Source organism: Gaiella sp., assembly GCF_035710885.1.
GTDB lineage: Bacteria > Actinomycetota > Thermoleophilia > Gaiellales > Gaiellaceae > Gaiella.
This window is the reverse complement of the sequence record NZ_DASTCS010000046.1, coordinates 54761-111819: the sequence shown is the minus strand read 5'-3', so window position 1 is coordinate 111819 and position 57059 is coordinate 54761. Positions and strand designations below refer to the sequence as shown.

The 57059-nt window shown below is 71.4% G+C and carries 58 protein-coding genes (2 of these 58 running past the window's edge); 41 read left to right on the top strand and 17 right to left on the bottom strand.

Annotated elements, in window-relative coordinates; genetic code table 11:
* The 8 genes in view from VFO26_RS10830 to ald are tightly spaced (at most 55 nt apart) and all read left to right on the top strand, a layout consistent with a single transcriptional unit that may run on beyond the window.
* On the top strand, nt 1-1564 hold the 3' portion of the coding sequence (locus tag VFO26_RS10830; protein WP_325114991.1) for a DNA repair protein RecN. Its footprint begins 77 nt before the window's first position; the window shows 1564 of its 1641 coding nt (coding positions 78-1641); the start codon falls outside the window, past its left edge; it ends in the stop codon at nt 1562-1564.
* Entirely contained in the window at nt 1561-2688 is a 1128-nt protein-coding gene (steA, locus tag VFO26_RS10825; RefSeq protein WP_325114990.1) for a putative cytokinetic ring protein SteA, read from the top strand. The genes VFO26_RS10830 and steA overlap by 4 nt, the downstream gene beginning before the upstream one ends.
* A 55-nt stretch (nt 2689-2743) precedes the next feature.
* Entirely contained in the window at nt 2744-3634 is an 891-nt protein-coding gene (locus VFO26_RS10820) for a copper transporter (protein WP_325114989.1), read from the top strand.
* Entirely contained in the window at nt 3631-4854 is a 1224-nt protein-coding gene (locus VFO26_RS10815; RefSeq protein ID WP_325114988.1) for a glycosyltransferase, read from the top strand. The genes VFO26_RS10820 and VFO26_RS10815 overlap by 4 nt, the downstream gene beginning before the upstream one ends.
* Nucleotides 4851-6506 (top strand): CTP synthase, encoded by a 1656-nt coding sequence (locus tag VFO26_RS10810; RefSeq protein ID WP_325114987.1) that lies wholly within the window; start codon nt 4851-4853, stop codon nt 6504-6506. Before VFO26_RS10815 ends, VFO26_RS10810 begins: the two co-directional genes overlap by 4 nt.
* A complete protein-coding gene (locus VFO26_RS10805; protein WP_325114986.1) occupies nt 6503-7621 on the top strand; it encodes a M20/M25/M40 family metallo-hydrolase in 1119 nt (372 codons plus the stop codon). Before VFO26_RS10810 ends, VFO26_RS10805 begins: the two co-directional genes overlap by 4 nt.
* Nucleotides 7621-8595: a DUF3866 family protein gene (locus VFO26_RS10800; protein ID WP_325114985.1), complete on the top strand. Its 975-nt coding sequence runs from the start codon at nt 7621-7623 to the stop codon at nt 8593-8595. Before VFO26_RS10805 ends, VFO26_RS10800 begins: the two co-directional genes overlap by 1 nt.
* A 40-nt stretch (nt 8596-8635) precedes the next feature.
* Nucleotides 8636-9757, top strand: coding sequence for an alanine dehydrogenase (gene ald, locus VFO26_RS10795; protein WP_325114984.1), 1122 nt, complete (start codon nt 8636-8638; stop codon nt 9755-9757).
* A 37-nt stretch (nt 9758-9794) separates the two neighbouring features.
* Here ald and VFO26_RS10790 read toward each other — a convergent pair whose 3' ends face one another.
* Nucleotides 9795-9941 carry a hypothetical protein gene (locus tag VFO26_RS10790; RefSeq protein ID WP_325114983.1) on the bottom strand — a complete coding sequence of 49 codons (147 nt, stop codon included), beginning with the start codon at nt 9939-9941 and terminating at the stop codon, nt 9795-9797.
* A gap of 22 nt (nt 9942-9963) precedes the next feature.
* Here VFO26_RS10790 and VFO26_RS10785 point away from each other — a divergent pair, with 22 nt between their 5' ends.
* The 3 genes from VFO26_RS10785 to VFO26_RS10775 all read left to right on the top strand — a co-directional run bounded on the left by VFO26_RS10785 (nt 9964) and on the right by VFO26_RS10775 (nt 13330).
* A complete protein-coding gene (locus VFO26_RS10785) occupies nt 9964-11133 on the top strand; it encodes a phosphopentomutase (protein WP_325114982.1) in 1170 nt (389 codons plus the stop codon).
* Nucleotides 11130-12449 (top strand): thymidine phosphorylase, encoded by a 1320-nt coding sequence (locus VFO26_RS10780; RefSeq protein ID WP_325114981.1) that lies wholly within the window; start codon nt 11130-11132, stop codon nt 12447-12449. The genes VFO26_RS10785 and VFO26_RS10780 overlap by 4 nt, the downstream gene beginning before the upstream one ends.
* 65 nt (nt 12450-12514) lie before the next feature.
* Nucleotides 12515-13330: an alpha/beta hydrolase gene (locus VFO26_RS10775; RefSeq protein ID WP_325114980.1), complete on the top strand. Its 816-nt coding sequence runs from the start codon at nt 12515-12517 to the stop codon at nt 13328-13330.
* Here the strand turns inward: VFO26_RS10775 and VFO26_RS10770 are convergent.
* The gene (locus VFO26_RS10770) at nt 13327-13686 is read right to left on the bottom strand and encodes a DUF4260 domain-containing protein (protein ID WP_325114979.1); all 360 of its coding nucleotides are present in this window, start codon (nt 13684-13686) and stop codon (nt 13327-13329) included. The genes VFO26_RS10775 and VFO26_RS10770 overlap by 4 nt on opposite strands.
* 108 nt (nt 13687-13794) lie before the next feature.
* Between VFO26_RS10770 and VFO26_RS10765 the strand changes: the two genes are divergently transcribed.
* From VFO26_RS10765 to recO, 3 genes are read left to right on the top strand one after another with little or no spacing between them, the layout of a single operon-like run.
* Nucleotides 13795-13998, top strand: a complete 204-nt coding sequence (locus tag VFO26_RS10765) for a hypothetical protein (RefSeq protein ID WP_325114978.1) — start codon at nt 13795-13797, stop codon at nt 13996-13998.
* 31 nt (nt 13999-14029) lie between these two features.
* The gene (mutM, locus tag VFO26_RS10760; protein WP_325114977.1) at nt 14030-14857 is read left to right on the top strand and encodes a bifunctional DNA-formamidopyrimidine glycosylase/DNA-(apurinic or apyrimidinic site) lyase; all 828 of its coding nucleotides are present in this window, start codon (nt 14030-14032) and stop codon (nt 14855-14857) included.
* Between the two features lie 32 nt (nt 14858-14889).
* On the top strand, nt 14890-15630 hold the full coding sequence (gene recO, locus VFO26_RS10755) for a DNA repair protein RecO (protein ID WP_325114976.1): 741 nt from the start codon (nt 14890-14892) through the stop codon (nt 15628-15630).
* Nucleotides 15631-15638: 8 nt separating this feature from the next.
* Here the strand turns inward: recO and VFO26_RS10750 are convergent, their stop codons facing one another.
* Both VFO26_RS10750 and VFO26_RS10745 read right to left on the bottom strand, forming a co-directional pair.
* Nucleotides 15639-16208: a cysteine dioxygenase family protein gene (locus VFO26_RS10750; protein WP_325114975.1), complete on the bottom strand. Its 570-nt coding sequence runs from the start codon at nt 16206-16208 to the stop codon at nt 15639-15641.
* A gap of 66 nt (nt 16209-16274) precedes the next feature.
* On the bottom strand, nt 16275-17651 hold the full coding sequence (locus tag VFO26_RS10745) for a glycine--tRNA ligase (protein WP_325114974.1): 1377 nt from the start codon (nt 17649-17651) through the stop codon (nt 16275-16277).
* A gap of 31 nt (nt 17652-17682) precedes the next feature.
* Between VFO26_RS10745 and ybaK the strand changes: the two genes are divergently transcribed.
* The 4 genes from ybaK to ppdK all read left to right on the top strand — a co-directional run bounded on the left by ybaK (nt 17683) and on the right by ppdK (nt 22194).
* Entirely contained in the window at nt 17683-18150 is a 468-nt protein-coding gene (gene ybaK, locus VFO26_RS10740) for a Cys-tRNA(Pro) deacylase (protein ID WP_349259073.1), read from the top strand.
* Nucleotides 18147-18980, top strand: coding sequence for a pyruvate, water dikinase regulatory protein (locus VFO26_RS10735; RefSeq protein ID WP_325114972.1), 834 nt, complete (start codon nt 18147-18149; stop codon nt 18978-18980). The genes ybaK and VFO26_RS10735 overlap by 4 nt, the downstream gene beginning before the upstream one ends.
* Nucleotides 18977-19192, top strand: coding sequence for a hypothetical protein (locus VFO26_RS10730; protein WP_325114971.1), 216 nt, complete (start codon nt 18977-18979; stop codon nt 19190-19192). The genes VFO26_RS10735 and VFO26_RS10730 overlap by 4 nt, the downstream gene beginning before the upstream one ends.
* Before the next feature lie 398 nt (nt 19193-19590).
* Entirely contained in the window at nt 19591-22194 is a 2604-nt protein-coding gene (gene ppdK, locus VFO26_RS10725) for a pyruvate, phosphate dikinase (RefSeq protein WP_414653085.1), read from the top strand.
* Nucleotides 22195-22202: 8 nt separating this feature from the next.
* On the opposite strand, the gene VFO26_RS10720 is transcribed toward ppdK, so the two are convergent.
* The gene (locus VFO26_RS10720) at nt 22203-23063 is read right to left on the bottom strand and encodes a rhomboid family intramembrane serine protease (protein ID WP_325114969.1); all 861 of its coding nucleotides are present in this window, start codon (nt 23061-23063) and stop codon (nt 22203-22205) included.
* 20 nt (nt 23064-23083) lie between these two features.
* On the opposite strand from VFO26_RS10720, the gene VFO26_RS10715 reads away from it, so the two are divergent.
* Nucleotides 23084-23776: a 2-phosphosulfolactate phosphatase gene (locus tag VFO26_RS10715; RefSeq protein WP_325114968.1), complete on the top strand. Its 693-nt coding sequence runs from the start codon at nt 23084-23086 to the stop codon at nt 23774-23776.
* Between the two features lie 2 nt (nt 23777-23778).
* Here VFO26_RS10715 and VFO26_RS10710 read toward each other — a convergent pair whose 3' ends face one another.
* The gene (locus tag VFO26_RS10710) at nt 23779-24651 is read right to left on the bottom strand and encodes an alpha/beta hydrolase family protein (protein WP_325114967.1); all 873 of its coding nucleotides are present in this window, start codon (nt 24649-24651) and stop codon (nt 23779-23781) included.
* 24 nt (nt 24652-24675) lie between these two features.
* Between VFO26_RS10710 and VFO26_RS10705 the strand changes: the two genes are divergently transcribed.
* The 3 genes from VFO26_RS10705 to VFO26_RS10695 all read left to right on the top strand — a co-directional run bounded on the left by VFO26_RS10705 (nt 24676) and on the right by VFO26_RS10695 (nt 26998).
* Nucleotides 24676-25416 carry a class I SAM-dependent methyltransferase gene (locus VFO26_RS10705; protein ID WP_325114966.1) on the top strand — a complete coding sequence of 247 codons (741 nt, stop codon included), beginning with the start codon at nt 24676-24678 and terminating at the stop codon, nt 25414-25416.
* 75 nt (nt 25417-25491) lie between these two features.
* Entirely contained in the window at nt 25492-26673 is a 1182-nt protein-coding gene (locus VFO26_RS10700) for a hypothetical protein (protein ID WP_325114965.1), read from the top strand.
* A 34-nt stretch (nt 26674-26707) separates the two neighbouring features.
* Nucleotides 26708-26998, top strand: a complete 291-nt coding sequence (locus VFO26_RS10695; protein WP_325114964.1) for a hypothetical protein — start codon at nt 26708-26710, stop codon at nt 26996-26998.
* Here the strand turns inward: VFO26_RS10695 and VFO26_RS10690 are convergent.
* Nucleotides 26982-27362: a hypothetical protein gene (locus VFO26_RS10690; protein WP_325114963.1), complete on the bottom strand. Its 381-nt coding sequence runs from the start codon at nt 27360-27362 to the stop codon at nt 26982-26984. The two genes, VFO26_RS10695 and VFO26_RS10690, sit on opposite strands and share 17 nt — an antisense overlap.
* A gap of 6 nt (nt 27363-27368) precedes the next feature.
* The gene (locus VFO26_RS10685; protein ID WP_325114962.1) at nt 27369-28205 is read right to left on the bottom strand and encodes a cupin domain-containing protein; all 837 of its coding nucleotides are present in this window, start codon (nt 28203-28205) and stop codon (nt 27369-27371) included.
* Nucleotides 28206-28420: 215 nt separating this feature from the next.
* Here VFO26_RS10685 and VFO26_RS10680 point away from each other — a divergent pair, with 215 nt between their 5' ends.
* Entirely contained in the window at nt 28421-31690 is a 3270-nt protein-coding gene (locus VFO26_RS10680; RefSeq protein WP_325114961.1) for an error-prone DNA polymerase, read from the top strand.
* On the opposite strand, the gene VFO26_RS10675 is transcribed toward VFO26_RS10680, so the two are convergent.
* From VFO26_RS10675 to VFO26_RS10665, 3 genes are read right to left on the bottom strand one after another with little or no spacing between them, the layout of a single operon-like run.
* Nucleotides 31681-32115, bottom strand: coding sequence for an NUDIX hydrolase (locus tag VFO26_RS10675; RefSeq protein WP_325114960.1), 435 nt, complete (start codon nt 32113-32115; stop codon nt 31681-31683). The two genes, VFO26_RS10680 and VFO26_RS10675, sit on opposite strands and share 10 nt — an antisense overlap.
* Before the next feature lie 15 nt (nt 32116-32130).
* Nucleotides 32131-32922 carry a GNAT family N-acetyltransferase gene (locus VFO26_RS10670; RefSeq protein WP_325114959.1) on the bottom strand — a complete coding sequence of 264 codons (792 nt, stop codon included), beginning with the start codon at nt 32920-32922 and terminating at the stop codon, nt 32131-32133.
* A 25-nt stretch (nt 32923-32947) separates the two neighbouring features.
* Nucleotides 32948-34783: a glycoside hydrolase family 15 protein gene (locus VFO26_RS10665; protein ID WP_325114958.1), complete on the bottom strand. Its 1836-nt coding sequence runs from the start codon at nt 34781-34783 to the stop codon at nt 32948-32950.
* 39 nt (nt 34784-34822) lie between these two features.
* Here VFO26_RS10665 and dtd point away from each other — a divergent pair, with 39 nt between their 5' ends.
* From dtd to infB, 6 genes are all read left to right on the top strand, one after another.
* Entirely contained in the window at nt 34823-35266 is a 444-nt protein-coding gene (dtd, locus tag VFO26_RS10660; protein ID WP_325114957.1) for a D-aminoacyl-tRNA deacylase, read from the top strand.
* Between the two features lie 1730 nt (nt 35267-36996).
* Nucleotides 36997-37203, top strand: coding sequence for a D-aminoacyl-tRNA deacylase (locus VFO26_RS17920; RefSeq protein WP_349259072.1), 207 nt, complete (start codon nt 36997-36999; stop codon nt 37201-37203).
* Between the two features lie 159 nt (nt 37204-37362).
* Complete coding sequence (gene rimP, locus VFO26_RS10655) at nt 37363-37797, top strand: hypothetical protein (protein ID WP_325114956.1); 435 nt, start codon at nt 37363-37365, stop codon at nt 37795-37797.
* A 2-nt stretch (nt 37798-37799) separates the two neighbouring features.
* A complete protein-coding gene (gene nusA / locus VFO26_RS10650; protein WP_325114955.1) occupies nt 37800-39296 on the top strand; it encodes a transcription termination factor NusA in 1497 nt (498 codons plus the stop codon).
* Between the two features lie 22 nt (nt 39297-39318).
* A complete protein-coding gene (locus VFO26_RS17915) occupies nt 39319-39546 on the top strand; it encodes a YlxR family protein (RefSeq protein WP_349259071.1) in 228 nt (75 codons plus the stop codon).
* 70 nt (nt 39547-39616) lie between these two features.
* Nucleotides 39617-41515, top strand: coding sequence for a translation initiation factor IF-2 (gene infB, locus VFO26_RS10645; RefSeq protein WP_325114954.1), 1899 nt, complete (start codon nt 39617-39619; stop codon nt 41513-41515).
* Nucleotides 41516-41549: 34 nt separating this feature from the next.
* Here the strand turns inward: infB and VFO26_RS10640 are convergent, their stop codons facing one another.
* Nucleotides 41550-42131 carry a GDSL-type esterase/lipase family protein gene (locus VFO26_RS10640; RefSeq protein WP_325114952.1) on the bottom strand — a complete coding sequence of 194 codons (582 nt, stop codon included), beginning with the start codon at nt 42129-42131 and terminating at the stop codon, nt 41550-41552.
* On the opposite strand from VFO26_RS10640, the gene VFO26_RS10635 reads away from it, so the two are divergent.
* Genes VFO26_RS10635 through ribF form a run of 5 tightly spaced genes read left to right on the top strand, consistent with a single transcriptional unit; the run spans nt 42132 to nt 45384 of the window.
* Nucleotides 42132-42503, top strand: a complete 372-nt coding sequence (locus tag VFO26_RS10635) for a DUF503 domain-containing protein (protein WP_325114951.1) — start codon at nt 42132-42134, stop codon at nt 42501-42503.
* The gene (rbfA, locus tag VFO26_RS10630; RefSeq protein WP_325114950.1) at nt 42500-42868 is read left to right on the top strand and encodes a 30S ribosome-binding factor RbfA; all 369 of its coding nucleotides are present in this window, start codon (nt 42500-42502) and stop codon (nt 42866-42868) included. Before VFO26_RS10635 ends, rbfA begins: the two co-directional genes overlap by 4 nt.
* A 1-nt stretch (nt 42869) precedes the next feature.
* A complete protein-coding gene (locus VFO26_RS10625; protein ID WP_325114949.1) occupies nt 42870-43850 on the top strand; it encodes a bifunctional oligoribonuclease/PAP phosphatase NrnA in 981 nt (326 codons plus the stop codon).
* Between the two features lie 2 nt (nt 43851-43852).
* Nucleotides 43853-44521, top strand: a complete 669-nt coding sequence (gene truB / locus VFO26_RS10620) for a tRNA pseudouridine(55) synthase TruB (RefSeq protein WP_325114948.1) — start codon at nt 43853-43855, stop codon at nt 44519-44521.
* A complete protein-coding gene (gene ribF, locus VFO26_RS10615; RefSeq protein WP_325114947.1) occupies nt 44518-45384 on the top strand; it encodes a riboflavin biosynthesis protein RibF in 867 nt (288 codons plus the stop codon). The genes truB and ribF overlap by 4 nt, the downstream gene beginning before the upstream one ends.
* Nucleotides 45385-45398: 14 nt before the next feature.
* Here ribF and VFO26_RS10610 read toward each other — a convergent pair whose 3' ends face one another.
* Together VFO26_RS10610 and VFO26_RS10605 are read right to left on the bottom strand one after the other, a co-directional pair.
* On the bottom strand, nt 45399-46133 hold the full coding sequence (locus tag VFO26_RS10610) for a class I SAM-dependent methyltransferase (RefSeq protein WP_325114946.1): 735 nt from the start codon (nt 46131-46133) through the stop codon (nt 45399-45401).
* The gene (locus VFO26_RS10605) at nt 46091-46618 is read right to left on the bottom strand and encodes a hypothetical protein (RefSeq protein ID WP_325114945.1); all 528 of its coding nucleotides are present in this window, start codon (nt 46616-46618) and stop codon (nt 46091-46093) included. Before VFO26_RS10605 ends, VFO26_RS10610 begins: the two co-directional genes overlap by 43 nt.
* Nucleotides 46619-46755: 137 nt before the next feature.
* Here VFO26_RS10605 and rpsO point away from each other — a divergent pair, with 137 nt between their 5' ends.
* Nucleotides 46756-47025: a 30S ribosomal protein S15 gene (gene rpsO / locus VFO26_RS10600; RefSeq protein WP_325114944.1), complete on the top strand. Its 270-nt coding sequence runs from the start codon at nt 46756-46758 to the stop codon at nt 47023-47025.
* A gap of 118 nt (nt 47026-47143) precedes the next feature.
* Nucleotides 47144-49603 carry a polyribonucleotide nucleotidyltransferase gene (locus tag VFO26_RS10595; protein ID WP_325114943.1) on the top strand — a complete coding sequence of 820 codons (2460 nt, stop codon included), beginning with the start codon at nt 47144-47146 and terminating at the stop codon, nt 49601-49603.
* A 268-nt stretch (nt 49604-49871) separates the two neighbouring features.
* Here VFO26_RS10595 and VFO26_RS10590 read toward each other — a convergent pair whose 3' ends face one another.
* On the bottom strand, nt 49872-50528 hold the full coding sequence (locus VFO26_RS10590) for a response regulator transcription factor (protein WP_325114942.1): 657 nt from the start codon (nt 50526-50528) through the stop codon (nt 49872-49874).
* A gap of 315 nt (nt 50529-50843) precedes the next feature.
* On the opposite strand from VFO26_RS10590, the gene VFO26_RS10585 reads away from it, so the two are divergent.
* Nucleotides 50844-52439, top strand: a complete 1596-nt coding sequence (locus VFO26_RS10585; RefSeq protein ID WP_325114941.1) for a hypothetical protein — start codon at nt 50844-50846, stop codon at nt 52437-52439.
* Between the two features lie 125 nt (nt 52440-52564).
* Here VFO26_RS10585 and VFO26_RS10580 read toward each other — a convergent pair whose 3' ends face one another.
* On the bottom strand, nt 52565-52816 hold the full coding sequence (locus VFO26_RS10580; protein WP_325114940.1) for a hypothetical protein: 252 nt from the start codon (nt 52814-52816) through the stop codon (nt 52565-52567).
* A gap of 369 nt (nt 52817-53185) precedes the next feature.
* Between VFO26_RS10580 and VFO26_RS10575 the strand changes: the two genes are divergently transcribed.
* Together VFO26_RS10575 and VFO26_RS10570 are read left to right on the top strand one after the other, a co-directional pair.
* The gene (locus VFO26_RS10575) at nt 53186-54466 is read left to right on the top strand and encodes a pitrilysin family protein (RefSeq protein WP_325114939.1); all 1281 of its coding nucleotides are present in this window, start codon (nt 53186-53188) and stop codon (nt 54464-54466) included.
* Nucleotides 54463-55089, top strand: coding sequence for a 4-hydroxy-tetrahydrodipicolinate reductase (locus VFO26_RS10570; RefSeq protein ID WP_325114938.1), 627 nt, complete (start codon nt 54463-54465; stop codon nt 55087-55089). The genes VFO26_RS10575 and VFO26_RS10570 overlap by 4 nt, the downstream gene beginning before the upstream one ends.
* Nucleotides 55090-55131: 42 nt before the next feature.
* Here VFO26_RS10570 and mscL read toward each other — a convergent pair whose 3' ends face one another.
* A complete protein-coding gene (mscL, locus tag VFO26_RS10565; RefSeq protein ID WP_325115079.1) occupies nt 55132-55503 on the bottom strand; it encodes a large conductance mechanosensitive channel protein MscL in 372 nt (123 codons plus the stop codon).
* 75 nt (nt 55504-55578) lie between these two features.
* Between mscL and dapA the strand changes: the two genes are divergently transcribed.
* Nucleotides 55579-56460 (top strand): 4-hydroxy-tetrahydrodipicolinate synthase, encoded by an 882-nt coding sequence (gene dapA / locus VFO26_RS10560; protein ID WP_325114937.1) that lies wholly within the window; start codon nt 55579-55581, stop codon nt 56458-56460.
* Nucleotides 56461-56503: 43 nt separating this feature from the next.
* Nucleotides 56504-57059 carry the start of a ribonuclease J gene (locus tag VFO26_RS10555; RefSeq protein ID WP_325114936.1) on the top strand. 1097 nt of this gene lie beyond the right edge of the window, so 556 of the gene's 1653 nt are visible here — the first part of the coding sequence; the start codon lies at nt 56504-56506; its stop codon lies beyond the right edge, outside the window.

Below are 57059 nucleotides of genomic sequence, written 5' to 3'. Positions count from 1 at the left end.
GCTCACGGGCGAGACCGGGGCCGGGAAGACGATCGTCACGCAGGCGATCGGGCTCCTGCTCGGCGCGAAGGGCGACGCGGCGGCGGTCGGGGCCGCCGGCACCGAGGCCTACGTGGAGGCCGAGCTCGAGGTCCCGGAGGGCTTCTTCGACGAGGACGGGCTCGAGCCGCTGCGCGACCTCCGGCCCGAGGACGAGCCGGGGCTGGTCGTCGCCCGCCGGGTGACCGCCGACGGGCGCTCCCGCGCGTATGCCTGGGGCCGGAGCGTTGCCCGCGACGACCTCGTGGCCGCCACCGAGCGCCTCCTGGCGCTCTCGGGCCAGTTCGCACAGCGGCGGCTGGCCCGTCCCTCTCACCAGCTCGACCTGCTGGACACGTTCGTCGGGCCGGAGCAGCGCCTGCGGCGCGCGGAGGCCCGAGAGGCGTGGCGCGCGCTGGCCGCCGCGATCCGGAGGGTGGACGAGCTGGAGCAGGGCGCCGACACGGAACGCGCCCGGCTGGGCGAGCTGACGGCGCTGGTGGAGGACACCGAGGGCCTCGAGCCGGGCGAGGAGGATGCGCTGCGCGCCGAGCGCGAGCGGATCCGTCACGTCGCCGAGCTCGGCGAGGGAGCTGCTGCCGCCGCGGCCGCGATCGAGCCGGACGACGGGGAAGGCGCCCGCGCCCTGGCGGCGGCCGCGGAGCGCGCGCTGGCCCCTCTCGAGCGGCTGGCGCCGGAGCTCCAGGCCGCCGCGGCCGAGCTGCGCGAGCTGGTGATCCGCCTCGGCGACGTCGGGAGCGACGTGCGACGCTTTGCAGAGACGCTCGACGCCGATCCTGCGCGTGCGGCAGCCGTGGAGGAGCGCCTCGACCTGATCGCGGACGCGCGCAGGCGTCACCGGGCCGCGAGCGTCGAGGAGCTGCTCGACCGGCGCGCCGCCGCAGTCGAGGAGCTCGAGCGTGCGGATGCGGGCGGCGACCCGCTCGAACGGGCGCTCGCCGACCGTGACGCGGCCAGGGAGCGCTTCGACGCGGCGACCGAGGCCCTCGCGGACGCCCGGCGCGCGGCGACCGGGCCGTTCGCGGCCGCGGTTGCCTCCGAGCTGGCGGACCTCGGGATGGGGGAGGGGGAGTTCCACGTCGAGCTTCGCGAGCGTGAGGCGGGCCCGGCGGGGGCCGACGAGGCTGTGTTCCTCGTGCGGCCCAACGCCGGACTGCCGCTCGCACCCGTCTCCGAGACCGCCTCCGGCGGGGAGCTGTCGCGCATCGCGCTCGCCGTCGCGGCGGTCGCGGGCGGCGAGACACTCGTCCTGGACGAGATCGACGCGGGCGTGGGCGGCGAGACAGCCCATCGTGTCGCGGGGGTGCTGCAGCGGCTGGCCGGGCGCGCGCAGGTCCTGACGATCACCCACCTGCCGCAGATCGCGAGCGTCGCCGACCAGCACCTCCGCGTCGAGAAGGTTCCCGGCGACCCGACCCACACCCGCATCGCACAGCTCGACGACGCGCAGCGACGAGACGAGCTCGAGCGCATGCTCGGCGGCGAGGAGTTCGTGAGCGCCGTCACCGCGGAGGGCCGCCGGTGAACGGGGAGATCACGGGACATGCGCGGCTCGGGCGCCGCACCAAGGACCTCGTCAAGCGCCTCGGCCCGGAGGACGTCGCGATCGTCGATCACGCCGACATCGACCGTGTCTCCGCCCAGGAGCTCGTCGAGTCGGGCGTGCGCGCGGTCGTCAACGTCTCGCGCTCGACGACCGGGCGCTTTCCCAACCCCGGCCCCCTCGAGCTGGTACGGGCAGGAGTCCGCCTCGTGGACGCGCCCGGCGCTCCGCTCTTCGACCTCCTCTCGGACGGGGAGCTCGTGCGGGTCGAGGGGGGCAGCGTCTGGCGCAACGGGACTCTCGTCGCAGAGGGGACGCTGCTCGACGCGGCGACGCTCGCGGAGTCGCTGACGGCGCAGCAGGGTCGCGTCACGCACGCGCTCGAGGCGTTCGCCGAGAACACGCTGCGGCACCTCCAGGAGGAGGCAGGGACGCTCGCGGCCGGGATCGACCTACCCCCGCTGCGCACCCGGTTCCGCGACCACCACGTGCTCGTCGTCGCCCGTGGTCCCGGCTACAAGTCCGACCTGCGGATGGTGAGGCCGTACATCCGCGACTTCCGACCGGTGCTCGTCGCGGTCGACGGCGGTGCCGACGCCCTCCGCGAGGTGGGTCTCGCGGCAGACCTGATCGTCGGGGACTTCGACTCGGTCACGGACGGCGCGCTGCAGTCGGGAGCGGAGCTCGTGGTCCACGGCTATCCGGGGGGCGGGGCCCCCGGAGCGGAGCGGCTGCGCCGGCTCGGGCTCGAGTTCCACACCGTCTTCGCCCCCGGCATCAGCGAGGATCTCGCGCTCCAGCTGGCATACGAGAAGGGCGCGACGCTGATCGTCGCGGTGGGGACGCACTTCAACCTCGTCGAGTTCCTCGAGCGGGATCGCGCCGGGATGGCATCGACGTTCGTCACGCGGCTCAAGGTGGGGGAGTCCCTCGTCGACGCGAAGGGCGTCTCCCGCCTCGTCAGCCGGCGGGTGGGCATCTGGCCGCTCGCGGTGTTCGCCGCGACCGGGGTGGCCGCGATCGTGGGCGCCGTTCTCGCCTCGCCGGCGCTGCGGAACGTGCTGGAGTCGATGGGGCGCGCGATCGGGAACGGGCTGGGCCTGTAGCGCCCACGGGCGACGGGCCGATTTGGCCTCGGTCACGCTCTGCGAGACTGAGGCCGTGTTCGACCTCCGCTACCACGTCGCCTCGCTCGCCGCTGTCTTCGTGGCGCTGATCCTCGGCATCTTCGTGGGCGTCGGGCTGTCGGGAAAGGGCTTCGTCAGCGACGCCGAGAGGGAGAACCTCCAGGCCTCGATCGACGCGCTGCGGGCCGAGCGCGACGCCGCGGTCGCCCGAGTGCAGAACGCCGACCGGCGGGGAGAGGCGCTGGACGACTTTGCCGACTCCACCTACCCGGACCTCGTCGCGGGGCTGCTCGAGGGCAAGACGGTCGGCGTCGTCTTCGTCGGCTCCGTCGACCAGGGAGTCGCGGGCGCGATCCGCCGCACGGTCGCGGACTCCGGCGGAAGGGTCGCCTTGACCCGCGCGCTGCGCGTCCCGCTGGACTCGGAGGCGGTCGACTCGGCTCTGCGCGCGGAGCCCGACACACGCGAGCTGGTCGGCGTCGACAACCGCGAGCGGCTCGGTCGCGAGCTGGCGCGCGAGCTCGTCACCGGCGGGCCGAACACCGTCTTCGACGAGGTCGATCGCGTGCTGGTCGAGGAGCAGTCCGGCTCGTCGACCGTCCCGCTCGACGCGGTCGTGGTCGCCCGTCCGGCGTCCCCGCAGCAGGGGGAGACCCAGTCGCTCCTCACGGGGCTCTACAGCGGGCTCGCCGCGGCCCCGGTGCCGACGGTCGGCGTCGAGAAGAGCGAGGCGGCCGGGAGCGCGATCGCGGCGTTCCACCGCAGGGGCCTTGCGACGGTGGACGGGATCGACCAGGCCCCCGGTCAGGTCGCTCTCGCATTCCTCCTCGCCGGCGCGCGCCCCGGCAGCTACGGGATCGACGACGGCGCGACCGACGGCGTGCTCCCGGACCGGCCGCTCGTGACGACTGCGCGCGAGGAGTGACGACGGCGATCACTGTCCTCGTCGCTGCACGCGACGAGGAGGAACGGATCGGGCAGACGGTCGCCGCGCTGAGGGAGTCGTTTCCCGACGCGGAGATCGTGGTCGCGGACGACGGCTCGCGTGACCGCACGGCGGCTCACGCGGCGGAGGCAGGCGCGAGGGTCGTCCGGCTCCCGCGGCGCGGGAAGGGGCAGGCGCTGACGCTCGCCGAGCGGCAATGCGCCGCGGGCGCGCTCGTCCTCTGCGACGCCGACCTCGAAGGTGACCTCCGTCCCCTCGTTGCCACCGACGCAGACGTCACGATCGCCGCCTTCGCCAGGCGGGTCGGCGGCGGGCTCGGCGCGGCGAAGGAGGCTTCGCGCCTGCTGATCCGGCTCCGGGGCGGCCGCCGCATGCGGGAGCCCCTCTCGGGTCAGAGGTCGCTGTCCCCGGCAGCCCGCGAGGCGTTGTTCCCCGTCGTGGCGGGGTTCGGCGTCGAGACGCGGATGACGATCGACGCGCTGCATGCCGGCCTCGCGGTCGGTGAGATCGAGCTCGACCTCGGGCACCGCGCCACCGACCGGGACGCGGGCGGCTTCCTCCACCGGGGACGCCAGCTCCGCGACGTGCTCCTCTCGACCTGCGTCCCGCAGGGGCGGAGCTTCCGCGGGTTACGGCTCCCGCTCGTGGGCGGCGTCGTCGGCGTGGTCGTGCCGTCGGTCGCCCCCGTCGCGGCGATCGGGCTCGCCGACGACCTCTGGAGCGGCCCCGAGCGCGGGTTTCGCGCGCACCTCCGCGCGGGCGCGACCACCGGCACGCTCAAGCTCGTCGGCATCCCGCTCTGGGCGCTCTGGCGCACGCGCTCGCTGTCCGGCGCGGTGCTCGTCGCCCTCTCCGCGAACGTCCTCAACCAGCTCGACACGCGTCCCGGGAGAGCGCTCAAGGCCTTCGTCGTCGGCTCCGCGGTCATGCGTGGACGGCCGCGGAGGGCGCTCGCGGTAGCCGTCCTGCTCGCTCCCTACGATCTCCGCGAGATGACGATGCTCGGAGACGCCGGTTCGAACGCCCTCGGGGCCGTGCTAGGTTTGGAGTCCGTGAGGCGTCTGACGGGCCTGCGGAGGACGAGCGCGATCGGTGCGCTCGCGGCCCTCACGCTTCTCGGCGAGCGCCGCTCGCTCGGCGCCCTGATCGAGGCCACACCCGGTCTCCGCGCGCTGGACTCGCTCGGGCGGCACCCGTGAGTGACGGGCCGGCGACCCGCTACGTCTTCGTCACCGGCGGCGTCGTCTCGGCCCTCGGGAAGGGGATCGTCGCCGCCTCGCTCGGGCGCCTCCTCAAGGCGCGCGGCCTCCGCGTGCAGGCCCAGAAGTTCGACCCCTACCTGAACGTCGACCCGGGCACGATGAGCCCGTTCCAGCACGGCGAGGTGTTCGTCACCGAGGACGGCGCCGAGACCGACCTCGACCTCGGGCACTACGAGCGGTTCATCGACGAGAACCTCTCGCGCAACGCGAGCCACAGCGCGGGCTCCGTCTGGGACACGGTGCTCCGCAAGGAGCGCAAGGGCGAGTTCCTCGGCGCGACCGTCCAGGTGATCCCCCACATCACGAACGAGATCAAGAGCCGCATCCGCCGCGCGGCGAAAGCCGACCCCGCCGACGTGGTCATCTCGGAGATCGGCGGCACGGTGGGCGACATCGAGTCGCTGCCGTTTCTCGAGGCGATTCGCCAGTTCCGGCGCGAGGTGGGGCCCGAGAACGTCCTCTACCTGCACGTCACGCTCGTCCCGTTCATCGAGGCTGCAGGCGAGCTGAAGACGAAGCCGACGCAGCACTCGGTCAACGAGCTGCGCCGCATCGGGATCCACCCCGACGCCGTCGTCTGCCGCTCGCGCGACCTCCTCTCCGACGACATCCGCGAGAAGATCGCCCTCTTCGCCGACGTCGACGCACGGGCGGTCTTCTCCTCGCCCGACATGTCCGACGTCTACTTCGTGCCGGAGCACCTGATGGCGGAAGGGCTCGACGCGTTCGTCTGCGAGCGGCTCGGGCTCGAGACGCGGCCGGCCGATCTCGCCGAGTGGAAGGAGCTCACAGACCGGATCGCGGAGCAGCGGGAGGAGGTCGAGATCGCCCTCGTCGGCAAGTACGTGAAGCTCCACGACGCATACCTCTCCGTGCACGAGGCGCTCAAGCACGCCGGCGTGGCGAGCGGCGCGCACGTCCACGTGCGCTGGGTGGACGCGGAGGACATGTCGTACGAGGAGGCCGTCGAGGAGCTCGAGCAGGTCGACGGCGTGCTCGTGCCCGGCGGCTTCGGCTCCCGCGGGTGGGAGGGGAAGATCCTCGCCTGCCGGGTCGCGCGCGAGCGCGGCATCCCGTACCTGGGCATCTGCCTCGGGATGCACGTCGCCGTCTCGGAGTTCGCCCGGCACGTCGTGGGCCTCGAGGGCGCCAACTCCACCGAGATGGACCCGGAGACGCCGTATCCGGTGATCGACCTCCTGCCGGAGCAGAAGGAGATCGAGGATCTCGGCGGCACGATGCGGCTCGGCGCGCAGGCTGTCGAGCTCGCCGAGGGGACGAAGGCGCGCGAGATCTACGACGAGGGCGTGGTGCACGAGCGCCATCGGCACCGGTACGAGGTCAACAACCTCTACCGCGACCAGCTCGTCGAGCACGGGCTCGTGGTCTCGGGCACGTTCCAGCAGGGCAGGCTCGTCGAGCTCGTCGAGCTCCCCGACCACCCGTGGTTCGTCGCCAGCCAGTTCCACCCGGAGTTCAAGTCGCGTCCCACCCGGCCGGCGCCGCTCTTTCGCGAGCTCGTCGCGGCCGCGCTGGAGCGGTCACGCGCACGATCGTCCGTCGGCGCCGGAGCCGCACGGTCGGCGTGAGCCGGGTCCTCGACCTCTTCATCGAGCTCTGCGCGATCCCCAGCCCGCCGGGGGAGGAGCGGGCGGTCGCGGACCGGATCACGCGCGAGCTCGATGCGATGGGGCTCGAGTGGGACGAGGACGGCTCTGGGCCGACGATCGGCTCGACCGCGGGCAACGTGCTCTGCCGACTCCCCGGGAGCACCGACGAAGGGGTGCCGATCTTCCTGTGCGCGCACTTCGACACGGTCCCCCTCGACGGCGAGCTCGACCCCGTCGTGGGAGAGGACGGCGTCGTCCGCAACGCGGGCGGGACGATCCTCGGCGCCGACGACAAGTCGGCGCTGGCCGTGATGGTCGAGGCGACGCGCCGGATCGTCGAGGAGCGGCGGCCGCACGCGGGCGTCGAGCTCCTGTTCACGCCGATGGAGGAGATCGGGCTCGTGGGCGCGGCCGCCTTCGACGTCGAGCGGCTCGACGCGCGGCTCGGCTACGTCTACGACCAGGCCGCCCCCATCGGCGACGTGATCACCGGCTCTCCGACGGCGCAGGAGCTCGAGCTGACCTTCGTGGGACGCGCCGCGCACGCCGGCATGTATCCCGAGGACGGCCGCTCGGCCATCGTCGCGGCGGCGCGGGCGATCGCGGACATGCCGCTCGGGCGCATCGACCCGTTGACGAGCGCGAACGTGGGTCTCGTGCGCGGCGGCACGGCGCGCAACGTCGTGGCCGAGCGCTGCACGCTCGAGGCGGAGGTGCGCTCGCACGACGACCGCCGTGTGACCGAGGTCGTCCAGCAGATCCTCGATGCCGCTGCGTTCGCCGCGAGCACGTCCGACTGCACGCTCGAGACCAGGATCGAGCCCAAGTACCGCGGCTACCGGTTCCGCGACGACGACCTCGCCATCCGGCTCGCGGTCGAGGCGCTCGACCGCGCGGGCTTCCGTGCCCGTCTGGGGCTCTCGGGCGGCGCTGCCGACGCGAACGTCTTCAACGCCGCGGGCCTGCAGTGCGTCAACCTCGCGAACGGGATGCTCGACATCCACACGGCGGACGAGCGGATCAGCGCCGACGACCTGGAGCGAATGGTGGACGTCACCCTCGCGCTGGTGGCCGTCGCTCGCGAGGTGGGCTAGTGCCGATCGGGCTGCGGTGGGGGACGGTCACCACCGTCCGCGAGCGCCTCGACGGCCTCGTCCGCCTCGAGGTCGACGGCGCGCCGTGCGTTGCGTATCCGCGCCTCACCGGGCACGTCGAGGAGGGGGACGTCGTGCTCGTCAACGTGCAGGCGGTGGAGCTCGACCTCGGCACGGGCGGGTTCGACGTCCTCTACGCGAACCTCACACGCGGGCTCAGGCTAGCGGGCGAGGAAGGCGCGCACGTGATGCTGCTCCCCTACACGCCGGCGCAGGTCGCGACGCGCTTCGCCGAGGAGGACGACGTGGCGGCGCCCGAGCGGATCGACGACGTGCCGGTCGTGTGTCTCGGGCTCCACAGCCAGCTGGCCCCGGCCGCGGCGGCGCTGGCGGGCAAGCATGTCGCCTACGTCCAGCTCGCCGGCGGCGCGCTCCCGGTCTCGCTCTCGGACACGCTTCGCGCGCTCAGGGCGCGCAGGCTGGTGGAGGCGGCGTACGCGGTCTCCCCCTGCATCGACGGTGACCTCCAGTGCGTGACGGTCGCCGCCGCGCTGACGGAGGCCGTGCGTCGGGGCGCCGAGGTGGTCGTCTGCGGGATCGGGCCCGGGATCGTCGGGACCGGGTCGCGGTGGGGTCACGGCGGCCTCGCCGTGGCGGAGGCCGCGAACGTCGCGTCTGCGCTCGGGGGGTTGCCGATCCTCGCCGCGCGCGTCTCGCTCGCGGACCCTCGACCACGGCACCACGGGCTGTCGCACCACACGCGCTCGGCGCTCGCGCTGTGCCTCGGCAGCGTCCGGGTGGCCTGGCCGCTCGGTCTCGATCCGCCGGAGGGCGTCGAGGTGACCCAGGTCGACCCGACGGGCTGGGAGGCTGCGTGCGCCCCGCTGCCCCTCTCCCACATGGGCCGGGGGCCGGGCGACGACCCGTGGTTCTTCGCGGCCGCGTTCGCCGCGGGACGACTCGCGGCCCGCTGATCACGCACGCCGCCGACCGTGCGGTATCGTCCCGCGCGCCGTGCGGATCGGGGTGGCGAAGGAGATCAAGCCGCGGGAGTACCGGGTCGCGCTGACCCCCGCCGGAGCGCTGGAGCTCGTCCAGCGAGGCCATGAGGTCGTGGTCGAGCAGGGCGCCGGTATCGGCTCCGGGTTCGTCGACGAGGCGTACGCCGCGGTGGGTGCGCGGGTCGTCGACGTCGACGAGGTGTGGTCGACGGCCGAGCTCCTGCTCAAAGTGAAGGAGCCGATCGAGGCCGAGTACGCGCGGTTGCGCGACGGGCTGACGCTCTTCACGTACCTCCACATCGCAGCCGACGGCCCGCTGACGCACGCACTGCTCGACTCGGGGGTCACCGGGGTCGCGTACGAGACGGTCGAGACACCCGACCGCCGCCTGCCCCTGCTCGCGCCGATGAGCGAGGTGGCCGGCCGGCTCGCCCCCCAGATGGGAGCGTGGGCGCTCGAGAAGGCGCACGGCGGCCGCGGCATCCTCCTCGGCGGCGTCCCCGGCGTGCCGCCGGCGAAGGTCGTCGTGCTCGGGGGCGGAGTCGTGGGCCTGAACGCCGCGATCATCGCACTCGGAATGCAGGCGGACGTCTGGGTGCTCGACAAGTCCGTCGATCGGATGCGGGAGCTCGAGATCGCCCTCGACGGGCGCGTCACCCTCGCGATGTCGAACCGTCTCCAGATCGAGGAGGTGCTGCGCGACGCGGACATGGTCATCGGAGCGGTGCTCATCCCGGGCGCAGTGGCGCCCAAGCTCGTGACCCACGAGATGCTGCCGCTGATGCGCCCGGGCTCCGTGCTCGTCGACGTTGCGATCGACCAGGGCGGCTGCTTCGAGACCTCACACGCCACGACGCACGACGACCCGATCTTCGAGGTCGACGGGATCGTCCACTACTGCGTCGCGAACATGCCCGGCGCGGTGCCGATCACCTCGACGAAGGCGCTCACGAACGTGACCCTCCCGTACGTCGAGGCGATTGCGGACAAGGGCCTCTCCCGGGCGATCGCCGACGACCCCGCGCTCGCGAAGGGCGTCAACACGATTGCCGGGAAGCTGACCTACCGCGCGGTGGCCGAGGCGCACGGCCTGGCGCACACCCGGCTCGAGGACGCGCAGAGCGCCCTCGTCTGACCTCGCGCCCGGGAGCGCCTGCCGTCGCCGGCGCCCGCTAGCTCTTGGCCTTGTCCGCGGCCTGCTGCTCCTTGGTGCTCTCGGAGGGCGAGATCTTGACGACGGCCCACGTGACGGCCATCGAGAGCGCGAGGATCGCGGCGATGTAGAGGACAAGCTCCAGCAGGGAGATGACGTCGTCCACCGGCGGACTAGGATAGCCGCCTATGCCGCGGGCCTGTGTGATCGTGCTGGACGCCGTCGGAGCAGGCGAGCTGCCGGACGCGGCCGACTGGGGTGACGAGGGGTCCGACACGCTCGGGAACGTCTCGCGCGCGGTCGGAGGGCTCGACCTCCCGAACCTCGAGGCGCTCGGCCTCGGGAACGTCGAGCCTCTCGAGGGCTGCCCGCCGCAGCCCTACGCGCCCGCTGTCGCGGGACGGCTCGTCGAGCGGTCGAAGGGGAAGGACACGACCGCCGGCCACTGGGAGCTGATGGGCGTGGTGACGCCCACCCCGTTCCCCACCTACCCGTACGGCTTCCCGGACGAGGTGATCGACCCGTTCATGAACCGCACGGGGCGGGGCGTGCTCGGCAACAAGCCCGCGTCGGGTACCGAGATCATCCAGGAGCTCGGGGAGGAGCATCAGCGCACGGGCAAGTGGATCGTCTACACGTCCGCTGACTCGGTGTTCCAGATCGCGGCGCACGAGGAGACGATCCCGCTCGAGGAGCTCTACGCGGGCTGTCGCATCGCCAGGGAGATCCTCACCGGCAAGCACGCCGTCGGCCGGGTGATCGCCCGCCCCTTCGTGGGGGAGCCCGGTCACTACGAGCGCACTCCGAACCGTCACGACTTCTCGTTGGAGCCTCGTCGCCCCAACTACCTGACGGCAATCCGCGAGGCGGCCAACACCGTGTACGGCGTGGGCAAGATCTCCGACATCTTCGCGGGCTGCGACATCGACGAGTCCTTTCCGACGAAGTCGAACGTCGAGGGGATCAACCGGACGATCGAGCTGCTCGAGAACATCGACTCGGGCCTCGTCTTCGTGAACCTCGTCGAGACCGACATGCTGTGGGGCCACCGCAACGACCCCGTGAACTTCCATCGCTGCCTGCAGGACTTCGACCGCCGGCTGCCGGACATCCTCGACGCGCTGCGCGACGGCGATCTCCTCATCCTCAGCTCGGATCACGGCTGCGATCCCACGACCCCGTCGACCGACCACTCGCGCGAGCATGCGCTCCTCCTCGCCTACGCGGCCGGGAAGAACGCGGCCGGGAGGATCCACGAGGAGGGCGAGTTCGCCGACGTCGGCGCGACCGTCTCCGCCTGGCTCGGGGCGAAGCACCCGGGCAAGGGCGCTCCGGGCCGCCCGATCATCGAGAAGTGAGGATCGACGACCCGGCGATGATCCGGCCGGCCGAGCTGATCGAGCAGAAGCGCAACGGGGGAGCGCACGACCCCGCCGAGCTGACGGAGTTGATCCTCGCGTACGCGCGCGACGAGGTGCCCGACTACCAGATGGCCGCCTGGTGCATGGCCGTCTACTTCAGGGGACTCACCGGCGCGGAGACGCAGGCTCTCACCGACGCGATGATCCGCTCGGGCGAGACGCTCGACCTCGGCGCCGCCCTCGGGCGCAAGGTGGTCGACAAGCACTCGACCGGAGGGGTCGGTGACAAGACGTCGATCGCCCTCGGCCCGATCATTGCCGCCTGCGGCGTGCCTCTCGGGAAGATGTCGGGCCGCGGTCTCGGCCACACGGGCGGGACACTCGACAAGCTCGAGTCGATCCCCGGCTTCCGCGTCGAGCTCACGACCGAGGAGATGGTCGCCCAGCTGCGGGACGTCGGGATGGCGATCGTCGGCCAGACCGCCGACCTGGTCCCGGCCGACAAGAAGCTCTATGCGCTCCGGGACGTGACGGCCACGGTGGACATCATCCCTCTGATCGCGAGCTCGATCATGTCCAAGAAGCTCGCAGCCGGCGCCGACGCGATCGTCCTCGACGTCAAGGTCGGGGACGGGGCGTTCATGAAGACGCTGGACGATGCGCGGGAGCTGGCCGGGCAGATGCGCGAGATCGGCACGCGAGCGGGTCGCGAGGTGACGTGCCTGCTGACCGACATGGACCAGCCGCTCGGCCGCGCGGTCGGGAACGCCCTCGAGGTCGACGAGGCGCGCGACACGATCCGCGGCGACGGCCCCGCGGACTTCACCGAGCTCGTGCTCGAGGCCGCGTCGCGGCTCCTCGCGTACTCCGATCTGGGAGTGGACGTCGACGAGGGCAGGAGACGAGCCGAGCAGGCAGTGGCCGACGGCAGCGCGCTCGAGCGCTACGAGCGCTGGGTTCGCGCGCAGGGTGGGGACCCCGACCCCGCGCTGCTCGAGCGCGCGGCCGTCCGGCGGCCGGTGCCCGCCCCTCGCGACGGGGTCGTCACGCGCCTCGCGGCCCTCGACGTCGGCAACGCGGCGCTGGAGCTGGGCGCAGGCCGCCGGACGAAGGCAGACCCGGTCGACCATGCGGTCGGCGTCCTCTGCTTCGCGAAGCGTGGAGACACCGTGCTGGCCGGGGACGATCTCGCGGAGGTGCATGCGCGCGACGACGCCTCCGCCGCGCGGGCCGTCGAGGCCGTGCTTGCGGCGTACGAGATCGGCGACGACGCCCCGCCCGAGCACGGGATCGTCCTCGACGTCGTGGCCTAGCGCGAGCCGTTTCCGCAAAGCGCGGCGGCATGCACACGAGGCGGGCCGGTTGGTTTGATGCAGCCGTGGATCGAGCGGTCATCGACGGGATCGAGCTCGAATACGAAGACGAGGGCGTGGGTGAGCCGGTCGTGTTCATCCACGGCGCCCTCATCGCCGACGCGTTCCGGCCGCTCCTGTCCGAGGCGGCGCTGGCCGACCGCTACCGGCTCGTCAGCTATCACCGCCGCGGGTACGTCGGCAGCAGCGGCCCCGGGGGCGAGCCTGCGGGCATCGTCGGCCATGCCGACGACTGTCGGCGGCTGATGTCGCACCTGGGTGTGGGGCGCGCTCACGTGGTCGGGCACTCCCTGGGTGCCGCGATCGGACTGCAGCTGGCGCTCGTTGCGCCGGAGCTCGTGTGCACCTTGAGCCTGCTCGAGGCCGGCCTGCTCGTCGGCGAGAGCGCGCCCGCGTACAGACAGGATCTGGTGGGCAGCATGGGGCGCTACGCCGAGGCGGGTGGGAACCTCGCGGTGCACGAGTTCCTCGAGCGGCGATGGCCGGCGTATCGCCACGAGCTCGAGCGAATGCTGCCCGGGGCGTTCGAGCAAGCCGTGACGGATGCCCCAACCTGCTACGAGGCGGATCTGCCCGCGCTCCTCGACTGGAGACTCGGAGAGGCGGAGGCGCGGAAGATCACGCAGCCTGCGCTCGTCGTGCTCGGCGAGACCAGTGTCGGGCTCCACCCGCGCTTCGGGGAGACCTACCGCACGTTGCTGGACTGGCTGCCGGGCGCCGAGGGCGTGATCCTCCCCGAGGCGACGCACCTGCTGCAGACCCAGTATCCGGGCCCCACGGCCGATGCCCTTGCGCGGTTCCTCGCGCGGCACCCCATCTAGACCCGCTGGAGGTGGGTGTCCTTGAACCCGCTGCGGTACTTCAGGCCGTATCCGATCGCCCGGTCGACGCCGATGTGGGCGATCCAGACGAGCCCGATCTGCACCGCGAGGTCGGCGTCGACGAGGACGCCGATCGCGGCGAGCGCGACGGGGAGCGAGTACGTGTGCGCCACGTCGTAGGCTGCCGCGCCCACGATCGGCCCGGCCGCGTACCCGACCATCGACAGGTCGGGCGCGAGCGCGAGCACCACCAGCAGCCACCACGGGTACTCGAGGTGGAAGTACAACGCGATCGCCGCGACGGCGACGACGACCCCCTCTGCGTGCAAGAGCGTGCGTGGAAGCCGGTCGGTCATCGGGCAATCGTAAGGAGTGCGGGTACCCGCACCGCACGAGTACGGATATGCCCCGTGTTGGCCCACGGCCCGCGGCGGTTGACTCTCACCACGGATCGGGAGGACGACATGTGCTCACAACACCACCACGCGAGGGAGGGCGTCTGCCTTCCCGCAGGCATGGTGTTGGTCGTCCCGCCGCCCGCGCCGGAGGACGTCGAGGGCCCGCGGCCCGCCACGGGCTGCTCCGAGGGTGCCGTGGAGCGCGCACCGTTCGCGCCGTTCTCGCACCGCGGGGCAGGTCCGGTGCTGCCGGACGTCGAGCCGGCCTGATTCGCCCGACCGGCACCCCTACGATTCGTCCGTGCCCGAGCTGCCCGAGGTCGAGACCGTGCGTCGTCGTCTTGCGCCGCTCCTCGAGGGCGCCACGATCGCCCATGCCGAGATCGTCGACCCGAGGCTGACGCGTCCCGTCGACCCCGGGCTCGTCGCCGACGCGCTCGTCGGCGAGCAGGTGGCCGCGGTCGAGCGTCGCGGCAAGTACCTCCTCTGGCGGCTCACCAGCGGTCGCACCCTCGTCGTCCACCTGCGCATGACGGGGTCGCTCAGGCATGCGCCGGCCGGCGAGCTCCCCGCCGACGCGCACCGGCGCGCCACCCTCGGCCTCGACACCGGCGCGGAGGTCGCATACCGCGACGTCAGGCGCTTCGGTACGTGGGAGCTCCTGGACGAGGATCACCTGCGTCCGTACCTCGCATCCCGTCTCGGGCCCGAGCCGCTCGCGCCGTCGTTCACGGCGGCGCGTCTGGCCCGGATCGTCGAGGGTCGTCGGGCGCCGATCAAGGCGGTATTGCTCGACCAGCGACGCATCGCCGGGATCGGGAACATCTACGCCGACGAAGCGCTCTGGCGTGCCCGGATCCATCCGCGGCGGCCCGCAGGGGAGCTCGACGCGGGCGAGGTCGCCCGGCTCCATCGCGCAGTTCGCGCGGCCCTCCGACGGGGCGTCGAGCTACAGGGCTCGACGCTGCGGGACTACGTGACCCCGGACGGCGACGGGGGCGGCATGCAGCACGAGTTCCACGTCTACGGCCGTCTCGGCGAGCCGTGCGACCGCTGCGGCCGGCCGATCGAGCGCATCGTGGTCGCGGGCCGCGGGACGTGGCTCTGCCCGCGCTGCCAGCGGCCCTGAGCTCCGACTGCGTCCGGCCCTACACTCGATTCATGGCGCCGCCCACCATCACCGAGGCGGTCGTGCTCCGGTCCTTCGCGTTCGGCGAGGCCGACCGGGTGCTCCACCTCTACACGCAGGCGAGCGGCCGGGTCGGGGTGGTGGCGAAGGGCGTCCGCAGGACGAAGAGCCGCTTCGGCGGCCGTCTCGAGCCGTTCTCGCACGTCGAGCTCTCCATCCACCGCGGGCGAGGCGAGCTCGGCACGGTGACCGGAGCCTCGCTCGTCCGGTCGCACGACGCGGTGCGCACGGATCCCTACCTGATCCAGGCTGGCCTGGTCGGCCTCGAGGCGATGCTCCGGCTCTTCACCGAGGAGGAGCGGAACGATCGAGCCTTCCTGGCACTGACCCGATTCCTGGACGCCCTGGACACCCGGGAGCCACAGCCCGGCCGCCGACCTTCTCTCGAGCCGCTCGCGCTCTCGTTCCAGCTGAAGCTCCTCTGGCTGTCGGGCTTCCTGCCGCATCTCGGCAGCTGCGTCGAGTGCGGGGCGGAGGGAGGGCTGGTGGCGTTCTCGCCGTCGGCGGGAGGCGCGGTCTGCGCGGCCTGCGACCACGGTGGAATCGCGCTCTCACCCGAGGGCCTGCGCGGCCTGGCCGACCTGCTGGGCACGCCGATCGCGGACGCGCCCACGCTCGGGCTCGGCGACCGTGGCGCGCGCGACGTGCTCGCCGTGGTCACGTCGTCGTACGAGCACCACGGCGGCTTCCGCCTGCGCACGCTGTCCGCGTGAGCCGGTGATCAGAAGCGCTCGAGCACTCGCGCCAGGGCGCCCTCGGCGACGAGCTGGTCGGTCAGCTCGTTCCGACCCGGCCGGACCTCGCGCCGCACGATGCCGTTGTCCCCGAGGCGGTACTGGCCCACCCAGTCGAGTCGCGGCGAATACACGTGGATCGTGACGGCGGGCTCGCCGAGCTCGTGCCGCACGCGGTGGATGTATCCCGGCCCGCCCTGGCGCGAGTCGCCGGGGCGCAGGTGGAGCTCGATGTCGCTGCCGCCGTAGACGAGCAGGTCCTCCCTCACGCCGCCTGCCGCGCAGCACAGGCCGACACCGGAGATGTAGTGGTCGTGGAAGCCCGTCCCCTGCCCCGGCATCCAGGACAACACCCACGCGTCCAGATGCTCGTCCTCGTAGATGAGCTCGTAGCGGCGCCGGTCCCGGTCGACGTGGACGAGCGGCTCCCAGATCTCCCGGCACTCGACGATCTCGACGGCGAGCTGCTCGAGCTCGACGGGGGAGAGCAGGCCGTCGTGGGGAACGAGGTCATCGAGCGACGCGTAGGCGGGGGTGATCAGCGGCGCCGTTGACATTTCACTTTCGATAGTAACGTCGCGCGCGGATTTCTTACCTCGGCCGCGAAGGCGCCTCGCGCCGGCTCAGGTCGTCCGGGGCGGGGGTGCCCAGGGCTCCCCGAGGCGTTCGAGGAGGTACTCCCGGGCCCGTGCGATCGAGATCCGCTCCTGCGCGAGCGAGTCCCGGTCGCGCACGGTGATCGTGTCGTCGGTCAGCGACTGCTCGTCGACCGTGAGCGCCCACGGGGTGCCGATCTCGTCCTGACGGCGGTATCGGCGGCCGATCTGGCCGCTCTCGTCGTACTCGACGCTCAGGTGCTGCCGGAGCTCGTCGCGGAGCGCCTGGGCCTTCGCGACCATCCCCGCGTCCTTCGTGATCAGCGGCAGCACGGCGACGGTCACCGGCGCGAGCCGTGGATGGAGGCGCAGGACGGTCCGCTCGCGCTCCGCCACGACCTCCTCGTCGTACGCGTCGATCAGGAACGTCAGCATCGATCGGTTGACGCCGAGCGAGGGCTCGATCACGTGAGGGGTGAAACGCTCCCCGGTCCCGGCGTCGACCCACTCGAGCTTCGTCCCCGACTCGTTCGTGTGCTGCGTGAGGTCGAAGTCGCCGCGGTTCGCGATGCCCTCGAGCTCGGACCACCCGATCGGGTAGAGGTACTCGATGTCGCTCGTCCCGCTCGAGTAGTGGGAGAGCTCGTCGGCCTCGTGCGGCCGGACCCGTAGGTTCGCTTCGCGGACGCCGTAACGGAGATGCCAGGCGAGGCGCTCCGCGACCCAGTACTCGTACCACTGCTGCGCGTCCGAGGGCGGCACGAAGTACTCGAGCTCCATCATCTCGAACTCGAGTGTCCGGAAGATGAAGTTGCCCGGCGTGATCTCGTTCCGGAAGGCCTTGCCGACCTGGGCGATGCCGAACGGGGGCTTGCGGCGAGCCAGCTGGGCGACGTTCTTGAAGTTGATGAAGATCCCCTGCGCCGTCTCGGGGCGGAGGTACACGTCGACGCCGGTCTCCTCGACGGCCCCGACCCGCGTGCGGAACATGAGATTGAAGTGGCGCGGCTCGGTCAGGTCGCAGTCCGGGGTCTCGCCGGGCCGCTTGCTCGGCCGCTTGCCACAGTGAAGCTCCGTGTGCTCCGGATCCGCCAAGTGGTCGGCGCGGAACCGCTGCTTGCAGGTGCGGCAGTCCACGAGCGGGTCGGTGAAGCCGCCGACGTGCCCGGACGCCTCCCACACCCTGGGGTGGAGGATGATCGACGAGTCGAGCGCGAGGATGTCGTCTCGCTCGCGCACCATCGCCTCGAGCCAGCGCGCCTTGACGTTGTCCTTCAGCAGGACGCCGTAGTGGCCGTAGTCGTAGCTCGACCCGAGCCCACCGTAGATCTCGGACGAGGGGAACACGAAGCCGCGCCGACGGCACAAGGAGACGATCTTGTCCATCGTGACCTCGGTCGCCATGGGCGCCAACGCTACCCTCGCGCCATCCGAGATGGCGGGGAAGGGGACACCGGCGATCGCCGCAGCGGAACGCGCAGGTATCGCGTTCCGGTTGCACGAGTACGAGCACGATCCCCGGTCGGATTCCTATGGCCTCGAGGCGGTGGAGAAGCTCGGGCTCGATGCGGAGCGGGTCTTCAAGACCCTCGTTGCCGACGTCGACGGAACGCTCACGGTCGCCGTCGTCCCGGTCGAGGCGCAGCTCGACCTGCGCGCGCTCGGAAAGCGTGCGCGCATGGCCGACGCGAGGGCTGCGGAGCGTGCGACCGGGTACGTCACGGGCGGCATCAGCCCGCTCGGGCAGCGGCGCGCGCTTCCCACGGTCGTCGACGAGTCCGCGCTCGCGTTCGACACGATCCACGTGAGCGCGGGCAGGCGGGGGCTCGAGCTCGAGCTGGCGCCGGCCGATCTGCTCGCGTTGACCGGCGGCCGAACCGCGGCGGTAGCCTCCCGCCGGTGACGGACCACGCCCCCGTCGAGCTCCACATCGTCTCCGACTCGACGGGAGAGACCGCAGCCCGCCTCGTGCTGGCGCTCGAGGCCCAGTTCCCCGACCTGGCGTTCGAGGAGGTGCGTCATCCCCGCGTGGAGTCCGTCGACGATCTCGCGCTCGCCGTCGCGCGAGCCCGTGGGAGGCCCGCGGTGATGGTCTACACGCTCGTCGAGCCAGGGCTGCGGGACGAGATGCGCCGGCTCTGCCGACGCTCGCGCGTGCACTACTGCGACCTCCTGGGTCACCCGATCGACTCGATCTCGCGGGTGGCCGGCGTCGCAGCGCGCATGGAGCCGGGCGCGCGAGCACCACTCGACCAGACGTACTTCAAGCGGATCGAGGCGATCGAGTTCGCCGTGCGCTACGACGACGGCATCGGCGGCGGGCTGGACGAGGCGGACATAGTCCTCGTCGGCGTGTCTCGCACGTCGAAGACGCCCCTCTCGATCTACCTCGGCTACCTCGGCCACAAGGCGGCCAACGTCCCGATCGTGCGGGGCGTCGAGCCCCCGCCGCACCTGTTCGAGATCGACCGCGCGAAGATCGTCGGGCTGACGATCGACCCGGAGCGGCTCGCAGAGATCCGCGAAGAGCGCGTGCGGTCGATGGGCGCCCCGCGCCGGCGCTACGCCGATCTCGAGGCCGTGTTCGAGGAGCTCGACGCAGCCTCACGCGTCCACCGTCGGCTCCGCTGCCCGGTGATCGACGTCTCCGAGCTCTCGGTCGAGGAGACCGCGATGCGCATCATCCGGCTCGTGGCCGACCGCGGCCGACGGCGGGAGACGGCCCGGGCGTGACGTCCCGCAACGCCAAGTACGGCCCTCTCGCGCGCGGGATCCGCCGCGACCTGTCCGAGAAGGGCTGGGTGCCCATCCGCTTCTGGCTGATCTGGTGGGCGTCCCTAGCGGTGGCGATGGTCGCCTTCTACGTCGTCCTCACGCCCATCTGGCTCGGTCTGCGAGCGGCGGCGTGGGCCGCCGAGCTTCGCTCGCGTCTCGCAGCCAGGTGAGCTGCGCGCGCAGATCGGTGTCAGACACCGATCTGCGTCAAGTGTCCTTCGGGTCGAATGTGTGCCGATTCGTCCACAACCCTGGTTGCAGGCCATTTCGGGTGGTGCGGCGGAGCCGAGAGCGCCAGGCGGCCGAGCGGGACAGGGCTATAGCGGCCGTCTTGACAGAAACCCGTGTCTGACATCGCTCCGCGCCCCGCGCCCGCGACCGAGGGCCGCCGGGCCGTTACGAATTGCGGCAGCCACACACGACGGGGAGGTCGATCCAGACGCGCGGGGCCGCGCATCGAGGGCGATGTCGCCGAGCCTGGAGGGGCCACGGTCGTCTTGCCGCTGCCGCTCGCCGAGGCCACCACCGCCACTCTCTTCATCACGGGGGAAGTGTTCCTGCGCATAGGATCCGCGCCGTGCGACTCGTGTACGCGTTCGACGAGGAGGCTCCCGGCGGCCGCGACCTGCTCGGCGGCAAGGGGGTCGGGCTCGCGGAGATGACCGCGCTCGGCATCCCCGTGCCCGCAGGCTTCACCGTCACGACGGACGCGTGCCGCGAGACCATGCGATCGGGCGAGGTGCCTCCGAGCCTGTGGGCCGAGGTCGACGAGCACGTCGAAGGCCTCCAGGAGCGGGCGGGGAAGCGCTTCGGCGACCACGACGACCCCCTCCTCGTCTCGGTCCGGTCCGGCGCTGCGATCTCGATGCCGGGGATGATGGACACGATCCTCAACCTGGGCCTGAACGACGTGGCGGTTGAGGGGCTCGCCACCGCGACAGGAAACCCGCGCTTCGCGTTCGACTCGTACCGCCGGCTGATCCAGATGTACGGAGAGGTCGTGGACGAGGTCGACGGCCACCTCTTCGAAGGAGAGCTGCAGGGCCTCAAAGAGCGACGCGGGGCCCGCCAGGACGTCGAGCTGACCGCGGACGACCTGCGGGAGCTGATCGCCAGGTTCCAGGAGATCTACGAGCGGGAAGTCGGCTCGCCGTTCCCCCAGGACGCGCCCGAGCAGCTCCGGCGGGCGATCCGCGCAGTCTTCGACTCCTGGGAGGCCCCGCGCGCCAGGGTCTACCGGCGCACCTACGACATCCCGGACGATCTCGGCACCGCCGTCAACGTCGTCCAGATGGTCTTCGGCAACAAGGGCGACACGTCGGGGACGGGCGTCTGCTTCACGCGCGACCCCTCGACGGGTGAGCGGTGCCTGTTCGGCGAGTTCCTCCTGAACGCACAGGGCGAGGACGTCGTCGCCGGGATCCGGACACCGCAGCCGATCGAGCAGATGCGCGAGATCATGCCCGAGGCGTACGCGCAGCTCGTCGACACGCTGGAGCGGCTCGAGAGCCACTACCGCGACATGCAGGACATCGAGTTCACGGTCGAGGACGGCGTCCTGTACCTGCTGCAGACGCGCACCGGCAAGCGCACCGCGCAGGCGGCGCTCCGGATCGCAGCGGAGATGACCGAGGAGGGCCTGATCTCCCGCGAGGAGGCCGTCGCGCGTATCGACGCGGGTCAGCTCGACCAGCTGCTGCACCCGATGATCGACCCGAGCGCCGACGTCGAGGTGGTCGCGACCGGCCTCAATGCATCCCCGGGGGCCGCGTCGGGGGCGATCGTGCTCGACGCCGACCTGGCCGAGGAGCGCGGCCGCGCGGGTGACGACGTGCTCCTCGTGCGCTGGGAGACGACCCCGGACGACATCCACGGGCTGATCCACTCGGTCGGCGTCCTGACCGCCCACGGCGGCATGACCTCCCACGCGGCGGTCGTCGCGCGTGGGATGGGCAAGCCCTGCGTCGCCGGCTGCGACGCGCTCGCCATCGATCTCGACGCGAGGACGATCCGGATCGGCGAGCTCGAGCTGCGCGAGGGCGACCCGCTGACGATCGACGGCGGCACCGGCCGCGTGATCGTCGGCGCGGTACCCCTCGTCCCGCCCGCGATCGACGAGAACTTCGGGACGATTCTCGGCTGGGCGGACGATTTTCGCCGGCTGCGCGTGCGTGCCAACGCCGATACGCCTACGGATGCCGCCAAGGCACGCGAGTTCGGCGCCGAGGGGATCGGCCTCTGCCGGACCGAGCACATGTTCATGGCGCCCGACCGGCTCCCCGTGGTGCAGGAGATGATCCTCGCCTCCGACGAGAAGGCACGGCGAGCGGCGCTCGACCGGCTGCTGCCCGTCCAGCAGAAGGACTTCGAGGAGATCTTCGAGGCGATGGCGGGCTTCCCCGTCACGATCCGCCTCCTCGACCCGCCGCTCCACGAGTTTCTCCCGTCGGCCGAGGAGGCGACATCGGACGCGATGCGGCGCAGGATCGAGCAGCTCCGCGAGGCGAACCCGATGCTCGGCACGCGCGGCTGCCGCCTCGGCCTCCAGTGGCCCGAGATCTACGAGATGCAGGTCCGGGCGATCGTCCGGGCGGCCCGCGCCGTCGCCGAACGGACGGGCGAGCCGCCGCTCGTGGAGATCATGCACCCGCTCGTCGGCTTCGCAGAGGAGCTGCGGCGGCTCCGCGAGCTCACGGAGCGGGTTGCCTCCGAAGAGCCCGGCGTCGAGTACCTGTGCGGGACGATGATCGAGCTGCCGCGAGCCTGCATGCGCGCGGACGAGATCGCCGAGAGCGCGGACTTCTACTCCTTCGGCACGAACGACCTCACGCAGACGGCGCTCGGCTTCTCGCGCGACGACGCCGAGGGGAAGTTCCTCACGTACTACCTCGAGCACGGCATCCTCGGGCGAAACCCGTTCGAGGTGCTCGACCGCGAAGGTGTTGGCGACCTGATGCGGATCGCCGTCGAGCGCGGGCGCGGTGTCAAGCCCGAGCTCAAGCTGGGGATCTGCGGCGAGCACGGCGGCGAGCCGCGGTCGGTGGCCTTCTGCCACGAGATCGGGCTCGACTACGTCTCGTGCTCGCCGTACCGGGTGCCGCTCGCCCGCCTCGCAGCCGCACAGGCCGCGCTGGCCGAGGCCGGCGTCACCGCGGTCGCGATCGGCGGCTGAGCCGACGGCTACACGTAGCTCTCGACGCGCACGTACGCGACGACGAGGCTCGCGAGCATGATCAGCGCGACGAGGGCCGGGCCGAGCGACCGCGGCCGGGCGTAGCGGAAGTGCGCGAGGGCGAACGTCGCGAGGATCCCTCCGACGAGCCCGCCGAGGTGACCGCCGATCGAGATGTTCGGGATCGCGAAGGTGAGAGCGAGGTTGAGCACGATCAGACCGAGCGCCTGCCCGGCGAACGAGCCGGTCGCTCGATACTCGAGCACGAGCAGCGCACCCATGATCCCGTAGATCGCGCCCGACGCGCCCACGGTGACCGCGAACGGGTCGCTCAGCGCGAGCGCGCCCGCCGACCCGGCGATGCCCGAGACGAAGTAGAGGAGGAGAAAGCGCCACGTGCCGAGCGCCTGCTCCACGATCGTCCCGAGCCAGTAGAGGGCGAGCATGTTGAAGGCGAGGTGGAGGAGGCTCGCGTGGAGGAACATCGCCGTGACGAGCCGGTACCAGTCGCCGTCGACGCTGATCGCGGCGCCGATCAGGGCTCCCTCCCGAAACAGCTCGCCGCCGGGCTGGCTGACGCCACCACCCTGGTAGACCGTGAGCATGTAGACGAGGACGTTGAGGACGACGAGGCCGACCGTGGCCGGGGCCTCGAGCCCGGCGATCGTTCGCTGGGCCTGGCGGGCCGGCTGCGACCGCCGCACGCGTGCCGGAGCCGAGCGCGCCGCCCCCACGCCCGCGTGGTCGGGGCACTTGATCCCCACCGGCGCGAACGTCATGCACTCCTCGCAGATCGGTCGCCCGCACTCCGAGCACGAGACGAGCGTCTCGCGACCCGGATGCCGGTAGCAGTGGGGCGTGTCGCTCACCTCGCGGCTAGCGTACCCACGTGCGCGTTCACGTCGCGTTCACCCCCGACGAGGCGGCGGCAGCCCCGACGGGGGTCGTGATCGACGTCATCCGCGCAACCTCGACGATCTGCCAGGCGCTCGACTCGGGCTACGAGCGAGTGTGGTGCGCAGCCGAGGTCGACGACGCCCGCGCGCTCGGCGGCCCCGAGGTCACGCTCGGCGGCGAGCGCCTCGGGGTCCGGATCGACGGCTTCGACCTCGGCAACTCGCCGCGCGAGTATCTGGAGCCGCGCACGCCGACGCTCGCGATGTCGACGACGAACGGCACGCGCGCGATCGTCACCGCCGCCGAGCGTTGCGACCGCGTGCTGATCGCGTCGCTCCTGAACCTGGGCGCGGTGACCGAGGCCGCCCGCTCGCACGGCGACGACGTGGCGGTGTTCTGCGCCGGGGTGAAGGGCGCCTTCGCGCTGGACGACGCCTACGTCGCCGGGCGCGTCGCCGAGGGCCTGGGGCTCGAGCGGAGCGACGCGGCGGAGGCGGCCGTTCGGCTCGCGTCGTCGTACGGAAGCGCCGAAGAGGCGTTCCGCGCCTCGCGCTCGGGGCAAAACCTGATCAACCACGGCCCCGAGCTCGAGGCGGACATCGCATGGTGTGCCGGGGAGAGCCTGCTCGCGGTCGTGCCGCGTCTCGCGGGGATGCACGGCATCGCCGCAGAGATCACGCTCTGAGGCTACGCGCGTCCGACGTCGAGTTCGCGGGCGAGCCAGTCGAGGCGCTCGCGCCCGGCCCGCTCGTCGAGCCCGTGATCGGCCGCGTACCAGATCACCTTCGTGTCGGCGGGCGCAGCGGCGATCACCGTGTGCAGCGCCTCCTGTGGAACGACCTCGTCGCGCCGGCCGGCCTGGACGAGCATCGCCCCGCGTGCGTGAGCCACGTGCGTGAGCGGGTCGATGGGCTCGAGCACTTCCCGCACGACGTCCTGGAGCTCGGGGGGCGCCGCGCCCACGTACTCGTCGACCGCCGCCGCTCCCACGGACATCAGCACGGTCGCCCGGACCCGTTCGTCCACGCCGGCGACGATGGCCGCCAGACGACCGCCCATGCTCCAGCCGACGACGCCGAGCCGGTCTGCGTCGACCCGGTCGTCCGCGGCGAGGAGGTCGAGTCCGCGTCTCACCGCGACGAGGTCCGCGGCGACCGTGCCGCCCTGCCAGCGGACGAGCTCCTCCGTGGTCAGGCCCGCGGGCGCCGTCTTGCCCCGCGACGGGGCGGTGACGGTGAGCGCGATCGCGCCGCGCCGGGCGAGGGCGCGCGCGCTCTCGAGCTGCTCGCCCCGGTCGCCGCCGGCGCCGTGGAGGAACACGACCGCCGGCAGCCGCTCTCCGTCCGCGGAGGGAGAGACGAGGTAGCCGTCGACGCGGTCATCGCCGCTCGCGTACGAGACCGCCTGGACGACCACCCCGTCGCGCGCGGTACGCGCCCCGCGCTCGACGGCGAGCGGCTCGTCCGCCTCGTACGACAGGGGATCGTCGGCACTCCCGCCGCCGCAGCCCGAGGCGAGCAGGGCGGTGAAGACGCCGAGCACGAGGGCGGCGCGGTGCACCACGCGAGGATACGCTCGGCCTCGATGGCCGCCGAGCGGGAGGAACGGCTCGAGCGCGCCGCGTCGTTCGGCGGCGTCGCGGACGCCTACGAGCGCGCCAGGCCCGGGTATCCGGACGACGCGGTGCGGTGGCTCACGGGCGAGACGCCCCGCGAAGTCGTCGACCTGGGCGCGGGTACCGGCAAGCTGACCCGCTCGCTCGTGGCGCTCGGCCACCGCGTGACGGCCGTCGAGCCGCTCGAGGAGATGCTCGTGGAGCTCCAGCGAGCCGTCCCCGGTGCGCGAGCGGTCGTCGGCAGCGCGGAGGCGATCCCGCTCCCCGACGGCTCGACGGACGTCGTCACGTGCGCGCAGGCGTTCCACTGGTTCGACGAGTCGCCCGCGCTCGTCGAGATCGCGCGAGTGCTTCGCCCCGGCGCGCGGCTCGGCCTGGTCTGGAACACGCGGGACGAGCGCGAGGCATGGGTTCAGGAGCTGAGCGACGTGATGGTCGGCCGGACGGACTTTCTTCGCCGCGTCCCCGGGCAGATCGAGGCGAGCGGTCGCTACGAGCCCGTCGAGCAGGCGGAGTTCGCGCACGTGCAGGAGATCGATCGCGAATCGCTGCGCGAGCTCGTTCTCTCCCGCAGCTTCTGCGCGGTCCTCCCGCCGGCGGAGCGCGAGCCGGTCCTGCGTGGCGTGGACGCCCTCTTCACCGCGCACGCGCGCGACGGCGTCCTTCGCCTCCCGTACGTCACCGTCTGCTTCCGCGCCGTCAGGCGCTGATCCGCTGCCGGCGGTCGCGCCGCCTCTGCGCCGCCTTGACATACGAACAGGTGTTCGATAGAACACCTGTTCCCCATGATCGCCTGCCTCCTCATCCCGGGATTCGAGCTCCGCGCGGCGCTCCGGTCCCGGCCGAGGCTCGCGGTCGTCCCCGCCGCGCTGGCGGCCGAGCCGGGCCGGGAGCAGCTGGTCGGCCCCGTGACCGCTGCAGCGGAGGCCGCCGGGGTGGTCGCGGGCATGCGCCTCGGAGAGGCCCTCGCGACGTGCCCCGAGCTCGTGCTCGTGGAGCCGGACCCGGCGGGGGCCGAGCGGGAGTGGGAGGGGGTGCTCCGGCGCCTCGAGGATGCAGGGTTCGGAGTGGAGCCTGTCGAGCCGGGCGTGGTCGTGTTCGAGACCCGAGGCGTCGAGCGGCTCTACGGAGGGGTGGAGGCTGCGCTCTCGAAGGCGCTCGCCTCCGTCGGGCCTGCCTGGGACCCGCGCGCAGGCGCGGGGCAGCGGCGCTTCGTCGCCCTTGCGGCGGCGAGCGTGGCGCGCCCGGGACAGGCGGTGATCGTCGAGGGGGAGGAGGAGCGGTCGTTTCTCGAGCCGCTCCCGCTCTCACTCCTGCCGCTCGACGAGGGGCGGTACGCCGAGCTCGAGGGTCTCGGCGTCCGCACCCTCGGCTCGCTTGCTGCCCTTCCGGGCGGCGCGGTGGCCGAGCGGCTGGGTCAGGAGGGGAAGCGGGCGTGGAGCCTTGCCCGCGGCGGGGAGCGCCGCCGCGTGCGCGGGCGATCGCCCGCGGCAGAGCTGATCGAGGCGCTCTCCTTCCCCGAGGCGGTCGCGAACGAGCTCACCCTGCGACGCGCGTTCGGCGCGCTGCTCGACCGGTTGCTCGCCCGCCCCGAGCGGGCGGGGCGGCCGTTCCGGAAGCTCGCGCTCGCCGCGAGGCTCGTCGGTGGGGGCTCGTGGCGCCGCACGGTGACGCTGCGCGAGGCAACCGGGGAGCGGGGGCGCGTCCGCTCGGCGCTCGGCCCGAAGCTCGTCGAGATCCCGGCGCCCGTCCTCGAGCTGCGGCTCGAGGCAGTCGAGCTCGCGGAGCACACCGGGCAGCAGCTCGCGCTCGTCGCGCCCGAGGGTGAGGAGGCAGGCTCCCGCCTGCGGGAAGGGCTCCGCCAGGTGCGTGCGAGCGCAGGGGGAGGCGCGGTGGGGGGCGTCGTCGAGGTGGCGCCCTGGTCGCGGATCCCCGAGGCGAGGGCACTCGTCCTCCCGCGCGATTGACACGGCACGTGCATGACCAACCCAGCGTCGGGCGATGAGAGCCGGTGATTCGCGGGCCGCCGGAATCGACGCGGTCCGGCGCGGAGTGGCGGGGAGGCTCAATGCGCCCCGACCGGCCATCGTCGAGACGGCCCCCGCCGGCGAGCCGCGGGTGGTCGACCGCGAGCTCGTGATGGTCGTGCGGGAGGAGTGGCGCGTCGTCGACCGCTGGTGGACGGACGAGCCGGTCGACCGACGCTACTTCGAGGTCGTGCTCGAGTCCGGCCGCAACGTGTGCGTCTACCGGGACGGGGAGCAGCGGTGCTGGTTCACCCAGCGGGCATAGGCCGATCGTGAGCGGGCGCGCCCGTGGGCGGCACGGAGTGGTCCTGCGCGACCGCGTCGGCCGCGAGGGGCTCCCACTCGTGCGCGCGCTCGGGCGGAACGACGACCCACTGGCGGAAGGGCTTCCCCTCGCCGGACGGGTCGAACAGGTGCGCGCCGGGGACGGCGAGCGCCCGCGCGTGTGCGCCGGGGTCGGTGAGCTTGAAGACCATCCCGGTGCGCGAGAGGCCGAAGACCACCCGGCCGGAGCGCTTCACGCACGGCATCCCGAACACCCTGGAGGCACGGCAGTCGGGGTTCCAGGCCGTGAGCGCGTCGACGATGTCGTCGTACGCCTGCTGTCCCGGTCGTGCCCCGCTTGCCACGCTGCGTCAGGCAAGCACCTGGTCGAACGCCGCGCGCACCACGGCGAGCTCCTCGTCCGACCGCGCCTCGTGCAGCCCTCGCAGGAAGGCGCCGTAGCCGCAGCTCGGCGTGTGGAGGTTCAGGAAGCGCACCTCGTCCGGCCCGGTGCAGGCGAACGTGTGCGGTGTGCCCGGCGGCACCTGCACCCACGTACCGGCCGTCGCCCGGAGCTCCCGACCTCCGGCCGTGAACGTCAGCTCGCCTTCCAGGACGTAGAACGACTCGACGTGGCGGTGGTGCACGTGCGGCGGCGGGGAGGGCCCGCCGGGCTCGCTCGCCGCTTCCGAGATGCCGATCTCCTCGACGTCGGCGAGCAGCTCCACCCGCATCCCCGGGCGGTCGGCGACGATCCAGGCGCCACCGACGACCGCCTCGCTCGTCGGCCGGCCGCCGTCCTCGGGGGGGTCGTGCTGGTCGTACGAGAAGGAGCGACCGTCGCGCGTCGCGCGGAGGTAGTCGGCGAACCGGCGACCCGGCGCGTGGAAGTTGAGGTAGCGCACCTCGGCGTCGCTCCCGTTCCGGAAGCCGTGCACGACGAGCGGCGGCACGCGGACGAGCGTCCCCGCCCGGACGACGACCGGCTCGTCCTCCACGCCGAGCCGGACGGTCAGCTCGCCCTCGAGGACGTAGAAGAGGTCGCTGTGGTGGCGGTGGACGTGCAGGTCGGCGCCCACGCGGTGCGACCCCCACCGCGACCACGTGGCGCTGAGCGACTCGTCGTCGGAGAGGATCTCGACACGTCGGTGAGGCGCATCGCCGATCACCTCGCCTCCGCCGGGCGGGATGAGGATGGTCTCGCTCACGAGAGCGCAGTATGACCACCCCGTCCGTGAGGTCCTTGGAGCAACGGCTGGGGCCATGTCGAGCATTGCGACACCGGACTTGCTCGATCCGTGCACGGCCGCGTTGCGGCCGGAGGCCGGCTTTGCCGGCCGGGAGGCCGGTTACGGAAAGCCGGTGCGTAACCCAGAAGGAGGGGGATCGTGGGGGAACCATGGGTTCCCCCCACGTCTGAGCCATGGGCTCCCCCACGTATGTGGAGCTGCACTGCCACTCGGCCTTCAGCTTCTTGGACGGCGCGTCGCACCCCGAGGAGCTCGCCGCCCGGGCGGTGGAGCTCGGCTACGAGGCGCTCGCGCTCACCGACCACGACGGGGTCTACGGGTCGCTCGAGTTCGCGTATGCCGCGAAGCACCTCGGCCTTCGGGCGATCACCGGCGCGGAGGTGACACTCGAGGGAGGTGCCCATGTCACGCTGCTCTGCGAGGACGGCACGGGCTACGCGAACCTCTGCCGCATCCTCACCGCGGCGCATGCGGGCACGCGTCCCGAGGGCAAGGAGCACCGTGTGCTGCTCGAGCCCGCGGTCCCGCTCGAGACCGTCGCTGAGCTGAACGAGGGGCTCGTCTGCCTCTCGGGCTGCGCACGGGACGGCCTCGCGCTCCGCCACCCCGGCGGCGCGACGCGGCTCGCGTCGGCGTTCGGGCGCGAGCGGTTCCTCGTCGAGCTCCAGCGCGCGTACGAGCGTGGCGACGCGAGGCGCCATGCCGTGCTTCGCGACCTCGCCGGGCACCTCGGGGTCGAGACGGTCGCGACGGGGAACGTCCACGCGCACGCGCCTCGGAGGACGCTGCTGCAGGACGCGCTCGTCGCGATCCGCTGCCGCACGTCGCTCGACGGCTGCGAGCTCGAGCGGCGCGGAAACCGCGAGGCGGTGCTCCGCCCGCCGGCCGAGATGGTCGAGCGCTTCGCGGGAATCGACCGTGCCGCGGCAGAGCGCACCGGTGCGCTCGCGGAGCGCCTGGCGTTCGATCTCACCAAGGAGCTCGGCTACCGCTATCCCGATTTCTCCGACCGCACCGATCCGGCGATCAACCAGCTGGCCGCGATCTGCGACCGGGCGTTCGACGAGCGGTACCCCACCGCGACTCGCTCGTCCCTGCGACGTGAGGCCCGCTCCCGCCTCGACGGCGAGCTCGCCCTGATCGGAAGGCTCGGGCTCGCAGGCTTCTTCCTCCTCCACCACGAGGTGCTCGAGCTCGCACGCGAGTGCGCGCTCGAGGTGCGCGGCCGCGACTCGCCGCGCATGTTCCTGCCGCCGGGGAGGGGTCGGGGGAGCTCCGTCGGCTCGATCGTCTGCTACCTGACCGGGCTCTCGCACGTCGACCCGGTCGAGAACGGCCTCTCGCTCGGCCGCTTCATCAACCAGGAGCTCACATCGGTGCCGGACATCGACCTCGACTTCCCGCGCGACATCCGCGAGAAGCTGATCGTCCGCGTCACCGAGCGCTACGGGCACGAGCACGCTGCCCTCGTCGCGAGCTTCGCGACGTATCGCTCGCGCGGGGCGATCCGGGACGTCGGCAAGGCGCTCGGGCTGCCGCACGCGGAGCTCGAGCGGCTCGCCCGTGTGACCGACGGCTGGCACGCGGAACGGGTCGCGGACGAGGTGGCTGCGCTGCCGGATGCCGACCGGAAGCTCCTCTCGAAGCGCTGGCGCGCGTTCCAGTTCCTCACCTCGGAGATCGCCGGGCTCCCGCGCCACGTCTCGCAGCACCCGGGCGGGATGGTGATCTCGTCGCGGCCGCTCGTCGAGCTCGTCCCCGTGCAGCCCGCGGCAATGGCGGGACGCCAGCTCTGCCAGTGGGACAAGGACTCGTGCTCGGACGCGGGCTTCCTCAAGATCGACCTGCTCGGGCTCGGGATGCTCTCGTGCATCGAGGAGTGCGTCGAGAAGATCGCCCGCCTGCACGGCGCGCCGATCGACCTCTCGCGGATCCCACTCGACGACCCCGAGGTGTTCGCGGAGATCCAGGGGGCGGACACGGTGGGGGTGTTCCAGATCGAGAGCCGCGCGCAGATGCAGAGCCTCCTCCGCACGAAGCCCGAGTCGATCGACGACCTCACCATCCAGGTCGCGCTCGTCCGGCCGGGGCCGATCCAGGGAAAGGCCGTGCACCCGTACATCGAGCACCGCCGCCGGCTGCGCGAAGATCCGACGTTCGTCTTCCCCGTCCCGCACGAGTCGCTGCGCGAGCCGCTCGCCTCGACGCTCGGCGTCGTCGTCTTCCAGGACCAGGTGCTCGACGTCGCGATCGCGCTCGCGGGGTTCACGGTCGGCGAGGCCGAGTCGCTCCGTCGCGCGATGAGCCGCAAGCGGAGCCACGAGGCGCTCGAGGCGCACCGCGTGCGCTTCGTCCGGGGGGCGATCGCGAACGGTGTCGCAGAGAAGGTCGCGGACGCGGTCTACGACTCGCTCGTCGGCTTCTCGGGCTTCGGGTTCCCGAAGGCGCACGCGGCCGCGTTCGGCCTCCTTGCCTACCAGTCCGCGTGGCTGCGGCACCACTACCCGGCCGAGTTCCTCTGCGGCCTCCTCAACGAGCAGCCGATGGGCTTCTACCCGCCCGCGAGCCTCGTCCGCGACGCGCAGCGGCGCGGGGTGGAGGTGCGCCCGCCCGACGTCAACCTGAGCGACGCGCGCTGCAGCCTGGAGCCCCGTGACACGCCCCGGGCGTCGTCTCACGCCGTACGGGTCGGCCTCGCGTACGTCTCGTCGGTGGGGAAGGACGACGCGGAGGCGTTGCAGGCGGAGCGTGAGGCAAGCGGCCCGTACCGCGACGTCGGCGACCTCGCCCGCCGCGCACCTGTCTCCGGCGACGCGCTCGAGGCGCTCGTCCGGGGTGGTGCGTGCGACGGCCTCGGGCCGAGGCGCCGCGACCTCCTGTGGGAGCTCGGGCTCGCCAACCGGCCACGGTCGGTCGAGGGCACGCGCGGTGCCGCGAAGCAGCTGGCGCTCCCGCTCGAGCCGACCGCCGAGACTCCGGTCCTGCCCGACCTCACGCGCTGGGAGCGGATGCTCGCCGACTACCGCGAGACCGGCCTCTCGGTGGGGACGCACCCGCTGGCGCTCCTCCGACCGCACCTGCCGTCGGGCACGCTGTCGAGCCCCGAGCTGCACGAGGCGCGGCACGGGTCGTCGGTCGCGTTCGCCGGCATGGCGATTGCGCGGCAGCGACCCGCGACCGCGAAGGGAATCGTGTTCATGCTGCTCGAGGACGAGCACGGCCAGGTGAACCTGATCGTCCCGAAGGACGTGTACGAGCGGCACAGGGGGATCGTGCGCGGCGAGCCGATCGTGCTCGTCAGGGGGCGCTACGAGCGCGTCGAGCGGAACCGGAACGTGCTCGTCCGCGAGCTCGAGAGCCTCTCCGCGCTCGCCCGTCGGGTGGCCGCGACCCCGGACCTCGTCACGGCCCTCCCGCGCGCGCACCACTTCGGTCACCGCTGAGCGAGTCGCAACCCGGCGTCGACGAGGCTCACCCGGTCGAGCCCGGGGACGTCGGCGATCGGGATCCAGGCCGCCCGGTCGGTCGTGCCGCCGACCTCTGCCGCGAGCTCGCCGCCGACGATCCGCGCCTCGAACACGACGCGGACCGACCTGAGCGGCCTGGACGAGCCGTCGAGCCTCTCGCGGGCCTGGACGATGAACGCGTCCTCGCCCAGCAGCCGGACGAGCTCCACGTCGTACCCGGTCTCCTCACGGACCTCGCGCACGGCGGCCTGCTCCGCCGTCTCGCCCACCTCGACGCCACCGCCGGGGAGCGTCCACGCAGGCCTCTCGCCCTCGTTCCAGAGTGCCAGCAGGATCCGCTCCCGCTCGTCGACGAGCACCGCGTAGGCTCCGACGCGCGTGTCCCGGTCGCCGGCCTCCACGGCGCGAGGCTAGCGTCACCGCCGTTCGAGCGGCACCTCGACGTAGTCGGCCGCGTGGGCGAAGCCGAGCCTCCCGTAGGCGCCGATCGCAGCCGCGTTGTCGGCGCGGACGTTGAGTGAGATCACGTCGATCCCGTCCTCGAGCAGCAGCCGGCACAGCCGGGCGCACGCCGCCTTCGCCAGTCCCGCTCCGCGCAGCGACGGCAAGGTGGCGACGTTCCCGAGCGTGGCGACGCCCCACGTCGGCGACCAGACGTGGACACCGGCGACGCACGCGAGCTCTCCGTCCCGACGGATACCGACATAGCGGCCGGTCTCCAGCATCCGAGCCTGGAACCAGGTTCCCGGATACGCCCTGGCGTAGAACGCCTGCACGTCGTGGAGGTCCGCGGAGGAGAGGAGCTCCGCCTCGCCCGTGTCGTACGCGGCGAGGAGCGCCGGCTCCAGGAGGCCCAGCTTGCGGTGCGCGACGGGCTCGCTCGCCGGCACGAGCGCGGGCTCGAGCGCGCCGATCAGGCCGGGGGAGAGGTGGGCGTAGACCCGCGGGGGGAGCCCGGCCGCGATCGAGCGCAGCAGGTCGGCCATGCTCTGCTCGGGATGCTCCGCCAGCGCGAGGAGCACGGGCGGGTCCGGCTCGCCGTACAGGAGCGCGAGCTGCTCGACCCGACCGTCCGTCTCCCAGCCGAGCCAGCGCGTGTACGGCCAGAAGAAGTCGTCGAGGTCACCGAGCTCGTAGGCGTGCACCGCCGGGCGCCTCAGGCAGAACTCCGCGATCACCTCCCGCTCGCGGAGCTCGACCACCGTCACGACCGGAGCCTCCCGGCGCGGACCCTCACCGCGGCACTTGGACGGCGCCCGACCGGCTGTCGTCCCTGCCCGGGAGTGCGGCCCGTCGGCACCATCCCTCGTCGAGCGTGATGGCGGCGTCGACGAGAGCGAGGTGCGTGAACGCCTGGGGGAAGTTCCCGACGAGACGCCCCCCCACGGTGTCGTACTCCTCGGACAGGAGGCCGACGTCGTTGCGGAGTGCCAGCAGCCTCTCGAACAGAGCCTCCGCCTCGGCGAGACGACCCTGGAGAGCGAGAACCTGGACGAGCCAGAAGGAGCACGGCAGGAAGGTCCCCTCGCCGGGCGGCAGCCCGTCCACCTCGACGTTCTCGGGGTCGGCCCGGTAGCGCTGCACGAAACCGTCCTGCAGCAGCTCGCGCTCGATCGCCGCGACGGTCCCGACCACGCGCGGGTCGTCTGCCGGCAGGAAGCCGACGAGCGGGATCATCAGCAGGCTCGCGTCGAGGCGGGGCGATCCGTACGACTGCGTGAACGCGCCCAGCTCGGGATCGAACCCCTCGCGACAGACCTCTGCGTGCACCTCGTCGCGGAGCGCGCGCCAGCGATCGACCGAGCCGTCGACGCCGTCCTCCTCGACGATGCGGACGGCACGGTCGAACGCGACCCAGGCCATCACCTTCGAGTGCGTGAAGTGGCGACGGGGCCCGCGGACCTCCCAGATCCCCTCGTCGGGCTCGCGCCATCCGTCCTCGAGCCACTCGAGCAGCTTGCGGGTCATCGCCCAGGCGTCCTCCGACGGCTCGAGCCCCGACCTGCGCGCGTGGTAGAGGGCGTCGATCACCTCGCCGTAGACGTCCAGCTGATGCTGTGTGCACGCGGCGTTGCCGATCCGCACCGGGCGTGACCCTTCGTAGCCGGGGAGCCAGTCCAGCTCGAGCTCGGTCAGCCGCCTCTCGCCGGCGATCCCGTACATGATCTGGAGCTCACCCGGGAGGCCGGCGATCGCCCGCATCAGCCAGTCGCGCCAGGTGCGCGCCTCGTCGTCGTACCCGGCCCTGACGAGCGAGAGGAGCGTCAACGTGGCGTCCCGAAGCCAGCAGAAGCGGTAGTCCCAGTTCCGCACCCCACCGAGCAGCTCGGGAAGCGACGTCGTGGGGGCTGCGACGATGCCACCGGTGGGGGCGTACGTCAGCGCCTTGAGCGTGACGAGCGACCGCACGAGAGGCTCGCGGAAGCGCCCCGAATGCGCGCAGGACGTGACCCAGTCCCGCCAGAACGACTCGGTGTCCACGAGCGCCTGCTCGGCATCCACCCGCTCGGGCGGAGGGCGGTTCGAGGGGTACCACGTCAGGACGAACGGCACGCGGTCGCCCGGGCCGACGTCGAACTCCGCCACGGTGTGAAAGTTCCGGCCTTCGAGCTCGACCGGCGTCGCGAGGAAGAGGGCGTCCGGGCCCGCGATCGCGAGCAGACCTTCCTCGCGCCTGCGGACCCAGGGCACGATCGCGCCGTAGTCGAACCGGATGGTCAGTCCCATTCGCATCGTTACGCGTCCGGCGACGCCCTCGACGATGCGGACGACGTCGGGCGCCTCGCCTCGCGGGGGCATGAAGTCGATCAGGCGGACCGTGCCGTCCTCGGTGTCGAGCTCCGTCTCGAGGACGAGCGTGTCCTGCCGGTAGCCCCGGCGCGCCGCCGTGATCGGAGCCGCTGGGGCGAGCGACCACTGCCCGTGCTCCTCGTCACCGAGGAGCGCGGCGAAGCAGGCTCCGGAGTCGAAGCGCGGGAGGCAGAGCCAGTCGACGCAGCCGTGACGCGAGACGAGCGCCGCCGTCTGGAGGTCGCCGATGAGGCCGTAGTCCTCGATCCGCTCGGCCATGACGGCACGCTACCGCGTGCGGTCGAGGACAATCGACGCGTGCGAGCCCTCGTTCAGCGCGTCTCGCGTGCCGCGGTCCGCGTCAACGGCCGAACCGCGGGCGCGTGCGGGCGGGGCCTGCTCGTCTTCGTCGGGGTCGGTCACGAGGACACGGCCGAGACGGCCGAGCGGCTCGCCGGCAAGATCGCGCGGCTGCGCATCTTCGAGAACGACGAGGGCCGCTTCGACCGCTCACTCCTCGATACGGGGGGCGAGGCGCTCGTCGTCAGCCAGTTCACCCTGCTCGCCGATAGCAAGCGCCAGAAGGGCACTCGACCGAGTTTCACCGACGCAGCGCCACGAGAACAGGCCGAACCACTGATCCAGGCATTCGTGGAGGCGCTGCGAGCAGAGGGGATCCACGTCGAAACGGGCGTCTTCGGAGCGAGGATGGAGGTCGAGCTCCTTAACGACGGCCCGGTGACGCTGATCCTCGAGATCTAGCCCGCCTCGTCCATCTCCCGTCTCGCGCACGGCGCCGCCGCGAGGAGCGTCCAGTCTGGTCGCCGAGCCCTAACGCCGCCGTCGGATCGAGTTCGGGAACTCCACGGCGTCCTTGGGCTCACCAGCACGTGCAATGTCGACTCGTGCGCACCGCCCAACGCTGCCAGGGCGTCAACTTCGTTCCCCGCTTCGCGTCGCCGTCCATCAGGTTGGCCGTGTTGTCGCGATCGAGGAGGAGACATGTGTGCCCCAGCTCATGTGCCAGCGTCGTACGCTTGTAACACCGGTGAAGCCCCGTGGTGTCCTCGGTGTCGCCGACAGAGTCACGTAGTCGGCAATCGGAATCGAGCAGCCGATCTTGCCTACGATCGATCGAACGACAAGGACGGTGACGGGGAGCTGGAGCGATATCGGTGTGCCGACCCACCCGGCACCCTTCCCAGCGAAAACGATCGGCGTTGGCTCTCGATCGGAGGTCCGGAGGCGGTTGCCGACGGAGTGGGAGGATGAACCGAGGCGACGGGGACGATTACCTCGTTGGCGAGGGCCGACATTCGCAGCCCTCGCCGTAGAGGCGGTATATCCCTACTCCTGGAACGGAGGTGGCGGCCAGCCGTTGCCGATCGTCTCCGTGACTCCTTGGAAGTAGTGATCGCAGTTCAGCGGACCAGGCTCTCCTGCCTTCGGGCCTCCGCCTGCGGTGACTCCGCGCGCCGCCTGCCTCTCGAATGCGGCGACGCAGTTGGCCACGGCTGGGCTGTCCTCGTCCACGACCGGTCCGAACGCGAGCGCACCGGCCGGAATAACAAGAGCGGCTGTCGTCGCGAAAGCCGCTATCAGGCCACGTCTCGGCATCGTCTTACCCTCCCCCGTTGGACAACGATGTGCGGCGTGCGCGAGCCTATAGCCCCGGCCAGCTCGTGACAATGTCGTCGTTTGGGCCACGTTCGGGCCACATCGCCGCGGCAAGCTGGACGATCTCCTCGCGGCTGAACCGCTTGAGCCAATTGACCTGCTTCGTCGACCAACAGGACGAGATCGCGTTCCTCGAGCACCGGCGGGCCGCGCACGTGGAGCGATGTCGTAGAGCGCCGGACGCGCCAAGCAGCAAAGGCATCCCGGCGATGAAGTTCTACTCCTGCCGATTCGCACCCGACTGCGAAACGCCGCGGCACGCTATCCGGGTAGCCCAACGCGTCGTGACCCGCGGCAGGAGCGTGCCCGAGGTGTGCTCGCCGCAGGCGTTCGCGAGGACGCGGGCTCGGACGTAGCGATACTCCTCACCACAACCCCGCGGAGCGTGCCGGCACCGTGACGGTGCTGTCGCCATCACGATGGTCGAGCTGCCACTCCTCGCCCTGTCCGATCAGCTGCCTGCACCTGGCGCACGCAACCCGCCGCTCGCCACGTGCGTAGCGCCCGATGTGCTGCGCCGTAACGCTGCGACGGATACCGCTTCGCCGGACTCTTCCGCCTACGAATCGGCTCCATCAGACTCCTTGGCGGCCCATCCGAATGTGGAGAGAGAAATCCCAGTGCGGGGGTCACTGTGCCGTCGCCCACCTGGAAAACTGCGCGAGAGACCCGTCGGGGGAGGACCGAGTCTCTCGCGCAGACGAGCCCGCATGGGGCCCACCTGTCCCAGGGGTGCGCCCTTGCCGGCACTCGGCTGGGGCACCGGGCTTGCATGGACCACGCTATGTGTGGGCGGCGAGGCCGGATAGGACACAATTGGGTCAATTCGCTCGCTGTCTGGCTGGTCATCGGACGGTGATCTCGGCCGGGAAGTAGCGGCGGAACAACGCCATCTCGCCGATCTATGCGTCGGCGATCGCGCTGTCTTCGGCGCGCGGATGGAGGTGGAGCTCGTGAACGACGGGCCGGTGACCATCGTCCTCGACGTCGACTCCCGCAGGAGTTGCCCGCGGGCGACGTGACGCTGGCGCGCACGCGAGCGCGGGCCGCTCCCCTCGGCGGACATGCCGGGCCGCTCGCCGGGAAACAGGGCCGACGGTGCTATCCTCCAAGCACCACATTTCACCGGCTTGGCGAAATGGGCGCGGTACGCGCCCATTTGTCTTGAAGGGGCGAATTCCATGGCGACGAGCACATACGAGAGGGAACGCGAGCTGACGGAGGCGATCACGCCTGCCGTCGAGTCGACGCTGCCCGGAGTCGAGGTGCTCGCCGTGGAGCTGCTCTCGCCGGCGCGGTTCTGCGTGTACGTCGATCATCCCGACGGAGTCGACCTGGCTCTCTGCGAGCGCGTCACGCGCCTGCTCGACTCCTATCGCACGGACTGGACGGTCGACGTCTCGTCGCCCGGGCCCGAGCGGCCCGTGCGGCGACCCGAGCACTTCCGCCGAGCGATCGGCGGCACCGTGAAGCTGAAGACGGCCGGCGCCGATCGTGTCCGAGGGACGCTGGTGGCGGCCGACGACCACGCCGTCACCGTCTCGGTCGACGGGACGGCACACGAGATCCCGGTCGACGAGATCGTCCGGGGCAACCTGATCGACGAGGGACGGTAGGCATGAGCCAGGAGATCATCGAGGGGATCCGCACGATCGAGAAGGAGAAGGGCATCGAGTCGGGCACGCTCGTGGCCGCGCTCGAGGACGCCCTCCTCGCCGCGTACAAGAAGACACCCGGCGCGGCGCGACATGCGACGGTCGAGCTCGACGACGAGGGGGAGTTCCGCGTCTTCGCGCTCGACATCCCGAGCGACCTCGAGGAGCGGCTGCTCGAGGAGGCGCGCGAGCGCGCGATCGACGAGCTCGAGCGGATCGAGGAGGAGACGGGCGAGAAGCAGCACACGCTGATCGTCGACGACGAGCTCGACCTCGACTGGGAGAAGGTCCCCGAGAACCTGATCGACCGGAGCGATGCCACACCGGACGACTTCGGCCGCATCGCCGCGATGACGGCGAAGCAGGTGATCCAGCAGCGCATCCGCGAGGCGGAGCGCGCGATCATGTACGAGGAGTACGTCGACCGTCAGGGCGAGGTCGTGACCGGCATCGTCCAGCAGGCAGGCGACCGCAACAACGTGCTCGTCGACCTCGGCAAGGTCGAGTCGCTCCTGCCGCGCTCCGAGCAGGTCGACGGCGAGCGCTACGAGCAGGGGTCGCGGATCAAGGCCGTGATCATCGAAGTGCGCTCCGGCACGAAGGGGCCCCAGGTGATCCTCTCGCGGCGCGCGCCGCAGCTGATCGAGGCGCTGTTCGAGCTCGAGGTGCCCGAGATCGCCGACGGCCTCGTCGAGATCCGTGGTGTGGCCCGGGAGCCGGGCTATCGCTCGAAGATTGCGGTCGAGTCGCACGTCCAGGGCGTGGACCCGGTCGGGGCGTGCGTCGGGCCGCGCGGCTCGCGCGTCCGCATGGTCGTCTCCGAGCTCCGCGGCGAGAAGATCGACATCATCCCGTGGAACACGGAGCCGGCGCGCTTCGTCGCCAAGGCGCTCTCCCCGGCGCGCGTGCGCGAGGTCTACATCGACGACGAGAGCCGCGAGGCCACCGTGGTCGTGCCCGACGACCAGCTCGCGCTGGCGATCGGCAAGGAAGGGCTCAACGCTCGCCTGGCCGCGCGCCTGACGGGCTGGAAGGTCGACATCAAGTCCGACAGCGAGTTCGCGCAGGAGGAGGCGGAGGCCGCCTTCGCCGGCGAGGACGACGGGGACGGCGACTTCTCGGGTCGCTGTGCCGCGCTCCTCTCGAACGGGAAGCGGTGCCCGAACGCCGCGCTCCCCGGCTCGAAGTACTGCGGCGTCCCGGCGCACCAGGCGCTCGTCGACAGCCCCGTGCCGGCAGTCGCGGTCGAGGTCGAGCCCGCCGCCGAGGAGCTCGCTGCGGACGACGCGATCGCGGACGTCGAGGACGCTCTCGCCTCGGGCGAGCTCACCGCCGAGGAGGCCGAGGCGGCCGAGGCGACGGTGGTCGAGACCGCCCAGGTCGCAGTCGCCACGGAGGTCGAGCCGGAGGGCGACGGAGAAGACGAGGCCGCTCCCGAGGAGGAGCGCGACGAATCGTGACCGCCCGCCCGTCAGGACGTGCGTGGGGTGCGGCCGCCGGGCACCGCAGCGCGAGCTCGTCCGCTTCGCGGCGGTGGAGGGCATGCTGACCGCCGGTCGCACGCTGCCGGGGCGCGGGGCGTACACGTGCCCCGACGTCGAGTGCTTCGAGCGCGCCCGCTCTCGCAGGGCATTCAGGAGGGCGTTGCGGGCGGATGCCACCGTCCTGCCTGCGCTCGCGCACCTCTACACTGAGGGGCCGAATGGCTGACGGACCGAACAGGCCGAATCGTCCCATCCGCCCGCGCGGAGGGGGCCAGGGGGGTCGTCGACGCCGCGTCGTGATCGAGGGGGGCGCCGCACGCGGACGCGACGCGCGCGCTGCTCGCGACCGCTCGGCCCAGGCACCTCCACGCGCGCCTGCTCCGCCGCAGCCGACCGGTCCGGTCACGGTCGAGTCCGGGGTCACCGTCAAGGACCTCTCGGCGGCCCTCGGGGTCACGATGGCGCAGATCATCAAGATCCTGATGGGGCTCGGCCAGATGCGGACGGCGACCCAGTCGCTCTCCGACGAGGAGGTCGAGCTGATCGCGGCAGAGGTCGAGCGCGAGGTCACGATCAAGCACGCGGCCGACGACGAGGAGCCCGAGATCGTCGAGGACGCGGAGGCGGACCTCACACCACGGCCGCCCGTCGTGACGATCATGGGCCACGTCGACCACGGCAAGACGACACTGCTCGACGCGATCCGCTCCACGGCCGTCGTCGACACCGAGGCCGGCGGGATCACGCAGCACATCGGCGCCTACCAGACCGATGTCGACGGCCGCAAGCTGACATTCCTCGACACCCCGGGTCACGAGGCGTTCACGGCCATGCGCGCCCGCGGCGCGAAGATCACCGACATCGCCGTCCTCGTGGTCGCCGCCGACGACGGCGTGATGCCGCAGACGAAGGAGTCGATCAGCCACGCCCGCGCCGCCGAGGTCCCCATCGTGGTGGCGATCAACAAGATCGACGTCCCCGACTCGAACCCGGACCGCGTCAAGACGGAGCTCGCCGCCGAGGGCCTGCAGCCGGAGGACTGGGGTGGCGAGACGCAGTTCGCGCTGGTGTCGGCGAAGCAGCAGACGAACCTCGACGAGCTGCTCGAGAGGATTCTGCTCGTCGCCGATGCGGAGCTCGACCTCCGGGCGAACGCGAAGGCCGAGGCGTCGGGGCCGATCATCGAGTCCCGCCTCGACGTGGGCCGCGGCCCCGTGGCGACGATGCTCGTCCAGCGCGGCACGCTCCACGTCGGTGACGCGATCGTCGCCGGCGACGCGGCCGGAAAGGTGCGGGCGCTCTACGACTACCGCGGGGAGAAGGTCAAGGAGGCCGGGCCCGGCGAGCCCGTCGAGATCCTCGGCTTCGACCGCCCGCCCCCCGCCGGCGAGCTCTCGCGCGTCGTCGAGCACGAGCGGCAGGCGAAGGACATCGCCGAGAAGCGCGCCGAGCGGCTCCGCCGTGAGCAGCTCGCGCAGCGCTCCAAGGCAGCCGGCCTCTCGCTGGAGACGCTCTTCGAGCGGATGCAGGAGGGCGCCGTCCAGGATCTCAACGTCGTCCTCAAGGGAGATGTGCAGGGATCGGTGGAGGCGCTGATGGGCGAGCTGGGGAAGATCCAGCACCCGGAGGTGCGCGTCAACGTGATCCACACCGGGGTCGGCGGGATCACGGAGAACGACGTCAACCTCGCGTCGGCCTCACACGCGCTCGTGGTCGGCTTCAACGTCAGGCCGAGCGGCGAGGCGAGGCAGCTTGCGGAGCGCGAGGGCGTCGACATCCGCACGTACCGCGTGATCTACCAGCTGACGCAGGACATCGAGCAGGCGCTCGTGGGGATGCTCTCGCCCGTGACGACCGAGGAGATCCTCGGGGAGGCCGAGGTGCGCGCGCTGTTCAAGGTCTCGCGTCTCGGCACGATCGCCGGGTGCATGGTCACGAGCGGGGTCGTGCGGCGAGGCTCCAGCGTCCGCATCGTCCGCGACGGCACGGTGATCTACGAGACCTCGATCGCGCAGCTGAAGCGCTTCAAGGAGGACGCCCGCGAGGTCGCCGAGGGGTTCGAGTGCGGGATCCTGCTCGACGGCTTCAACGACGTGAAGGAAGGCGACGTCCTCGAGGTCTTCGAGACGCGCGAGGTCGAGCGCACCGACCTCGACACGCCTGCGCCGGCGGGCTCCGCCGCCGAAGCCTCCTGAGCGGCGCCCCACGCGCCCGAGCCCGACGCCGCCACTACGCGCCGCAACTCTGGACGAGCCTCGCCGTCGCGGCCGCGCGGGCACGATAGCCGGCCATCGACGGATGGACGCCGTCCTTCCCGAACCAGCCGGGGTGCGTCTGCGACATCGCCGCCCAGTCCAGCACCCGGAGGCCCGCGTGGCGGTGGGCGGCGGTCCTGAGCACGTGGTTGTAGCCCGCGTAGGAGACGCCCTGGTACGGCGGCCGCATGATCGTCGACCAGACGACGCAGCGGGTCGGTCCCGCGATGGCGAGGGTCTCCCGAACGACACGCGCGAAGCGGGAGACGGCGCCCGGGTGGTCGTTCGTGCCCGCGCTGACCACGATCACGCGGGGGAGGGAGGGCCCCAGGCCGCGCAGGGCGCGCGGGACGTCGGCGGCGTGCCTGCTGATATCCGTCTCCGACTGCACGCTCCAGCCTCGGAGGTACGCGTCGAGAAAGAGGTCGGTGCCGATCGCGAGCGAGTCGCCGTAGTTGAGCACGGTGCGGCTCCCCGCCGCGTGGGCCAGCGGCACGGCGAGCAGCACGCCGGCGAGGAGGAACGCGAGGAGGGCAGGACGGGCGAGGCGCGGCACGTGTTCGACTACGGTAGGCACGCAGCCCTTCCTGCCCCGTCCTCCGCACGGGATCCGAACATGTCCACCGGGTTCGTCGGCATCCTCTCGTTCGAGCTCCACTTCCCCGGGAGCCACTCCCTCAAGGAGAAGCGCATGCACCTGCGGTCGGTCAAGCAGCAGCTCACCAACCGCACGGGCTGCTCGATCGCCGAGGTCGACCACCACGACACCTGGCAACGTGCGCAGCTGACACTCGCGTGCGTCGCGCGGGAGGCCGGGGAGGCGCGCCGGCTGCTCGACGAGGCCGAGCGGTGGCTCAGCGGGCAGGCGTTCGAGCTCGGCCCGTCGGAGCGCGAGCTGGTGCGCCTCGAGGACGGGTGGAGCTCGTGAGCAGGCCCGAGCGGATGCGGCGGATCGACGGGGCGATGAAGAAGGTCCTCTCCGAGGCGATCCCGACGCTCAAGGACCCCCGCATCGGCTTCGTCACGGTCACGACGGTCGAGACGTCGAGGGACCTCGACCACGCCAAGGTCTGGCTCAGCGTGTTCGGCACCGAGAAGCAGCGCGAGCGGACGCTGGCCGCGCTCGAAGGGGCGGCCGGCGTCCTGCAGGCGAGGGTGAACCGCGAGCTCAAGCTGCGGCGGACCCCCCAGCTGGAGTTCGTCTACGATCGCGCGGTCGAGCACGGGGTGCGCCTGACGCACCTGATCGACGAGCTCGCGCCCGCGGACGGAGACGACGATGCACCCGGATGAGATGAGCGCGGTCGTGTCGGCGCTGCGCGCGCACGACCTGTTCGTCGTCACGTCGCACGACAACCCCGACGGCGACGCGCTCGGCTCGCTGGTCGCGATGCAGCTCGCGCTCGAGGCGCTGGGCAAGGGCTCCGTGATGGTGCTCGGCGGGCCGACACCGCTCCCCGGCGAGTACGGCTTCCTGCGCCTCGGGGAGCGCGGCTTGCTGCGCGAGGCGCCTCCCGACGTCGCCGAGCGCGTGCTCGTGGCGGTCGACTGCGCCCAGGCGAGCAGGATCGTCGAGCAACGGCTGCTGGAGGCCCGGCTCACGCTCGACATCGACCACCACCACGACAACTCGCGCTTCGGCGACGTCAACCTGATCGTCGAGGAGGCGTCCTCGACCGGCGAGATCCTCGCCGACGTCTTCGCCGAGCTCGGAATCTCGTTGACGCCGGAGATCGCGGAGGCCCTCTACACGGCGGTCGTCACGGACACCGGGCGGTTCCAGTACTCGAACACGACGCCGAAGGCGCTCAGGCTCGCGGCCGAGCTCGTGGAAGCCGGTGCGGACGCGAGCACGGTCTTCGTGGAGGTGTACGAGTCGACGCCGTTCCCCAAGCTGAAGCTGCTCGCACGTGCGCTCGAGCGGGCGACGGCGCTCGTCGACGGCCGGGTGCTGGTCTCCGAGCTCGTGCGCGACGACTTCGAGGCCGCCGGCGCGGACGAGCCCTACTCGGAGGGGATCATCGACCACCTCCGCTCGGTCGAGGGGGCGGAGCTCGTCGCGCTCGTCCGCGAGCTGCCGAACGGCGCGTCCGCGGCGAGGAAGGGATCGCTGCGCTCGCGGCCCGACGGGGTCGACGTGTCCGCGATCGCGCGCGCCTTCGGCGGCGGTGGGCACAAGCGGGCGGCGGGCTTCTCGACCGATCTCCCCATGGACGAGATCACGCGCAGGATCGTCGACGCGTTCGTCGCGGCCGACGGCGATCGCGTCGGCTAGCGATGCCCGTCCCGAAGGCGCTCGAGCCGACCGGCGTGATCCTCGCCGACAAGCCGGCCGGGCCCTCGTCGTTCGCCGTCGTCGCCCGGGTACGGGCGCGCACCGGCGCGAAGACCGGTCACGCGGGGACGCTCGATCCCTTCGCGACCGGCCTGCTCGTCCTTCTCTCGGGGCGGGCCACGAGCCTGCAGGATCGCTTCATGAAGCTCGACAAGCGGTACATGGCCGAGGTCGACCTCCGCGTACGCACGACGACCGGCGATCCCGAGGGGGAGCAGCTCGACGAGCACGACGCTCCCGAGCGCCACGAGCTCGAGGCCGCGCTCGCGGGGCTGCGGGGGGAGATCGAGCTCCCGATCCCGGCGGCGTCCGCGGTGAAGATCCGGGGTGAGCGGGCTTACCGTCTGCACCGGCAGGGCGTCGCCGTCGAGATGCCCACGCGCGTGATGCGCGTCCACGAGCTCGAGCTGCTCTCGTACGCAGGAGGGATCGCCCGGCTCGACCTGCTCGTCGGCTCGGGGACGTACGTCCGCTCGATCGCCGATGCGCTCGGCGGCCACTGCGCGACCCTGCGGCGCACGGAGGTGGGCCCGTTCCGGGTGGAGGAGGCGGATGAGAGCCGCGTCGTGCCGCTCGAGGACGCTCTCTCGCGGCTCGCGAGCGTTCGATGAGGATCGTCCACGCACCGTCCCAGCTCGACCGTCGGCCGCGCGCGGTTGCGATCGGGACGTTCGACGGGGTCCACCGGGGGCACCTGTCGGTACTCCGCGCGGCGGTCGCCTCGGGGCTCGACCCGACGGTGATCACGCTCGATCCGCACCCCCGGATCGTCCTCGGCAACCGCGTCGAGCTGATCACGACACTGGAGCGTCGGCTGGAGCTGATCCAGGCGGCGGCGATCGCCGACACGCTCGTCGCGGCGTTCACCCCCGAGTTCATGCGGCTCTCGCCCGAGGAGTTCGTGGCGACGTACCTGACGTCGATCGGGGCGGAGGCGGTCGCCGTGGGCGGCGACTTCCGCTTCGGCAGCAAGCGCTCCGGGAGCGTCGAGACGCTCGCCGAGCTCGGCCTGACCGTCCTGGAGGTGCCCGAGGTGGAGGGCGTCTCGTCGACCGCGATCCGCGACGCGGTGCGGGCGGGCGACCTCGCCCAGGCGGCCGGGATGCTCGGGCGACCGTTCGACCTCGACGGCACGGTCGTGGCCGGCGACCAGCGTGGCGGCACGCTCGGCTACCCGACGGCCAACATCGCGATGGACCCGCAGCTCGTGTGCCCGCGGTACGGGATCTACGCAGGGGAGGCTCTCGGGCACCGCGCCGCGGTCTCGATCGGGACGAACCCGCACTACGGGGGCACGGAGCGGCGGATCGAGCCGTACCTGCTCGACTTCGAGGGCGACCTCTACGGCCGGCGGCTCGTCGTCGAGCTCTGGGAGCGGCTGCGCGACGAGGAGGTGTTCGACTCGGAGGAGGATCTGGTCGCGCAGATCGCGCGTGACGTGGAGAGGACGCGGGCTGCGGTGCGGCCCGTGTAGGCGAAAGGACCCGGTTACCTGCCGGCCGGCCTGCGCGCCAGGAACATCGGCTGCGGGGCATCGTCGTCGTCCGGCTGGGCCGGGACGGCGGTCGGCTCGAACCCCGCATCCTCGAGCAGGTGGAGCCAGGTGTGCTCGGGGAAGACGCCCAGGACGTGGTGGTCGTGGACGATCCGCGTGTCGCGTCCGGCCTCGCGCATCACCACGACGTACTCGACCTCGTACGCCGTGTCGCCGGGGTCGGGGTCGCTCGTCCATTCGAGGTACCTGAGCGCACGCCCGTCCTCGCCGTCGTGGCCGCCGTGCTCCGTGCCCGGCTCGAACGTCTCGCGCGTGCAGTCGGGGACGAACAGGGCAACCCCTCCGGGGCGCGTGTGCGCGTACGCCGTGCCGAGGCAGGCCCGGAGATCGTCCTCGGTCGTGAGATAGGCGACGGCATCGTGGACGAACACGACGTCGAACGTCCTCCCGAGCCGGAGCAGCCGCATGTCGCCGAGGACGTGCTCGCACTCCGGGTTGAGCTCGCGGCTGAGCGTCAACATCTGCGGCGAGAGGTCGGACAGCGTGCACGTGAAGCTCCGCTTCAGGTGCGACGCGTTGTTGCCTCCGCCCGAGCCCAGCTCGAGGAGCGTCGTGGCGTCGGGAAGCGCGCCGACGATCGTCTCGCGGTACCGCTCGGCCTCGTGCTCGTAGTCCGCCGGCGCCGTCAGCAGGTGGAACCACGGTGCGAGGTCGCCGTACAGGCGCACGACCGGAGTATCGCCGGTGCGGGCACACCGGGGAGTCGGCCACACGAGCCGCTCCGAGCGGGCGGCTCGAAGGCGACGACGGCGGCCGGGACGGCGTCGAGCGCACGGTCCGTCGGCGCGCCGCGCGCACGCAGGGGTCCCGCGGTGCGGGGGCGTACCGCGAGGAAGGAACGAAGCGCCGCACGGCGCTCTGCGCCGGCGAGGAGCCGGCCCTGCACCGCCCGCCGCTCCCCCCTGACGACGAGCGTCGCGGGCGCGGACTCGCGGAACGTGCGCCACCACTGCTTGCGCTCGGGATGCGCCGCGAGAGCGACGACGCGCGTGCCGTCGTCCGCGTAGACGATCGGGATCGCGTGGCGCATCCCCGTGCTGCGACCCTCGTACTCGAGCACTGCGAGCGATCCGCTCAGCAAACGGTGCGCCGGGGACCGCAGCAGCGCCCGCACGGCGGGGTTGGCGACCCGAAGCAGACGAAGGAGAGGCATCACCGACGCGAGATATATCTCGTCGCTTGGCCTGCGATGGCGGCAGCTACGATTCCGCCTGACCGCGATCTCGGCCGGCCGTGTCCTTCCTTCACGCCGCGCGGGGACCGCGGAGACGATTCGACGAGAGGAGAACAGTGGCTCTCACCAAGGAAGCCAAGCAGGAGTTGATCTCGAAGCACGGGGCGAACGACCAGGACACCGGGTCGACCGAGGTCCAGATCGCGATGCTCACGCGGCGCATCAACGAGCTGACGGAGCACCTCCGGACGCATCCGAAGGACCACTACTCGCGGCGCGGGCTGCTCAAGCTCGTCGGCCGTCGGCGGCGGTTCCTCGACTACCTGCAGCGCAAGGACCTCGAGGGCTATCGCGCCCTCATCAAGGAGCTCGGTCTCCGCCGCTAAGGGGATCGGGTGAAGGGACGGGAGGTGGGCGTTTGATCGAGCTTCGCGCAGGTGCTGCGGAGCTGGCTCAAACCTCCACCTTCCGCCACAACGGAAGAGTGACGATGGAGGACAGGGAATGAGCACCATCCAGGCCGGGCATCAGGCCACGGTTTCCGTCGACGTGGGCGCGGCGGAGCTGCGCTTCGAGACGGGCAAGCTCGCAAAGCAGGCCGACGGCGCCGTCGTCGTCCGCAGCGGGGACACGATGATCCTCGCGACGGCGGTCGGGCGCCAGGACGCGCGCCCCGACGCGGACTTCTTCCCACTCACGGTCGACGTGGAGGAGCGGATGTACGCCGCCGGGAAGATCCCGGGCGGCTTCTTCAAGCGGGAGGGACGCGCGACCGAGCGCGCGACACTCACCGCACGGATGATCGACCGCCCGATCCGGCCGCTCTGGCCGAAGGGCTTCAAGAACGAGGTGCAGGTGATCTGCACCGTGCTCTCGGCCGACATGGTCGTGCCGCACGACATCCTCGCGATCAACGGCGCCTCGGCCGCGCTGGCGGTCTCGTCGCTGCCGTTCCTCGGGCCGGTCGGCGCCGTCCGGATCGGCCGGATCGAGGGCGAGCTGTTCGTCAACCCGACGTACCAGCAGCTGGACGAGTCCTCGCTCGACCTCGTCGTCGTCGGCACCCGCGAGGCGCTGACGATGATCGAGGCCGGCGGAGAGCAGGTCCCGGAGGACACGATGCTCGAGGCGTTCGCGCTCGCGCACGCGCAGATCATCCGCATCTGCGACGCGATCGACGAGCTGGCCCGCGAGGTCGGCAAGCCGAAGTGGATCGACGTCGAGCTCAACGCGGAGCTCGAAGCGCGTCACGGCGAGGCAGTCGCTCGCCGGGTCGCCGAGGTGGGGCTGCGCGAAGCCGCCGGCGTCGTCGACGAGCTTCTCGCGACGGATGCTCCGGCGATCACGATGGACTCGGTCGAGGAGGACATCGTCCGGGAGATGCAGGTCCGGAACGGCCTGCAGGCGCTGCTCGAGACGAAACGGCTCGCTGCGGTCGAGAGCGCCGTGCGGGCGCAGTTCGAGAACGAGCTCCGTGCTCTCACCGATGCGGAGCAGGACTCCAAGGAGCTCAAGTCGCGCAAGCGCGACATCCTCCTCGCACGCATCCACGACGAGATCCAGCTGCCGTTCCCGGTCGGCGAGGGCGACGAGCCGGTGAAGGACGCGGTCACGCGGAGCTACGTGAAGAAGGCCGCCGACGCGATCTACAAGGATCTCGTCCGGAAGAAGATCGCGATCGAGAAGCGGCGGCCGGACGGCCGCGGCACCGAGGAGATCCGCCCGATCACGACCGAGGTCGGCGTCTCACCGCGGACGCACGGCTCCGCCCTGTTCACGCGCGGGCAGACGCAGATCCTCACGCTCTGCACCCTGGGCACCGCCAAGGAGCAGCAGCGGATCGACGACCTCTCGATCGAGCAGGAGCGCCGCTTCATGCACCATTACAACTTCCCTCCCTACTCGGTCGGGGAGACGGGCTTCATGCGGGGCCCGAAGCGGCGCGACATCGGCCACGGGGCGCTCGCGCAGCGCGCGCTCGAGTCGGTGATCCCGGCCCTCGACGAGTTCCCGTACACGATCCGCCTCGTCTCCGAGACGCTCGAGTCGAACGGCTCGTCGTCGATGGGATCCGTGTGCGGGTCGACGATGTCCCTGATGCACGCCGGTGTGCCGATCGAGGCGCCGGTCTCCGGGATCGCCATGGGCCTCGTCAAGGAAGGCGACGACTACGTCATCCTCACCGACATCCAGGGCGCGGAGGACCACCTCGGTGACATGGACTTCAAGGTCGCCGGCACGACGGAGGGCATCACCGCCCTGCAGATGGACATCAAGATCACCGGCGTCACGCAGGAGATCATGCGCTCGGCGCTCGAGCAGGCGAAGCGCGCGCGGGCGTTCATCCTCGACAAGATGATCGAGACGATCTCCGAGCCGCGCTCGGAGCTCGCTGACCACGCACCGCGGATCTCGTCGATCCAGATCAACCCCGACTTCATCGGGATGGTGATCGGCAAGGGCGGCGAGACGATCCGCTCGCTCGAGGCCGACTACGAGGTGCAGATCGACATCGAGGAGGACGGGACGATCCTCGTCTACGCGACGGAGGGCACGAACGCCGACGCGGCGATCTCGGCCATCCAGGCCATGACGAAGGAGCCCGAGGTGGGGGACACCTACACGGGCCGCGTCGTCAAGACCACCGACTTCGGCGCGTTCGTCGAGCTGAAGAAGGGCACCGACGGCCTGCTCCACGTCTCGAACGTCGGCCCGGGCAGGGTCGCGCACATCGAGGACGTGATCGCGCGCGGCGACACGCTCGACGTGGTCGTCCAGGAGGTCGACAAGGAGCGCGGCCGGATCGGCCTCAAGCTCGTCGCCAAGCACGAGGACGGTCAGCTGGTCTCGCCCGAGACGCTCGTCGAGCGGGCGAAGGACGCGCCTCCGCGCGAGCCGCGCCCTCCCCGCGACGATCGTGGAGGCCGGGGCGGCCGCGACCGCGGCCGGCGCGAGCGCAGCTAGGAAGCTGATGGAGGGGCGGCGGGAGCCGCCCCTCCATCGTTCAAGGCCTGACCCGAGCGCTGGCGCTGTTGTCGTCGTGACCCGCTTGTCCGCCACGACACACGGCCGTCGGACGCGAACCCGATCGCCTACGAACTGACGTGTCGAGCAAGCGGTCGATCCTGGAAGCCTGCAACGAATTTCGTCAAGACGTTCACGGGAGGAGTCGCGATCGAGCGCCACGCACCGTCCGCTGGGCCGTCGCGTGCGTCGTTCGCAGGTGGTGTGCCTAGACCTGAGCCGCGACCAGCTCGTGAGCAGCGAAGTCCGGGCTCACGAGCCCCAAACGGTAGGCCTCGGCGACTGCCTGGGCGCGACTGTGGACGCTCAGCTTGGAGAGGATGTGCTGGATGTGCGTGGCCACGGTCTTCGGGCTGACGACCAGGGTCCGTGCGATGTCCGACTGGCCGAAGCCCTGTGCGAGCAGCGCGAGGATCTCGAGCTCGCGGGGGCTGAGGTTGACCTCGCTGGCCGGTGTCCCGTTTTCGTTTCCGTTCGACGGACCTGCCGAGCGACTCAGCGACCTGCGGACGCGTGCGAAGAGCTCGCCCTGGTCGAAGGGCTTCGAGAGGTAGTCGTCTGCTCCCAGGAGCAGGCCGGCCACGTGGTCCAGAGGGGCGGTGCGCTCGGCAGAGACGAGGATCACCGGGAGGGCGTCGCCGTAGGCCTCGTGCAGCTCGCGCAGGAGCTGGAGTCCGCTCGTCGGTCCCGGCAGCTCGACCTCGACGATCGCGAGTGCCGGGGGCTCCGCGTCGAGGTGCTCGAGCGCGGACTCGGCGTTCTCGGCCTCGGTGACGAGATAGCCGAGGCGCCCTGCGATCGAGACCGCGGCCGCACGGGCCGCGTCGTCGTGGTCGACCACCAGGATCGTGCCACGAGCCCCCATCGTCCTCTCCAAGGTTGGTTCTGCCCCCAGTCCATGGTGCGCCGATGTTCCCTGGAAATCAAGTGTTCGCCCTAGGGCATCGGCAGCTGGACGATTACTGCGACCGCAGCTAGCCGATCATCCGGCAACGGCGCAACGTTCATCGGATATGCGGGAGACAGCGTCGAGCCCTCGGGGGGCCGACGTCGTCAGGGGGGCAGTCGGCCTCCGGCCGCACGACTTGGTGGGAGGCGTGGCATGACACAACGAGTGCTCGGGCCCTCCGGAAGCCCGCGGAGGCGGTGGACGCTGCTCGTCCCGCTGACGCTGGCGATCGTGTTCGGGCTCTTCTACGTCGCGGGCGCCGGGGCCGTGCACGACGATGGTGTATTCGAGCTCGACCGCAACGCTGTTGACGGTCCTTCGCCTGGGGAGGACTGGAACAAGGTCTGTCCGGCCGGCACGCCAGTCGGGGTAGCGCCGGGTTGCCTCGGTGGCACGACGGCCGGGGTGAGCCGTTTCGTGACCGATGCGGTGAACGCGGCGGGTAAGGACACGACGTTGTTCACGGGGGGCGCGACGAAGGACGACCTGGACGTGACGGGGTGGCAACACACCACGGGCGCAGGGCCGGACAAGGACGATCTCTCCCACGGGTACGCGGCGCGATACGGCGATCTGCTCTACTTCGGCGCCGACCGCTACTCGGCCTCGGGAGACTCGACGATCGGCATCTGGTTCTTCCAGGCCGAGGTGGCCCCGGTCGCGGGCGGCACGTTCAGCGGCGCGCACACCAACGGTGACGTGCTCGTCCTGAGCGATTTCACCAAGGGCGGTGAGGTCACCACGATCAGGGTGTTCGAGTGGCACTCGCCCGGGGGCGAGATCGACGGCACGCTCGACCTGATCGCGGGAACACTCGATCCGCCTACGCCTGCCGACTGTGTCGGCCCGCCGCAGGTCGGCGGCGGGGACGAGGCGTGCGCGACGGTGAACATCGGAGACGAGGACTCACCGTGGGACTATGAGGCGAAGGAGCAAAGCGCAACGCCTGACGTGTTCCCGAAGGGGCACTTCTACGAGGGCGGTATCGACCTCGCCCAGCTCGGTCTCGCGGACGAGTGCTTCTCCAGCTTCATCATCGAGACACGCGCCTCGCAGTCTGTCGACGCTGTCCTGAAGGACTTCGTCGGCGGAGCGTTCGCCCCGTGTAACGCGACGCTGAGCACGACGCCCAGCACCGGTGCCGGTGGCAGTGTCCAGCCCGGGGTGTCGGTTACGGACACGGCGACCGTTCTAGGCCAGGGAATCTCGAACCCGCCTACACCCACAGGCAGCGTCACGTTCTTCCTGTGCGGACCGATCGCCACAGGCACCTGCACCACGGGCGGCACGACGGTGAGCACGAATACTCTTGCCGATTCCAGTCCGCCGGTCGGTGAAGCCCAGGCGACGTCCGACGCGGTGAACACGGCTGGCAGCCCGTTGACGCCGGGACGCTACTGCTTCCGCGCAGAATGGCCGGGCGACACCAACTATCCGCCCGACCTGGTCCACAGCGGCACCGGAGACAGCGAGTGCTTCAGTGTGACCGATACGACGACCACCTCGACTGCGCAGAACTGGCGACCGAACGATTCCGCCACTGTGACCGCCACAGGTGGGTCGGCCCTCGCCGGGAGCGTGCAATTCACGCTCTACCCGGGCGGTAGCTGCACCGGCACTGCGCTGTACTCCGAGACGGTGCCAGTCAGCGGTACAGGGTCAGCAACCGTCAGTACGACCAACGACGGCAGTAGTGGCACCGACGTCTTGATCAGCACAACCGGGACCACGACCGTCTCGTGGCTGGCGGTGTTCACGAGCACGAACAGCGTCCAGGGCTCGACCGGCCCGTGTGAGACGACCACTCTCACGATCAGCAACGGCTGACATCACCACGCCATAGACGAAGGAGTACGGCCACGCAGGGGCCCCGGCCAGAAGGCCGGGGCCTCTCTCTCCTCTGTCCTGACGCGGCGAGGCGGCCGTGCCGTCGAATCACCTGGCCGACTCCGCTAGGCGTAAACGTGAAAGCCCAGCGTTGCCAGCGTCGTCGATCTCCTGCCGTCCTTCGTCGTGTAGAGCGTGGCGGTGCAATCGCCAGTTCCGCTCGTCCACGTGCTCAACGTCGCGAGAGTGAAATTCTGCGACCACGGATAGTCGGGGAAGAATCCGGCCGAGTCGGAGTAGACCCAGACCCCGTTCTGGTAGCAGTTGAGGCTCACGTAGGGACGATCGGTCGCAGTCGTCGAGACGGTGAACGTCACCTGCTGACCGTAGTGTGGCAGTCCGTCGGTCGAGTCCAGCAAGACGAGGCTGAGGCTCGAGCTGCCCCCACCACCTGGCTTGCCTCCACCGGCGGTAGCACTTCCGCCCTTAGCCGCGACTGCCGCCGGGACGACCACGAGCGCTAGGACGAACGCAGCGAGCATGGCGAGGCTCAGGCCGCTCCTGGTCTTTGATCGCTTCACTTCTGCCCCCTCGAGGTTGGGGTGTAGGCACGGCGTGTGCGCGCACCCGATGCTGCGAGAGCTCATCGACCGATCCCCGCGGGTGCTGCGCCCCATTTCGGGTGATCCTCGGATCGCAGCACGCAACGACGGGCCGCGTGAGATGCCGACGATACGATCCGCGCCGTGCGCGAGCCCGAGATCACAACCCTGCCGGGCGGGGAGCGAATCGCAACCGAGCCGCTCCGGGGCGTCCGCTCGGCGGCGCTCGGGCTCTGGATCGCGACCGGGTCGCGTGACGAGCCCTCCTCCCGCGCGGGAGTCTCGCACTTCATCGAGCACCTGCTGTTCAAGGGCTCCTCGCGCTACAGCGCCCAGGACATCGCCGAGCTCTTCGACGCGATGGGGGGCGAGCTCAACGCGGCGACATCGCGGGAGACGACCGTCGTCTACACGCGGATCCCGGACGATCGGGTCGAACAGGCGCTCGATGCGATGACGGACATGGTCTTCGCCCCCTCGTTCGACGACGTGGACAGCGAGCGGGAGGTGGTGCTCGAGGAGATCGCGATGGTCGACGACAACCCGCAGGACCTCGTCCACGACCTCGCCGCCGAGGCCGTGTTCGGGTCGCATCCCCTGGGACGGCCCGTGATCGGACGCGCCGAGGTGATCGCAAAGGTCTCGCCGCGGGCGCTGCGCTCCTATCACGGCGGCGCCTACGTCGGGCCCAACGTGGTGCTCGCCGCGTCGGGGCACGTGTCCCACGACCGGCTCGTCGACCTGTTCGCCGCGCGTCGGGGGAGTCGGAACGGCGACTCACGCGTGCGTCGCTCGCTGCTCGCGCGGGTGCCGAAGCCCGGCTACCGCTTCCTGCGCCGGCGCACGGAGCAGTACCACGTCGTCCTCGCCGGGCCGGGGATCGCGCGCGACGACGAGCGCCGCTACGCCGTCTCGCTGCTCGACGCGATCCTCGGCGGATCGGCCTCCTCGCGCCTGTTCCAGGAGATCCGCGAGAAGCGCGGCATGGCCTACAGCGTCTACACGTACGGCTCGCAGTACGCGGAGACGGGCCAGGTCGGTGTCTACGTCGGGACCCGCGAGGAGAACCTCGCGGAGTGCCTGGCCGTGACGGCCGACGAGCTCGTGGACGTCGCGAGCGGCAACCTGCGTCCCGGCGAGCTCGAGCGGGCGAAGGAGAACCTCGAGGGACGGCTGCTCCTCTCGCTCGAGAGCACGTCCAACCGGATGACCAGGCTCGGGAGGGCGCTCATCACCGACGTGGAGCTCGTCTCCGTCGACGAGACGATCCGGCGCGTGAGGGCGGTGACCGAGGAGGACGTGACCGAGGCCGCGGCGTCGCTGTTCGCGCTCGAGCGCCTCTCGGCCGCCGGCATCGGGCCGCGCGAGACCCGGTTTCGGGCCGCGATCGCGCGGGTCAACCCGGCGCTCGGCGAACGGGCATGAAGGTCTGCCTCTTCGGCGCCACGGGCAAGGTCGGCTCGGTCCTGGGGCCTGCGCTCGAGCGGGCGGGGCACGAGGTCGTCGACGCCCGCTCCGGCGGCCCGGAGGGATGCGACGTCGCCGTCGACTTCACGCGGCCCGACGCGGTGCCCGGCAACGCGGAGCGATGCCTCGCGTCGGGTGTCCCGCTCGTGATCGGCACGAGCGGCTTCGACGTGGAGGCGCTCGACCGGAGGGCGCGTGCCGCAGGGGTGCCGTGCATCTATGCGCCGAACTTCGCCCTCGGGGCGGTGCTGATGATGCGCTTCGCCGAGGAGGCAGCCCGTGCGCTCCCGCGCGCGGAGATCGTCGAGCTCCACGCGGACACGAAGCGCGACGCGCCGTCCGGGACGGCCAGGGCGACCGCGGCACGGATGGGCGGCGACGTGCCGATCCACTCCGTTCGGCTCCCCGGCCTCGTCGCGCACCAGGAGGTGATCCTGGGTGGGCCGGGGGAGACGCTCACCATCCGCCACGACACCACGTCGCGCGAGGCCTTCGTGCCGGGCGTGCTGCGCGCGATCGAGGCTGTGCGCTCGCTCCCACCCGGGCTCACCGTCGGGCTGGAGGCGCTCCTCGAGGAATAGGCTCCGCGCGCCTCGCGACGCGCGGAGCCGGGTGATAGGTGCTCAGCGCGCCCTGAGGGCTGCGAGCAGCTCCTGGTGGCGCCGCTCCTCGTCCGTGACCTCCTCCTCGTCCGGCTTGGCCATGCGTGCCATCACGGCGCCAACCGGCTTGACGACGAAGAAGAAGATCGCCGCCGCGGTCGCCACGAAGGTGATCAGGTCGGTGATGAAGGCGCCGTAGCGGAAGACGGCGTCGTTGATCGTGAACGTGAGGTTCGAGAAGTCCGGCTTGCCGATGATCATCGCGATGATCGGCATCACCAGGTTGTTGACGAGAGAGTTGACGAGGGCGCCGAACGCGACGCCCAGGACGAACGCGACCGCCAGGTCGACGATGTTGCCCTTCATCAGGAAGTCCTTGAACTCCTTGAGCATCACGCCTCCGTTCTGCGGGTTTCCTGCACGACGGCGGGATCCTTACCCGAAACCGGGACGAGTACAATTCGGGCGGTGCTGGGCGAGATCCTGACGGCGGTGGTGACGCCCTTCCGCGAGGACGGCTCGGTCGACCTCGAGGTGTTCCGCTCGCTCTGCGAGTTCCTGCTCGAGAACGGCTCCGACGGCGTCGTCGTCACGGGCACCACCGGGGAGTCCCCTACCCTCTCCGACGACGAGCGGATGTCGCTCTATGCAGCCGCCGTCGACGCGGTCGGCGGCCGCGGCACCGTGATCGCGGGAACCGGCACGTATGCGACCGCCCACTCGATCCACCTCACCGAGCGAGCCCACGCGATCGGCGTCGACGGGTTCCTCGTCGTGACGCCGTACTACAACCGGCCTCCGCAGCGGGGCATCGTGGCCCACGTCGAGGCCGTCGCTGCCGCGACCGACCGGCCGATCGTGTTCTACGACATCCCGTCGCGGGTGGTCGTCGACGCGGAGCCGGAGACGATCTCGCGGCTCGCGGAGATCGACAACGTCCGGGCCGTGAAGCAGGCGAAGCCGAGCATCGACGCGGCGCGCCACGTCGTCTCCTGCGGGCTCGACCTCTATGCCGGCGACGACGACCTCGTCCTCCCGTTCCTCGAGGTGGGCGGCCTGGGGGGCATCTGCGTCCACACGCACGTCGTCGGCCCGCGCGTCAGGGAGCTTGTCGCGAGCTACCGCTCCGGCGACGTCGAGCGCGCACACGCGCTCGACCAGGAGCTCCGCCCGGCGATCGAGATCCTCCGCGTGCAGACGAACCCCATCGCGATCAAGAAGGCGCTCCAGCTTCTCGGCCACGAGGTCGGCGGCCTGCGGCTGCCGCTCGTCGAGGCCGACGAGGCGGAGACCACCCGGATCCGCAGCTGCCTCGAGCAGCTCGGGCTCGTCGGCGCACTCGCCGCGTAGCCCTCACGGTCTCGCCGTCGAGCACCGTCCGTAGACTCCGTCCGTGAGCGCCCTCAGGATCATCCCTCTCGGCGGCCTCGGCGAGGTCGGCAAGAACATGACCGTGTTCGAGTACGGCGACGAGCGAATCGTGGTCGACGCAGGGCTCGCATTCCCCCGCGACGAGCATTTCGGCGTCGACCTCGTGCTCCCCGACTTCTCGTACCTCCTCGGGAAGCCGCTGCGCGCGATCGTGCTCACGCACGCCCACGAGGATCACGTCGGCGCGCTTCCCTACGTGCTGCGGGAGGTCGAGGTCGACCAGGTCCTCGGCACCAGGCTGACGCTCGGCCTCGTCAAGTCGAAGCTCGACGAGCACAAGCTCGGCTCCGCGACGGAGCTCACGGAGGTCGGGCCGGGAGGCGGGTCGATGCAGGTCGGGCCGTACGGGCTCGAGTTCGTCCGCATGGCGCACTCGATCCCGGACGCCATGGCGCTGGTGGTCGAGACGCCTGCCGGACGCGTGCTGCACACCGGCGACTGGAAGCTCGACCACACGCCGGTCGACGGCCTCAAGACGGACGTCGGCGCGCTCGCCGCGCTCGGCAACCGTGGCGTCG

Bases quoted from the DNA above. Each gene is read 5' to 3' on its own strand.
- VFO26_RS10785 (WP_325114982.1), top strand. From the start codon at position 9,964: ATGCCGCGGGCCTGTGTGATCGTGCTGGACGCCGTCGGAGCAGGCGAG.
- VFO26_RS10770 (WP_325114979.1), bottom strand. From the start codon at position 13,686: ATGACCGACCGGCTTCCACGCACGCTCTTGCACGCAGAGGGGGTCGTC.
- VFO26_RS10765 (WP_325114978.1), top strand. From the start codon at position 13,795: ATGTGCTCACAACACCACCACGCGAGGGAGGGCGTCTGCCTTCCCGCA.
- recO (WP_325114976.1), top strand. From the start codon at position 14,890: ATGGCGCCGCCCACCATCACCGAGGCGGTCGTGCTCCGGTCCTTCGCG.
- VFO26_RS10750 (WP_325114975.1), bottom strand. From the start codon at position 16,208: ATGTCAACGGCGCCGCTGATCACCCCCGCCTACGCGTCGCTCGATGAC.
- VFO26_RS10745 (WP_325114974.1), bottom strand. From the start codon at position 17,651: ATGGCGACCGAGGTCACGATGGACAAGATCGTCTCCTTGTGCCGTCGG.
- ybaK (WP_349259073.1), top strand. From the start codon at position 17,683: ATGGCGGGGAAGGGGACACCGGCGATCGCCGCAGCGGAACGCGCAGGT.
- VFO26_RS10705 (WP_325114966.1), top strand. From the start codon at position 24,676: ATGGCCGCCGAGCGGGAGGAACGGCTCGAGCGCGCCGCGTCGTTCGGC.
- VFO26_RS10700 (WP_325114965.1), top strand. From the start codon at position 25,492: ATGATCGCCTGCCTCCTCATCCCGGGATTCGAGCTCCGCGCGGCGCTC.
- VFO26_RS10695 (WP_325114964.1), top strand. From the start codon at position 26,708: ATGAGAGCCGGTGATTCGCGGGCCGCCGGAATCGACGCGGTCCGGCGC.
- VFO26_RS10680 (WP_325114961.1), top strand. From the start codon at position 28,421: ATGGGCTCCCCCACGTATGTGGAGCTGCACTGCCACTCGGCCTTCAGC.
- VFO26_RS10665 (WP_325114958.1), bottom strand. From the start codon at position 34,783: ATGGCCGAGCGGATCGAGGACTACGGCCTCATCGGCGACCTCCAGACG.
- rimP (WP_325114956.1), top strand. From the start codon at position 37,363: ATGGCGACGAGCACATACGAGAGGGAACGCGAGCTGACGGAGGCGATC.
- nusA (WP_325114955.1), top strand. From the start codon at position 37,800: ATGAGCCAGGAGATCATCGAGGGGATCCGCACGATCGAGAAGGAGAAG.
- VFO26_RS10625 (WP_325114949.1), top strand. From the start codon at position 42,870: ATGAGCGCGGTCGTGTCGGCGCTGCGCGCGCACGACCTGTTCGTCGTC.
- truB (WP_325114948.1), top strand. From the start codon at position 43,853: ATGCCCGTCCCGAAGGCGCTCGAGCCGACCGGCGTGATCCTCGCCGAC.
- ribF (WP_325114947.1), top strand. From the start codon at position 44,518: ATGAGGATCGTCCACGCACCGTCCCAGCTCGACCGTCGGCCGCGCGCG.
- VFO26_RS10605 (WP_325114945.1), bottom strand. From the start codon at position 46,618: ATGCCTCTCCTTCGTCTGCTTCGGGTCGCCAACCCCGCCGTGCGGGCG.
- VFO26_RS10595 (WP_325114943.1), top strand. From the start codon at position 47,144: ATGAGCACCATCCAGGCCGGGCATCAGGCCACGGTTTCCGTCGACGTG.
- VFO26_RS10590 (WP_325114942.1), bottom strand. From the start codon at position 50,528: ATGGGGGCTCGTGGCACGATCCTGGTGGTCGACCACGACGACGCGGCC.
- VFO26_RS10570 (WP_325114938.1), top strand. From the start codon at position 54,463: ATGAAGGTCTGCCTCTTCGGCGCCACGGGCAAGGTCGGCTCGGTCCTG.
- mscL (WP_325115079.1), bottom strand. From the start codon at position 55,503: ATGCTCAAGGAGTTCAAGGACTTCCTGATGAAGGGCAACATCGTCGAC.